Origin of the sequence: Limnothrix sp. FACHB-406, from assembly GCF_014698235.1 — a bacterium.
Taxonomy (GTDB): Bacteria; Cyanobacteriota; Cyanobacteriia; order CACIAM-69d; family CACIAM-69d; genus CACIAM-69d.
In genome coordinates this window covers 230324-273717 of record NZ_JACJSP010000005.1, presented here as the reverse complement: position 1 = coordinate 273717, position 43394 = coordinate 230324, and the positions used below count along the sequence as shown (strand labels likewise).

The window sequence follows — 43394 nt, the reverse complement described above, 5'->3', positions numbered from 1 at the left end:
CTGCCATCCGATCCATCATCAGTGACGATCATCAAGGATGCAGCCGATCGCTACTTTGCGTCGTTTGTCTGTGAAGTGGATCCGATCGCTCTGAAGGCTATTAATGATGGAGTGGGGATCGACCTGGGCTTGACCACCTTCGCCACCCTGTCCACGGGTGAAAAGGTACTAAGTCCCAAGCCGTTGGCTAAATCCCTCAAGCGATTGCGCCGTGCTCAAAAATCCCTCAGCCGCAAGGTTAAGGGCAGCAAGCGTCGATATCTAGCCCGACGCAAGGTGGCCCGGATTCACGCCCGCATCAAGGATCAACGAACTGACTTCCTGCACAAGTTATCGACCCGGATCGTTCGCGAGAACCAAGCGATCGTTCTGGAAGATTTGAATGTGTCGGGTATGGTCAAAAACCGCAAGTTGGCGCGGGCGATTTCTGATGCTGGCTGGTACAGCTTCCGACAGATGATCGAGGGCAAGTCGATCCGCTACGGGCGGGATTTCCAGGTGATCAGTCGATGGGAACCGACTAGCCAGCGTTGTTCATCTTGTGGCCAGTTGGGTGGCAAGAAAACCCTTGACGTGCGCGAGTGGGTGTGTATGCAATGCGGGGCAATTCACGATCGCGATGTGAATGCCGCCATCAATATCCAAGTCGCGGGCGGGCAGTCCGAGACTCAAAACGGACGTGGAGGCCAGCGTAAATCCAGTTCGCTGGTAGCAGCCGATGAAGCGTCAACCCGTGGTCTAGTCGAGCAACTTCAGTTGTTTGCCTAGGGCCGGAATCCCCGCTCCTTTAGGACGGGGAGGATGTCAATGATTTCTACTGCTTGTGCGCCTAAGCAAGTGCTCCTAAGCATCGGTGGGCCGATCGCCCCGGTTTCCCTGCACCCAAAGCTGCACCATCAGCGCCAACAACCCCAGGGCCACAAAGCTAAAGACAAAGGTTCCCAGGGTTCCCACCCCGACCACCAAGGTACGCACCGCACCGCCAATGCTGAGGGTGAGGCGGTTGGTGCTGGTGATCGGGTGGGCGGCAAAGGTTTGGGCAATTTTATAGGTCAGTGCGCCGGCTCCCACCGCGATCGCCGCCGAAATCCCGGAACCCCCCAGGCAATCCAGGGGTGAGGGCATTTTCTTGGCGGGAGTTTCGGGGGTGGTTTTGCTGGTTTTGGGGTTGGGTTTGGAGGTCATGGCAAGGCGGCGCTAAACGCTGACTCCCCTTAATTTACAGCCGATCGGGTCGTTCCCACCGCGCAAAGGCAGATCCCGGGGCGATCGGGGAAATTTCCCCTTCAGTCGTATCAGGGCAGAGTGAATTGGGGTGAATTCGAGACGATCGGGGGCCAGACGGCAACCCATTCTCTCCCTGATAGCTGGGTTACTTCCCCTGGCTCGTTACAAGCCAGTTGCAGAACTTCATGAAGAAACCCAGAAACTTCATCAAGTTTTCTATGGGATCAAAAAGAGGCTCCGTCTTCATTTTAAATTTTTCAAAATCAAGTTTCAGCATAATCAAACGCCTTGGGCATTTGATCCCTATTTTTACCTAGCAATTCCCTAAAGATGTTCTTAAGAATTGCTGGAATAAAGTCACCGCAAAATCCTTTCCTCTAATGAAGTGGTTTTGACGATGATTGTTTTTCTTCAAAGAAAGGGAAAAGCTTATCTCTCAAGGCGATGAGCGTTCTTGAGGAAGCCCACGAAATTACAACAAATTCCTTTAGGCAAGTTGTTATAAATGTCATCACTCGATCGCGCGATCGATAAGACAAGTTGAAAATTCCGATCGCAACCGGGGGATCGGCCTAGGATGCAAGCAGTTGCGCGGAAGCGAACGCGTATGAAAGTTGCGGTTGTGAAAGAAGTGGCGCTGGATGAACGGCGCGTGGCCCTGGTTCCCGACGTGGTAGCTCGTTGGGTCAAAAAAGGGCTAGCGATTGCCGTGGAAACCGGCGCGGGAGAACGCGCAGGATTTACGGATTCGGCCTATGAAGCGGCGGGCGCAACAGTGACGAGCGATCGCGCTCAACTGTGGCAAACGTCGGATTTAGTGACGAAGGTTTTGCCCCCCACCGATGAGGAACTGGGTTGGCTGAAATCGGGATCGATGTTGATGGGCTTTTTGGAGCCGCTCGATCGCCCTCAGTCCATCAAAACCCTGGCAGAACGGGGCATCACAGCGATTTCCCTAGAATTCGTGCCCCGCAGCACCCGTGCTCAGGTGGCGGATGCCCTTTCGTCTCAGGCCAACGCAGCCGGCTACAAGGCTGTGCTGTTGGCGGCGGCGGCCCTGCCCAAATATTTCCCCATGTTGACCACAGCGGCGGGAACCATTCCGCCGGCCAAGGTGCTGGTGTTGGGTGTGGGTGTGGCCGGGTTGCAGGCGATTGCCACCGCCCGCCGATTGGGGGCCGTGGTGGAAGCCTTTGACATCCGCCCGGAAACCCGCGACGAGGTGCAAAGCCTCGGGGCCCGGTTTGTGGAAATGATGATCGAGGAAGAAACCAGCGGGCAAAACGGTTATGCCAAAGCGGTTTCCGATAATTTGCAAGCTCGGATTCAAGCCACCGTGGCTGAACGGGCGATCGGGGCTGACGTGGTGATCACCACCGCCAAAATTCCCGGCCGCCGTGCCCCGATCATGGTCACCGCCGACACCGTGGCCCAAATGAAGCCCGGTTCCGTGATTGTGGACTTGGCCGCAGAACAGGGCGGTAACTGTGAATGCAGTCAACCGGGCCATGACCATGTGGTGAATGGGGTGCAAATTTTGGCCCCGATGCACTTGGCCAGCACGGTCACCACCCACACCAGTATGCAATACGCCAAAAACTGTTCGGCCCTGTTGGACTGGTTAATCAAAGATGGGCAACCGGTGTTCAACTTTGCCGATGACATTTTGGATGCGGTTTGCATCACCCACGGCGGTGAAATTCGCAACGATCGGGTGCGAAATTTGGTCGCCACGCTCTCAGAAACCCCTTCGGCTGAATCAATGGTGTTGGCCTCATGAGTGAAACCTTGGTAACGGGTTTGGTGGTGTTTGTTTTGGCCTCCTTTGTGGGGTTTGAAATCATCAACAAAGTGCCTCCCACGCTCCATACCCCTTTGATGTCCGGTGCGAATGCCATTTCTGGAATTGCCGTGGTGGGGGCAATTTTGGCCGGCGGCGCAGCACAACTCAGCGGCCCCACCATTCTGGGCTTGGTGGCCATTGTGCTGGCCATGGTGAATGTGGTTGGTGGCTTTTGGGTGACCGATCGAATGCTGCAAATGTTTAAGAAATAGCCTGACAGCCACTTGAAGCAGCCACTTGAAGCAGCCACTTGAAAAGGTCTGAAAAAGGCTTGAACTTGAAAAGGCCTGAAAAAGGCTTGAACTTGAAAAGGCTTGAAGACAACCTGAGAAGCAACCTCCAAATTCCCCAGTAATGACCCTTTCCTAAACCGATCGCCTGACTCGATTGTCCAACTGTTCCATCGCCCAATGGCTATTTTTCATCTTCAAAATGGGCAAGCGATCGGGAGCAAAGGCCAATCGAAGTCAGCCGATACAAATTCAGGATGTAATTGAGGGTTTGATGCAGGGGATCACCAAAGGTTGAATTCCGGGGTTCAATTCCGGATTTAAATTCCAGGGTTCAATTCAAGACTTAACTCAATGTTCGTTCAACGCTTCATTCAACGCTTGGCTCAATGAAAGGCTGGAATTTTGAAGCATCCTGAGACCAAAGGGCGAGGACATAAGGAATGATCGATGGACTTGTATCGGGTGTTTTGCCCGCTGAATGGTGGACAACGATCGCCCGGCTAAGCAACTTGGCCGCTGCGGCCCTGTTCATTGTGGGGATCAAAATGTTGGGATCGCCCGCCACCGCTCGCCGGGGCAACTGGCTGGCGGCCGTGGGCATGGCCATGGCGATCGGGGTGACCCTGCTCGATCGCTCCGCCGTGAACTACGGGGCACTCTTGGCCACCCTGGTGGCGGGATCGGTGGTTGGTCTGATTGCCGCCAAGCGCGTTGCCATGACCGACATGCCCCAGATGGTGGGCTTGTTGAACGGGTTGGGCGGCGCGGCCTCGGCCCTGGTGGCAGCGGCGGAATATTGGCGGATTGTGAACACGGGCGCACCGGTTCCCACCGACACGGCCGTGACCGTCATTGCCGGGCTGCTGATTGGGGGCGTGACCCTCACGGGCAGTTTCATGGCCTTTGCCAAGTTGCAGGGACTGGTAACCGGCGCACCCATCACTTTCCCCCTGCAACAACCGGTGAATTTCGGCTTGCTGCTGGGCTTTGTGGCCAGCGGTGCTTATTTGCTGATTCACCCGGGCGATTTGACGGTTTTGTGGCTGCTGACGGGCATTTCCCTGGTGCAGGGGGTGTTGGTGGTGTTGCCGATCGGGGGTGCTGATACGCCGGTCGTGATTTCGCTGCTGAACTCCCTGTCCGGGCTGGCGGCCAGTGCGGCGGGTTTTGTGTTGGGCAATGAAATGCTGGTAATTGCCGGGGCGCTGGTGGGCGCTTCGGGGCTGATCCTGACCCAAATCATGTGCAAGGCCATGAATCGATCGCTGACCAATGTGCTCTTTGGGGCCTTTGGCAGCGTCAGCACGGCCACGGACGACGGCGGCAGCAGCGATGCGGGTTCCCACACGGTGCGCTCGATCGACCCGGAAGAATGCGCCATGATGTTGGGCTATGCCCGATCGGTGGCGATTGTGCCCGGCTATGGCATGGCGGTGGCCCAAGCCCAGCACGCCGTGCGGGAGTTGGCCGATCAGCTCGAACGGTTGGGTGTTGATGTGCGCTATGCCATTCACCCGGTGGCAGGTCGGATGCCGGGCCACATGAACGTGTTGCTGGCGGAAGCCAACGTGCCCTATTCCCAACTGTGCGACCTGGACGACATTAACCCGGACTTTGAACGGGTGGATGTGGCGCTGGTGATTGGGGCCAATGATGTGGTGAACCCGGATGCCCGGGACAATCCCCAAAGCCCGATCTACGGAATGCCGATTCTGGAGGTCGATCGCGCCAAACACACGATCGTGATTAAACGCAGCATGAACCCCGGATTTGCCGGTTTGGATAATGCGCTCTTCTATGAAGACAAAACGATGATGCTGTTTGGCAGTGCAAAAGAAAAAGTGTCTGAGCTGGTGGCCAGCGTTAAGGAACTGAGCTAGGAATTAAACAGACCATCATCCCCGATTGGGATTGAAAAGCAGGTTCGGAGTGCGGGTTGGTTGTGCGGGCCGGTTATGCGGGTTTGTGATGTCAATTGCAACCTGCACTCCAGATGGGCCTTCGCAATCATCCAGAACTTGAATCATTCAAAGCTTGCAACCCATGGGTGCGGGGATGAGTCTTTTAATTTAATCAGTTAACTCAACCCGTGCATGGGGCAATCAACACATGGGGGCGATCGCCGCTCCCATTATGAGCCGAACTGATTTGGAGAGCTTGAGCGATCAATCACGATCCCGCAACTTTCCCGATCGTTCGGCTTGACCTATGCAAAGGTTGAAATCGACTGAGGGTAGCTTTGCTCAGGCCCGCTAGTGTGTCTTGCAAGATGGGCTGGCGGTGTGGGCTGTGGGCTGCTGATTTCAAACAACCACGACACTATGAAACGTAACTTTCCGACCCAGGCGCTGCAATCGTTGACCATCGTAGGGAGCTTTGTGGCCCTGGGCCTTGCGTCCGGTTTGAGCGCCCAAGCCGCAGAGCCGATCGAGACTGATCGCCAGTCGATCGGGAGCCTGACCCAGCGCAATGCTTACCCGCCAGAATTTTCGCGCGCCTTTTTGCAAAGCTGCACCCGATCGGCTCAACAATCGGGTCAGTTTAACCAACAGCAGGCTACGCAATATTGCCAATGCTCCTTGGCGGAATTCCAGTCGCGCTATACCTTGCAGCAAACCATGAATCTCTACCAACGGATGCAGCAATCGAACAGCAATGAGCTGCCGCCGGAAATGATGCAAATTGCGCGTACCTGTGTGCAACGGGTGTTTGGTACTCGCTAACCAGACTGAGCCAGTCAACCTGAGCTAACCGGACTGAATTAATCAGCTTGAATTAATCAGACTGAGCGAATCAAGTTGATCCCGTGAGCAGCAACTCGCTCCTCAACGGTCTCCCTCGTTAGCCGGGGCCCCAATCGTGAACCGATCGAACGGTTGAGCGGGTTGCTCCGGCTTTCTGGGGTCAAAAACATAGCTAGTGACCGTTCCGGCAGCCGTGTCCAAAATACTGAAGGCGGTGATTTCGTTGCTGGCCAAGTAGGGCTGAGGGGTTTGATCCAAGGGATCAATCAAAGGAGCGATCGAGGGCACAATTGGGGGCAATCCATTAGGATCCCCGATCGCCACATAGTCCGATCGCTCAAACCCGCTACCCTCCGGCGGAATGCCCGATCGCCCCCGATCGCCCCAGGCCGCCCCATAGCTATTGCCCACGTTCGACGTTTCCAGGTAATGGGTGCGGCCACGGCGGAACCGATTCCACAGGTGCGAGTGGCCATACAACACCAAATCCACCTCCGCCGATTCCAGCAGGGGGGACAAATATTGGGCAATCACATCTTGATCGCGCGGATAGGCATATTTCACCGCCATCACCTGGCCCAGGTCATCCCGCTCGATCGTCTGGATGGGATCCGTGAAGGGCGGCACGCTGTTATCCCCCAAGGTATGGGGCGGGTGGTGAAACATAACCACGCGATACTTGGCTTGGCGAAATGGCTCGCCGGCCAATTCCGCTTGGAGCCACTGAAATTGCGGACTCCCCGGGGCGATCGATTCAAAAATATGCTGACCCCAACCCCAATCGATCGGACTTTGGGGCTGGCCTTCGTGGAAGCGGCCGCCGAACTTCGCCGTCAAAATGGGCGATCGCCAAGCTTGGGTCACGTTCAACACCACCAACCGCAGATCCCCAAAGCTGACGGCGTAGTAATTGCCCTCGCCCCGATCGTTAGTCGGCAACGTCCAAATTTCCTCATAGGTGCGCGTGTTGAACGATTGATCCGCCAAGGCGGCCGGGCCGATTGCAGCCCCTGGTGTTTCCCCCGACGTTGCCCCTGAAACTTCGCCGGAAGCCGGACCTAAGACCCGATCGCCCGCTCCCCGTTGCGCAGCCCCCTGTTGCGCGGCCCCCTGTCGCACGACCCAGCGAGGCACGGTGTCATAAAATTCCCGGTTGAGATCTTGGGCCCGCCCCACCCGACCCATCACCTCGTGGTTGCCTAGGGCCGCGAACAGGGGAGCCTCCTGCAAAATAGCCCCGCCTTGGTAGGTGTGACCTTGGAGCGATCGATTGGCTCGTCCTTGCAAACAGGGAAAAAACGCCCCACCGCCCCCATCGTCAAACCATTCCGAAGCACGATCGGGCACATTCACCAAGTCCCCCGCAAACAACACCCCATCCACCCGGCCCACCGTGGCCACCACCTGTTGCAAGTTGGCCGCCACCATTGGCTTCAGTTGATGATCCGAAGTCAACAGCAGTTGCAGCGGTTGGCCCGGCAGCGGTTGGGGCGACAGGCGAAACACTCCGCTACTGACGGCGCGATCGCCCCCTTGACTCGTCACCCGATAGGGAACCGACTGGCCCGGCAACAGCCCCGACACGATCGCCTCATGTCGCCAAATGGGCCGCTCCCAAACCTTCACCCCCTCGGGCCGCTGGGCCGCCACCCGCTCCGGCAGTCGCGATTGGCCATCTTCACGGGTACGAGTCAAGCGGCGGGTTTGGGCCAAGGCCTGCCGATCAAGCCGATCGCCCCAATCCACCCAATGGCGATCGCCCGGCAATTCCGTGAACCAAACCACATGCACCGAGTCCGACCCCGGCAACTGCAAAAACGGATCCGTCAAAAGCTCCATAGCATCCCCCTCGGATAACTGGGCCGACCACTGGGAAAGCGGGTGCAGGGCTGCGGATCCCGAAGCGGGCGGCATTTTCAGCGCCAACATTCCCCCGATCGCCAGCAACACCAACAGCAGCCCCCAAACGCCACCGCCCCGCACCATTCTCGGGAGTTGCCGGATCCGTTGCCACCGGCCAAGCCCCCGGGCGCGATCGCTCAACCACCGTCCCCTTGGTCGCCCCATCGCCCTAGGCAAACAAATCTAAGGGTAGGTGGCCATACATCGCATTCAATTCCTCATCCACATGGGACTGACAGGACACCAAAACCCCTCGATTTTCACCCTGGTAGGGTTCCGCATAAAACAACAGAGAGTTAGTGTTGCACTTGATATAAATCGGCTGTTCCGGATTGGCCACCCCCCGCCGTTCCGGCTCCGGCGGCACTTCACGATCCAAACCAGCCCCATAGGCCCGCACAGCCGCCAACCCTTGAGCGATCGAATCCGCACAAACTCCAAAAATCACGCAGTCCGCCTCCTGAACCACCGTCCGCAGAGCCGATCGAATAATCGCCTGCTGACTCTCCGAGAGACTGGGCGCTTCTTCCAAACAGTTAAACACCGCCAAAACCTTTTGGGCTTCCAGCAACGACAGGGGAGCCGTTCCCGCCCCATTGGTTCCTAACGCATCCGATCGACGAGTTGAGTTGTCCATAGCAATCCAGAGTTTCCCTTGTCCACAAACTTCACCGCAAACTTCACCGCAAGCAATCAAGACTGCAAGCAATCCGGGATTCGATCCGCTTAAAGTTGCCCAAAAATGACCCAACCTGCAAACGAAGCCACCCGATCGCTCCCCGATGGTTGCTCCCCCCCCATCTGTCGCAATCCATTCCGGGATCCCAAATCGTAGCGTAGGGCCGGAAACCAGCTAGAGCCAATCCTGATCAAAATTCTGGCCAATTCTCATCCCCATCTCCATCTTGCCCCACCCAGCTAGCAACAACCCCATGGAGAATTGCGCTGAAACCTCCACTGAGAAATAGGGCCCTAGCGTGATTGTTCAATTCTGATTCCGGAAATGTGACGGTTAAAAATCCGGCAACAATCAATGTGTTTTGCTGGCACAAGTAACAAGAGATACATATCCCTTGAAGCAGCAAAGAATCTCTAAAATACGGAAAATTCAAGCTAAAACAACATTTTCCCGCATCAGCATTCAAAAGCGCTTGATTGCTCAATGAAGCAAATCATACCAAGCACAATCGTTCTCAGTGGCTATCAAGGGTGATGCACAGCGCGATCGGGCAGAGCAGTTCGGCAGGGCAATTCGACAGGGCAAAAAAATTTTTCAGAAAAGCTGGAACTTTTTCCCCTTTCAAGGCAACAATATAAGCAAGAGTAGTGGAGAGATGTGTCACCGCTGCGGAGACCTGGCAGATTCGTCTGTCGGATCTCTGCATTTTTTTTGGGAATTTTTTGAGCCGCCACCCGCTCCCACTGTCGTTACGAAGTGACCGCATAAGGGTTCCAGCCATGGAAAGTCGTCCGCCCCTGCCGCCGTTTACCCGCGAAACCGCGATCGCCAAGGTGCAAGCCGCCGAAGATGCTTGGAACACCCGCGACCCGGAGCGCGTATCGCTGGCTTACACGGAAGATTCGGTTTGGCGCAATCGATCGGAATTCTTTGCGGGACGGGACAAAATCCGCGAGTTCCTGACCCGCAAGTGGAATCATGAGCTGGACTATCGCCTCAAGAAGGAACTCTGGAGCTTCACCGATAACCGAATCTCCGTGAAGTTCGAGTATGAATACCACACGGACTCGGGGCAGTGGTATCGCGCCTATGGCAACGAGCAATGGGAATTTGCGCCCAACGGCTTGATGCAGCGTCGGGAAGCCAGCATTAACGATGTGCCGATCGCCGAGGCCGATCGCAAGTTCCGCTGGGAACGATCGGGCTGATGTTGCCCTGTCCAAAAATCTTGCAAAACCCACCCATCTCCCAACCTTTTGGCCTGACGGTCGATCGGCTCTAGCGTGCATCTGTTTCCTCGCAGGGCGATCGCGCATAATTGATGTAGCCAATCATCCTTTGTGAGACTCCGATGGTGGACTGGTTAGTAATCTGGGGCGTGACGCAGACGGTGGGGTTTGTCTTTGGCGCAGTGATGGAAGACCTGGCCAAGGACACGCTCAAAGATTACGTCAAGGATTTTTTTAAGGGGCGGTTGCAAGGACTAGTCGATCGCTTTGGGCCCGACTCGCTGGAAATGGCGACGGGCAAAGCGATTAAAGGCTTTTTGGAATTGATACAGCGAGAGCTTGAAGATTGCTGTGATGATGAGCTGGAGCGGGTTCAGGCTTATACCGAATCGCTGAAACGGTTGATTGCTGATCCGGCGGTGGCGGGGGCGTTGGGGAGTGCGTTCGCGGATGAGGGGCAAGTCGATCCGGTGGTTTGGGCCGATCGCTGGTTAGCCCTGAAGCTCAAGCCCTTACCCCCAGAATTTAATTGGCAAAAAATCGCCAAGCGCTATCAGAAATACACCCGCGAGTTGATTGGGGCGGATGAGAAATTGCGGGCGATCGCCCAGTTCGAGCGGGTGGCGGAAACCCGTGATTTGGTTCGCGGCTCGCTGGGGCCGATCGTGGATTTTGACCTGTTGGCCTATGCGCGATCGCTCCAAACCGACCATGAGGTTTTGCCGCTCGACCAGTTGGCCACCGATGGGGGAGCCTATTCGGTGAAGCTGTGGCAAGTGTTTTTGCCGCAACGGGCGCGGGAATGTGGGGAATATTTGCCGCAACTGGACAAAGCGCCCAAGGAATTGCTGCGGCAATATGGCTTGCTGAAGGAAGAACTCGACGAAAACCAGCAGGAGCGATTACGGGATCTCTATCGCAACCAAGCGCCGCAATCCGTGGTGGAATTGGTTAAGAGTCCGGACATGAACTTGTTCGTGATTTTGGGCGATCCGGGGTCAGGAAAATCCACGTTGCTCAAATATTTGGCGTTGGATTGGGCGACCTATGAAAATGAACTATTTAAAACTAATCACACCCAGCCATCGGATCAGTTGCTGTTGCGGCCGTTGCCCTTGTTTGTGGAGTTACGGAAATTATCGCGCCAAGCGTCCTTGGATGTTTTGGACTATTTCCATGCAGGCAATGTCTTGGATCGGTTGAATAAATCCCAGTTGCATGACTGGTTGAGCGCTGGGCGGGTGCTGCTGCTCTTTGATGGATTGGATGAGGTGTTTGAACCGGCGCGGCGAGATGAAGTGATTCGGGAAATTTGCCGATTAGCGCATGACTATCCTGCGGCCAAAATTATTGTGACATCGCGGGTTTATGGCTACCAAAACTATGCGCGATCACTCACGAATCACGGGTTTCGGCATTGGTTGCTCGAAGAATTCGATGATCAGCAAATCAAGGATTTTTGCGATCGCTGGCATCAGGAAACCTTTGGAGACGGCCAACAAGCCGATCGCGATCGCTGTCGAGATCGGATGAGCGCCGCGATCGCCCGAGGTCGAACGATTCGGGAGTTAGCGGGCAATCCGTTGATGCTGACGATGATGTGTATTTTGAATCGCAAATCGCGGCTCCCGGATGAGCGATTGGAGTTCTATCGCCAAGCCACTGATCTGTTGCTGCGGGACTGGGATGTGGAGCACAAAAAGCTGCCCGATCGCTGTCAGGACATTCAGCTCACCCTGAATCAAAAGCAAAAAATTGTGCGGCAGGTGGCGTTCTTTTTGCAGAATACCGATGGCGGCTTGAAGGGTAATTTAATTGCTCAATCGGATTTGCAAGCGATCGTGGCGGATTATTTACGCACCTTGTCGCTGCCCAATCCCGAAGGGTGGGCTGAAGCGTTGATTGATGCTTTGCGGGTGCGAAACTTCACGCTTTGTTCAGCAGGGACGGGCTATTACGCTTTTGTGCATCGCACCTTTTTGGAATATTTCTGCGCGACGGAGATTTGGGAGCGGTTTAATCAACGGGATTCAGGCAGCCAAAATGCGATTTCAACGGATAATTTGATTCACACTATCTTTGGGCAGCACTGGAATGATGATGCCTGGCGAGAAGTGTTGATTTTGTTGGCGAGTCAGTTGCCCATTGGGTTTGCGAAACAGGCGATCGCCTTGTTGGTGCAACTGGATCGTGCAACCAGTGAAAAAGCTGACTTTGCCAATCTCTTCTTGGCAGCGGATTGTTGGGCGGAGTTACCGGAGCGATCGTCAATTGCTGAGTTGGATCGGGATCTGTTGCAACGGCTGCGATCGTTGACTGCATGGGGAGCGCTTCGTGAGGTTGATTCTCAGGAAGATTGGGACTTCAATCAACGCATCAGGAAGGTGCGAGATCGAGCCTTGCGCTGTGTTGCTCAACATTGGCAAGACGACCCCGACACCTTGCCCTGGCTCAAAGACCGCGCCCGATCCGATGAGAACTGGGCTGTGCGGCAAGCAGCGGTGCAGGAGTTGGCTCGGGGCTGGAAAAACAACCCCGACACCTTGCCCTGGCTCAAAGACCGCGCGCGATCCGATCAGGACAGTGGTGTGCGGCAAGCAGCGGTGCAAGAGTTAGCCCAGGGCTGGAAAGACGACTCCGACACCTTGCTCTTGCTCAAAGACTGCGCGCGATCCGATCAGGACAAGGGTGTGCGGCAAGTAGCGGTGTATGTGTTGGCTTGGAACTGTAAGGACGACCCCGACACCTTGCCCTGGCTCAAAGACCGCGCGCGATCCGATCAGGACAGGGGTGTGCGGCAAATAGCGGTGCGGGAGTTGGCTCGGGGCTGGAAAGACGACCCTGAAACCTTGCCCTGGCTCAAAGACCGCGCCCGATCCGATGAGCATGAATTTGTGAGGCGAGCAGCGATGTGGGAGTTGGCTCGGGGCTGGAAAGATCACCCTGAAACCTTGCTTTTGCTCAAAGATCGCGCCCGATCCGATGAGCATGAAGTTGTGAGGCGAGCAGCGATGTGGGAGTTGATCAGGGATTGGAAAGATCACCCTGACACCTCGCGCTGGCTCAAAGACTGCGCAAGATCCGATGAGAACTGGCGTGTGCGTGAAGCAGCGGTGCGGGAGTTGGCTCAGGGATGGAAAGACGACCCTGAAACCTTGCTTTTGCTCAAAGACCGCGCAAGATTCGATGAGGACGAAGATGTGCGTGAAGCAGCGGTGCAGGGGTTAGCTCGGGACTGGAAAGACCACCCCGACACCTTACTTTTGCTGCAAGATCGCGCACAGTCCGATGAGCACTGGTTTACGCGGCGAGTAGTGTTGCGGGAGTTGGCTCAGGGCTGGAAAGACGACCCTGACACCTTACTCTTGCTGCAAGACCGCGCACGATCCGATGAGGATAATGATGTGCGTCAAACAGCACTTGAGGGATTGTTAGAAATTGCGCCCAAGAATCCGCAGGTGATTGATTTGTTACGCGATCGCGCTGCCAATGACCCCGACGATTTCTTACGCGAATGGGCCACTGAACAACTCGCTGAAATTAATTCTCAATCGCAAGGGGAATGATGGAAATCAATCAACAAAACTTTATTCACCCTGGCGAAGTTTTGCTAGAGGACTTTTTGCGGCCGCTGAAAATTTCCTACACCAAACTTGCTGCTGAAACTGGGATTTCGGTACGAGTTATTGGGGCGATCGCCCGTGGGAAGCGATCAATCTCGCCTGAAGTTGCCCTGCGCCTGTCCCGCTACTTTGGTCTCTCGGAACGGTTTTGGCTGAACCTACAAATTCACTACGATCTCGAAACCCTGAAACAAACCCTCCGCGATCACCTCGAAACCGAAGTCAAAATCTTCGCCCCAACTTCTGGCAACTAGCCATGTTGACAGCACCTCAATCTCTAGCAATTACAAAAGTTCGCCACTTGCAAGGCTATGAATTAGAACTGATTTTCAATAATCAAGAAACGGTACGGGTTGACCTAGAAGCTGAACTTTACGGGGGAATTTTTGAACCCCTCAAATCCCTGGCTGCTTTTCAGCAAGTGGCGATCGACCCAGAAACCCACACGATCGCCTGGCCCAATGGTGCAGATTTTGCCCCGGAATTCCTGTACCAAATCGGTCAAAAAACAAGCGCAACGTCACCAACCACCACCAAAAGCTATCGCGTTGTCTTCCAAGACAATCGCTATCAAATCTGCCCAGTTTTTGACGATGGCATGGGCAACCTTCAGATCGATACCACTGCGGTGATTCAACCCAAAGCCAATAGCCTGGATGAACTTCAAGCCTTGGCGCGATCGCTTCAAGCAGCTCTTGAACAACCCGTTCTACTACCCGACGGTTCACCGTTGCCCATCACCCCCGCCACGTCTCATGCGGCTTAATTCGTAATCCTTTGCAGGGTACGCGGGAGACCGATTTTCCCCTGCGTCCCTGACCGGTTTTAGCGATTAGGCCTTGAAGGTTTCCACGATCCGGCGTGTGGCTTCTTCCACGTTGGCCCGGCTGTTGAAGGCCGAAATGCGGAAATAGCCTTCGCCCGCCGCACCGAAGCCCGAACCCGGCGTGCCCACCACATTGCAGGTGTGCAGCAACTTATCAAAGAAATCCCAGCTCGACAGGCCGTTCGGCGTTTGCACCCACACGTAGGGCGCGTTGATGCCGCCATAGACCGCCAAACCCGCTTCGGTCAGCTTCTCGCGGATGATTTGGGCGTTTTCCAGATAGAAGCTCACCAGGGCTTTGGTTTGGGCTTGCCCCTCGGGTGAGTAGACCGCCTCGGCCCCGCGCTGGACGATGTAGGACACGCCGTTGAACTTGGTGGATTGGCGACGGTTCCACAGGCTCCACAGATCCACGCCCGTGCCGTCGGCGGTTTGGCCCTTCAGGGTTTTGGGCACAACGGTCAAGGCGCAACGGGTTCCGGTGAAGCCAGCGTTTTTGGAGAAGGAACGGAACTCGATCGCACAGTCGCGGGCCCCTTCAATCTCAAAAATCGAGTGGGGAATTGCCGGATCGGTGATGAAGGCTTCGTAGGCGGCATCGAAAAAGATGATCGAGCCGTGGCTGCGGGCGTAATCGACCCAGGCTTGCAGGTGCTCGCGGGTGGCGACGGCTCCCGTGGGGTTGTTGGGGAAGCAGAGATAGATCAGATCGACTTTTTCGCTGGGGATTTGGGCGGTGAAGTCGTTTTCGGCGGAAATTGGCAGGTAAACCAAGCCGCCGTATTCGCCCCGATCGTTCGCGTCGCCCGTGTGACCCGCCATCACGTTGGTGTCCACATAGACCGGATAGACGGGATCGGTAACGGCGATCGTGTTGTCGTGGCCGAAGATGTCCAGAATGTTGCCGCAGTCGCACTTGGAGCCGTCGGAGATGAAGATTTCCGAGGCATCAATATCGCAGCCGCGCGCTTGGAAGTCGTGCTGGGCGATCGCCTCGCGCAACCAAGCGTAGCCCTGCTCGGGGCCATAGCCCTTGAAGCTGCCCCGATCGCCCATGTCGTTCACCGCGTTGATCATGGCGGTGCGGCAGGCTTCCGGCAGCGGCTCAGTCACGTCGCCAATGCCCAAGCGGATAATCGGCGCGTCGGGATGCTCGGCGGCGAAGGCGTTCACCCGGCGGGCGATTTCGGGAAACAGATAACCGGCTTTTAGCTTCAGGTAGTTGTCGTTAATTCTGGCCATGGTTTGCCCCTGGGGGTTGCGAAAATCCCAAGAATTTTGGTGTCTAACCAGCCTACGGCCCTGGCGGGATCTTCTGGCGATCGGGGGCAGAAAATCCCGCCGAAACCCCGCTCCATAAGCAAAGCGCTACAATGCCAAGGATTTGGCAACGGGCAACAGGACGGGCGATCGATGGCGGGACAGGCAGCACAGTGGCGTGAATTAAACGGAGCTTGGGTGCTGATCCCGGCGAATCCGCTAGGGGTGATTCATTTCTTGGGCGGGGCTTTTGTGGGCGCGGCTCCCCAGTTCACCTACCGCTGGTTGCTGGAGCGGCTGGCCAATCGCGGTTACGGAACGATCGCCACGCCCTTTGTCAATTCTGGGTTTGACCATGAGGCGATCGCGGAGGATGCGCTGATTCGGTTCGATCGCGCCATCGATTGGCTTTATCGCCATGGTCAACTGCGGCGGCGATCGATCCCGGTCTATGGTCTGGGCCACAGCATGGGCTGCAAGCTGCATCTGCTCATTGGCAGCATCTTTGAGGTGGAGCGGGCCGGCAATGCGCTGATGGCCTTCAATAATTATTCGGCGCAACGGGCAATTCCCCTGTTCGATCGCTTCGGCCCCGTTCTGGAGTCGATTAACCGCGCTGTGCCTGGGGCTGTTCCGGCTGATGTGTTTGATAAGCGGCTGAATGCGGAATTCACCCCCTCGCCTACGGAAACGGAGCAATTGATCGCCGCCCAATACGGGATTCGTCGCAATTTGCTCATTCGTTTTGCCACCGATGATTTGGATCAGTCGAGCCGATTGGCTCCCATTTTGCAACGACGCTTTCCCGGTTGGTTAGCCTTGCAGGAGCTACCGGGAAATCACCTCACCCCTTTGGGCCAGGATATTCAGTGGAAAACCGGCGGCGCGTTCAGCCCCCTCGACGCGATCGGGCAATGGGCCAAGCAAGAAATTTTTTATCGCGATCTAAATCGCCTCAGCCAAGAATTGCTGCGTTGGCTGAATCCATTTGAATCGGCCTGAATCGGCCTGAGTCAGATTGAATCGGTTTAGGGGCTGTCGTCATTTCCTAGGATCAGGCGGAAACGATTGATTTTCCATATCCCAGTCGTTGTAACAAGGGGCTTAAGCCCCTTGTCTCTCACGATCTGCCAACGGCGGAATCAGGGTTTCAGGCGATTTGACAACCAGCCCTAGGATGAGCAGCCGCTTATCCCCGGTCTTGGCGTGGGGACGGGCTGAGGATGGGCAGCCAGCGATCGAGGATCTCCGGCTCAGGCCGCTAGCCGGTTGAAAGCTGAAATATTGCAAGTTGAAATATTTGAACGCTGAAATGTTGAAAGCTGCAATGTTGCAAGTTGCAATGTAAAGGATGGCGCTTTGCGTTGGGTGGTTCAGCGGCTTTCGGGGGTGCTTTCGCTCATTCTGGTAGGATATGGGTGAAATCCGCTCCTGAGCTTGCAGCTAGCCCATTGGCTAGGGCCAGCGCCAGGGAAGAGCGAAAGGGACAGGGCCCTTGTTTGGAGCAATTGGCGGCCCATCGGGGCCCAAGTAAAGGACTCAAGCAAAAGTACGAGAAGTTAATGAGCGATCGGGAGCGGTTGCTGAAACGTTGGATGGTGACGGCCAAGGTGCGCAGTTGGCGAGCCTTGGCGGATGCCGCACAGGTTTCTATGTATCAGGTGCGATTGTTGCGGCAAGGCAATTTAGATCGCTTGCGCCTCGATGCGATCGGGCGGATTGCCAAGGCCTTGAACGTCACCCCGATCGATCTGTTGGGCATGGCGAACAATGCCGACAACACCAAGCCCGCCTCCGACCAATCCCCGGCCCAGCGGTTGGCTCCTGATGTTCATGCGGCCGAGTTGGTGCAGCTTCAGCAGGAATATCACCGGCTGAAAACTCGCCTGGAAAGCGAACGAGAGCAACTGTTGGCGGAATTCCAGCGATCGAGCTTGCAAATTCTGGAACCTTGGCTGCTGAATTGGTATAAGGCCGTTGCCGCCGCCCAGCACAATCCCCACATTCCCGCCACCAATCTCTTGCCCCTGTTGCGGCCGCTGGATCAGTTGCTGGAACATTGGGCCGTTGAACAAATTGCCCCGATCGGGGAAGAAGTGGTCTATGACCCCCAATGGCATCAATTAGCCTGGGGTCATGCTCAACCGGGCGATCGCGTCAAAGTAACCATGCCCGGTTTTCGTCATCAGGGCCGTTTGCTGCATCGGGCCCAGGTCAGCATCGTGCAGTGATCCCATAGTCGATCGTGGGCTGATCACAGACCCATTACCGGCTGATCTCGGGGCTGTTTTGCCCTGAATGAGTGGGCATTTAGCAATGATCCCAGTACCATTTTTGAGTGACTTCATCGTGACCCCGTGGTGATCCAAAGCACTCCAAATCGTTGCAACTGTCCGCATTACCGACGCTCGATCGCGCTCTTGCGCCCCCCTGGTCACTTATCGGAAGCCCTCGGAGGCTGCTTCCAATCAGCGCGAATCTGCGTTAGAGTTTGACTGTCAGGGTGTCAGTCTTTTGATGTTCGTGCAATGTTTGGTATCTCAGCGGCTAGCAGGTATGCCGATTGTCATAGGCTGGCTAAGAAATGCTGATGAATAATTCACTTAGTGAGCTGGACAACCCGCATACCTGCTAGCCTGAGTTTCCAGAATCGGGTGCTGCCGTGGAGCTGTTATCACTCCCGCTCAATCAGCGTCAGTTCCATCCCTTGGCCTCCAGTTCATGGAACTCTCATTCATTCGCTGTTAACTCGCTGTTAACAATGCAGACCTTGGGCGATCGCCCCGGGAATTCTCTGTGGTGGTTTACCCGGGCCCAGGGGGCGGTTGTGGGGAAATGAGTGCAGCCGGATGGTCACGACACCAGCAACGACCGGTGCCCCATAGACGACCGGTAACCTCTAAATTATCCAGAGGACTCACTGGGTGGGTTGCGATTAATCTTTAATCCCCATCTGCTCTTGGTACAACGACTGACGTGGCAAATTCTGAGGGCGCTCTCGCGTGGCTGACTCCCTTCAACCTTCCTATGGTTCTGTGTCTCCAGGAAATAACCATCGGTTTGAGTCTTTGCTGGCCAATGCCAGTGACATCATCGTCATCCTTGATCAGCAAGGGACGTTTTGCTACGTTAGCCCTTCGGCCGAGCGGATTTTAGGATATTCCCCCCAGGAGGCAGTTAACCATCACCTCAGCACCTTCGTTCATGAGGATGATGTGCAGGTGGTGTTGCAAACCCTGTTGCGTTCCCTGGCGGAACCGGGGTTGAGTCAGCCCCCCGTTCGCTACCGTGTGCGCCACCGCAATGGGGACTGGAATTTACTGGAGGCGGTCACGACCAATTTGTTGGATGATCCGTCGGTGCGGGGAGTGGTGGTGAACTGCCACGACATCACGGCCCATGAGCAGGCGGAAAGCTGGCTGCGATATCACGCGCTCTATGACCCCTTGACGGCGCTGCCCAATCGGCGGGCCTTGGCGGAGCGGGTGCAGTCATTGCTCGATCGAGAGCAATTGGATTTTGCGCTGTTGTTGCTGGATGTGGATCGCTTCAAGCTGGTGAACAGCAGCCACGGCCACGGCACGGGTGATCGCCTGTTGCAAATGATTGCTCGGCGGCTGGTTTCGGCCTTGCCTCAGCAGGGGATGGTGGCCCGGTTGGGCGGGGATGAGTTTGTGGTGCTGGTGGAGCAGGTACGGCAGTTGGAAACAGCCGAGGCCGTGACCCAGCGGGTTCATGCGGCGCTCAGTGATCCATTCACGATCGATGAGATGGAAATCTTTGCCAGCGCCAGTGTGGGGGTGGTGTTTAGCCGCACGGGGCCGGGCAAACCGGCCTATCGCCACGCGGAGGAACTGCTGCGCGATGCGGATATTGCGATGTATCGGGCAAAGACCCTACGCCAGAGCCAATCGGTGGTGTTTGATCCCAGTATGCGCGATCGGGCGGTGGCACGCTTGCAACTGGAAAATCAACTTTGGCGGGCGATCGAGCGGGGGGAACTGGAACCCTACTATCAACCGATCATTTGCTTGGCAACCGGGGAAGTGAAGGCCTTTGAGGCGCTGATTCGGTGGCATCACCCGCAACGGGGCCTGATTTCTCCGGCGGAATTTGTACCGATCGCGGAAGAAAGCGGGGTGATCAGCCAAATTGGGGAATGGGTACTGGAAATGACCTGTCGCCACCTGCGCTACTGGAATTCGGGCTTGCGGGCCGGGCGACCGATCACCGTAGCGGTGAACCTGTCGGTGCAACAGTTGGCCCAACCCAACCTGGCTCAGCACATGCGATCGATCTGTGTTCGAGAGGAAATTGATCCCAGTTGGATTGGGTTTGAAATTACCGAAAGCATGATGCTCGATCGCGAAGATACGATCGCCGCCACCTTGGCCGAGTTTCGGGAATTGGGCTTTCGACTCAGCATTGATGACTTTGGCACGGGCTATTCGTCCCTGAGTCGTTTGCATCAACTGCCGATCGATACGCTGAAGATCGATCGGGCCTTTGTGGCCCCGATCGAGTCCGATGGGCGCAACGTGGCGATCGCCCGCACCATTTTGGCCCTGGCAGAAAGCCTGAACATGAACGTGGTGGCCGAGGGCATCGAAACTTCCGCCCAAGCCCGTGAGCTACGCACCTTGGGTTGCCAATATGGCCAAGGCTATTGGTTTTCGCCGCCGGTCAGCGGTTCCGGAGTGGCCAGCTTGCTGAATCATCGGTTCAACCTCGTTGAAGGAATCGCCGCGCCCCCCATTTCCCGCCTTGGCGCGGCCCCAGATTACCCGGACTATGGCGACTACCGGCAAGATTATTCAGAAAACTGCGAAGACTGCGAAGACTGTGAAGACTACAGAGACGATTTTGCAGAGGATTACTCGGATTATCCGGTGAACTCCCAAGCCCCCTAGGGTTACCCCTTCGGCTAAAGCTCCTAGGCCACTAGGCCACCAATCCCGGAGTTGTCGTTTCCGGCACATGGTTCACCTGGGCCCAACCGCTAAATACCAATTGTTGGCCGCGGGTTTCGATCGTGTTGATGCGCAGGGTCACCCCATCCAGATTGAAGCGATCGAGATCCACCAACTGATCCAAAACTTTGCCTAGCCGCTCACTGGCCGAGGCCGCCAGAGTAATCGCTTCTTCGCCCAGAGCCGCGCGATCGGGCAAACCATCGGGATCAAATTGGCAATTCAAAAACCGCAACCGCCGACGGCGCTCAATGCCCAAGGTCGCTTGCAGGGCGATCGGCACCGGTTGATCGGCCCCAAAACAAGCCTGGGCGCTGAGGGCAATTCGATTGCTGGCCAACAAGCGCACCTGAATCGATTGGAACGAAACGCTTTCAGCCTTGGCCAGCCCGCTCCCGGGCAAGTCCTGCCAATCCTGGAGCGGCAAATTTTCCAAATGTTGCACCACCAAGGGAGCCGTGAACGCCCGGTTGATATCCTCTTCCAGCAACACCACCTTCGCGATCGCCTGGGTGGGTTGACGCAGCAACAACCGCCCCTGCAACAGGCCCGCAAAGTCGATCGACACCGCATCGGTCTCAAATTCCATGGCCTCTGTGCGGAAGGCATGGCGAATCACCAGCCCCGAGCCAGACATCTGGAAGCGATCGACCTGGCCTTGCAGCAACTTGATCTGAGGTGTACATTCCACCCGCACCTCCACCCGATCGCTCGCGGTGAACAGGTGGCGGATGACCTGAGTAGCCACAACACTCAGCAACTGTTCGCCCCAGTCGGCACTTGGCATACTCGAAAACCTAGTTATCGATCCAAACATCATTTCAGCCAGCGATCAGTCGTTGGGATCTTGCACCGGGGGACTGGCATCAACCACGCATCACCCATGGCATTTTTCAGTTTCCTGCCCGATTCGCAGACCACTTGGGGTTGATTACTTGGATTCAGCGGTCTTTGTTAAGAATCTTTTAAAATTATTATGACAGAACGTGACGAAAAACAACACATTCCTTAAATTGCCCAATCAAAAATACTGGCGCTGACCGTTCTTACGGCTCAAAATTTTGGTCATTATTTCAATATTTGGTAGTCCAGTTAACAATTGTTTCCTGAAGTTTTGATTATCCCATTGGCCTTAAATTTGAATTTAATTTCAGAAATTTTTGGATCAGCACTCGCTTCAGGCTTGCTTCATTGCTCATTTTCCAAGAGTCAAAATCCTGAGCAAAGTCCTGAGATCCAGTTTTTTCGATTGTAATCACGGAATTTCGTATTGGATTTAATATCAGAAAAAACAATCAATGGCATCAATAAAGACAATATTATAAATTCCATGAAATTCCATAAAAGCAATTCGGATGGTTAATTTTGGCACGGTCAAGGGCGAGCCATCTCTTAATAGCCTGACCCCAGTCTTTGGGCCAATTTGCCTTTTCAACTTTCAGCTTTCAACGGGGAGCCAACGGGCCACCACAGCCTCGCTCACAACTGCTCCAAACGGGGCCATAGGATACGGCACAAATTCAGCCCCATGCAGCACAAGCTCAGCAAATTCCCAACCCGATCGCCCTTGAAGCACAGGAAATTTAGGCAGGAAGCTGCTCAAAGAAAGTGGCAATTTCTTGAAATGCCTGATCGCGATCATAGTCCAGCGTTAGGATATGGTCTGATTTTTCCAGCCAGCAGAGACGCTTGGACGAGGAACCCAGGGATTGGAACAATTGCAGCGCACCTTGAGGATTCACCACCCGATCGCGCTTCGGTTGCACAATCAGCGTCGGAACCGTAATTTCCCCTAACCGGGGCCGCACTTGTTGAATCAGCGCCAACGCACTCTGCACAGCGCCCAGATGGAAGGAGCGATAGGGCGCTACGCGATCGGCCGCCGCCCGTCCTTCCGGATCCGCAATGGCCAAGGCCGATCGGGGCACTTCCTTCAGCAGCGGATAAACCCAAGGCAACAACTGTTCCGCCGAGGGCAACCAGGCCGCAGGGCGAACAATTGCCATAAACGGACTCAGCAGCACCAACCCCCCGATCGATCGCTGGAGGGCTAGCCGCAACGCCAAGGGACAGCCCGTGGAAAATCCGACCACCACCACCTGAGCATGGGACTGAGCCAGGCGATCGAACGCCGTCTCCGCCGCCTGATACCAATCTTCCCAGCGGGAGTTGGGCATTTTTGGGCCCGGTTGGTCATGGCCCGGATAGGCGATCGCCTCCACCGTCCATCCCAAATTCAACAACAACGGTGCTAACGGTCGCATTTCATAGGGCCCACCCCCCAAGCCATGCAAACAAAGCACCGCCCGCGAGCGATCGGGTGTGGCAACCACTTGAAAGGGCTGATTATCTAACGTTGCGAACGAAAAGGGGAAACCCGACTGATTCGACATGGCTGAAGTTTAATCGTTAGCGGCAGTCTTGAACTATTATTCTCGGGGCTGATGAACTTTTGTCCCCAAATGCTTCCAACAATAGTCTGCCTCAAAATTGGGTTGCTTTTCCGCAGCGGCAACTGCCCCCCACCCAAGCCTTGTCAATCCCCAAAACCCAATCAAAGCTCAAGAAATTTCTAGATTGAGGTCATATCGGATTAAGTTTTGATCAAATATCAAATAAAGATTAAACAAATACCAAATCAAGACTTAACCAGTATTCAATTCAACCGCAATTGGATCGATTCTCAGTTAATTTGCAGTCAATTTTTGATTAATCTTGAATCAATATCTAGTCGGCTTTAAAGCAATTTAAAAGTAACTTTGAAGCAGTTGTGATTCACGAAATCTTATTGCAAAATTAATCAAATCTTGATAGAATATTGTCATAAATCCTATAAATTTCCAGTAAAGACCTAAGAAAAGCCTCATGAAAGCTCAATGAAAATTAGACAAAAACAAAAAAGTATTATAATTGCGTTAATATAAAAGATTAATCTGAGACATCAAAATCGGGTAGATCACTTCAGGATTTTTGTTGATCTCAGTGTTTTTTCCTGAAGTAGTCAAGATTTTTTGCTGATCTTACTTAAGATCCCTCTAGCCATGCGCCATCTAAAGTCATGATCCCAACCGATCGACCATGACCCTTGAATTGAAATCGTAACGCTCCGCCACAAAGAAGACAATCCTGATTGGAGACTGAATAAACAGAAGATCTATTTCAGCCTATTAACCATGATCATTAAAAGATTCACAGGGTTTTAGACTAGGCTTTGGAGGATAGGACGACACCCTAAGATACTTTCGCGTTGAAAAGTGGCTTAGGTGTGACCTGTCTGGAATGGGCTGACCCGATCAAATGATCAAATGGTCGCTTTCGGTGTGGGGGAAGCGACTTGGGATGGGCTGGAGGCGCTTGGCGGGAACATTTAGAGGAGCGTGGCGTAAATCAACGTAAATCAAGGGGTTAACGAAAGGAATGATCGCGCGGCCGCCTTTTCTTGAATTGGGTTTGTCGATTACGATCGCATCAAAATCGTTACTCTCAAACCACCATTACCCTCACCCAGCCCCAGTGCCACCCTAAGACACCGGTTTCGTTAGCCGGGCCCAAACTCTCTACCTCAACCCCGGAGAGGCGACTGGCTCCCAGCTAGCCATCACAAACCCTAGACAGCCTTTGATCCATCATTGCCATGGCTCAAAACCCATTTGCTATTCTGCGCCCGAAGGCACTGAGCTGAGGTTTCAGCAACCCCCTTTCGTTAGGATCACCATCGAATGCTCATCAAGGTTGGGCGGTGGCTGCTGTCATGATTTCGTCAGGCGATCGCCCGCTAATGCTCAAAACAGAACCAATTTGAGCAGTTTAATCAAACGTTTAACTCAATGAAGACTGGGTAGGATGTGATCGATCGAATGGAGGCGGAAGTCGAGCTACAGCGTCAATACTGGCGATCGAAACTGTTCGCAGAAATCGCCCTCAAAATTCACCAGTCATCACGGGTGGATACGATCCTGCAAACCATGGTCACGGAAGTGCAGCGGATGTTGCAGTGCGATCGGGTCTTGGTTTACCAATTCGATGCACAGCGGCAAGGCTCCTTTGTGGTGGAGGCTACCGGCAATGGCCCCTATTCCCTGTTGGGCAAAACCGTTTCCGACCCCTGCTTCACGACCCACTATCACCAGAAATATCTTGAAGGGCGCACCTCGGCCATTGACGATGTGGAAACCGCTCGGATTTCGGTTTGCCATCGCCAACTGCTGCGCCAGTTCGGTGTGCAGGCCAATTTGGTCGTACCAATTTTGCAGCCGGTGATTGAGCCAGACCGCTCTCAAAACCGATTGTGGGGACTGCTGTTGGCTCACCATTGCCAGGGGCCGCGCCAGTGGCAACCCTTCGAGCAGGACTTGTTGCAACAAATTGCGGTGCAGGCGGGGGTGGCCTTGGGACAATCCCAATTGGTGTCGGCTTTGCGGGAAAGTGAGGCGCGGTACGCGTTGGCTGTGCGGGGGGCCAATGACGGGCTGTGGGATTGGGATTTTTTGACCAATCGGGTTTATTTTTCGCCCCGATGGAAGGCGTTGTTGGGCTACCGCGATTCGGAAGTGGGTGACCAACCCCAGGAATGGCTCGATCGGGTTTATGTGGATGATCAAGCCCAATTGCGAGCGGAGCTAGATGCCCACTTGCAGGGCCGCAGTGACCACTTTGAAAGTGAGCATCGCATTCGCCATGCGGATGGTTCCGTGCGCTGGGTGCTCTGTCGGGGGTTGGCGATTCGGGATGGGCGGGGCCATGTGTTGCGGATGGCGGGATCCTTGGCGGATATCCATGAGCGCAAGTTGGTGGAGTCGCGGTTGCTGCATGACGCGCTCCATGATGCGCTGACGGGGCTGCCGAATCGGGCCCTGTTTATCGATCGGTTGGGTCAAACCATGGCGATCGCCCGTCGCCAACGCAATCACCATTTTGCGGTGCTGTTTTTAGATCTCGATCGCTTCAAGGTGGTGAACGATAGCTTGGGTCACCTCTGTGGCGATCGGCTCTTGGTGGAACTGGCGAACCGGTTGCGCACCTGCGTGCGGCCCCAGGATACGGTGGCGCGGCTGGGGGGCGATGAATTTGCCATTTTGCTGACGGATTTGGATCAGCCGGAAATTGCCACCCGCGCCGCCGAGCGGGTGCAGTTGGCCCTGAAAGCTCCCTTTGATGTGGATGGCCACGAATTCACCATCACCACCAGCATTGGCATTGCGTTCGGCACGCCGGAATATGCCCGGCCGGGGGATGTGCTGCGGGATGCAGATTTGGCCATGTATCGGGCGAAGGAGTTGGGCCGCAACTGCTACGCGGCGTTCGATCGCTCCTTCCGCGAGCGGGTGATTGCGCAACTGCACCTGGAGCGCGATTTGCGCCGGGCCATGGAGCGGCAAGAATTTTTCCTGACTTATCAACCGATCGTGGATTTGGCTACGGGCCGGGTTGCCAGCTTGGAAGCCCTAGTGCGTTGGCATCATCCCGATCGGGGGTTGGTGAGTCCGGCGGAATTTATTCCCATGGCGGAAGAAACCGGCACGATTATTCCCCTGGGCGAATGGATTTTGCGGGAAGCTTGCCAGCAAATGATGGTTTGGTTACAGGCCATTCCCAGCCTGCGATCGGCCCATGGGTGGGCCGGGCTAAGTGTGAGTGTGAACCTGTCGGCGCGGCAGTTTACCCAGCCCAACTTGGCCCAGTCCATTGAAGGAATTGTGGCGGAAACGGGACTGCCGCCGCAGCACCTGAAGTTGGAAATTACCGAAAGCGTGGTGATGGCGGATGCCAAAACGGCGGAGGCCCTGTTGCGGAAACTGCGCGATCGGGGCATTCAACTGAGCATTGATGACTTTGGCACGGGCTATTCATCCCTCAGCTATTTGCAACGCTTCCCGATCGATACCATCAAGATCGATCGCTCCTTTGTCACCCGCAGTCCAGACCAGGAAAGCAATTGGGCCATTGTCCGGGCAATTATTGCCCTGGCGGAATCCCTGGGGATGGATACGGTGGCGGAAGGGATTGAGACGATCGAGCAGTTGCGGCAGTTGCAATCGATGGACTGTTCCTATGGTCAGGGCTATTGGTTTTCCCGCCCGATCGATGGGGAAGCGACGGGGCAATTGCTGCTGAAAACCTTTGAGTTACCCCGATCGCCCTTGGCCTTGCGGGGCGACGATCGCTAGACCCCAAAACCAGACCCCAAAACTCAACCGGGCCCTGCTCCTCAATGGGGATCCAAGATGGGGATCCAGGATGGAGATCCGATTCGTTGAGCAGTGGGTTCAAGGTGTACTTTGCCCGCCCCCTTGGCCCCTTGACTGACGCGCCGGGCCAATTGCCTAGCTCAAGAGTTCCAGCGTGCCCGCCTCCCCATCCAACCGGGCCAGCGTGCCCACGGGCAAGGCCGCATTCGGGGGTTCATGGCCAAAGGGCAACCCGGAAACGATCGGCAGGCCCAAATCTCCCAGCCGATCGCGCAGCACTTCCGCCATGGAGCAACTGGGCCGGTTGGGCGGCGGATCGCAGGCGGTGAAATGGCCGATCGCAATGCCCCCAATCGCCCGCAACAGACCGCTCAAACGCCACTGGGTCAACAGCCGATCGATCCGGTAGGGATATTCCGTCACGTCCTCGATCGCCAAAATGGCCCCTTCCAAAGCGGGCTGCAAAGGCGTATTGAGCAAATTGGCAATCACCGTCAGGTTCCCCGGAAACAGGCGACCCACCACGGCCCCACCGCCCCAACCCTGACCCTGAAGCGGTTCCAGGGGCTGACCGGCCAATAGATTAAACAGGCGATCGACCGTCCAGGCCGGTTCCTGGCCCAAGGTGGTGAGCAGGGGCCCATGCACACCCGCCACCCCCTGCCGGGCCAAACTCCACAGCAGGGCCGTAATGTCTGAAAACCCAATCAACCACAGGGGCGATCGCGCTGGATCCACCATCAGCCCCGCCCCTCGACCGGCAAACAGCGGCCAATCCCAATCCTCCAGCAGTCGGGCCGAACCATAGCCCCCCCGCGCACAGACGATCGCTCGGCAACCGGGATCCGCCAAGGCCGCCGCCAGTTGCGATCGACGTTGGGCATCAGTGCCCGCCAAAAAGCCCGTTTGCGCATCCCAACCGGCCGCAAACTGCACCCGAAAGCCCCGGTCTTGCCAAATTTCCACCCCCCGGGCGATCGCCGCCGGATCCAAAACTGGCCCGCTGGGGGCAATCACCCACGCCCGATCGCCCGGCTCCAGCGGCATCGGAAATTCTGTGGCCCTCGGGCCGCCAAATGCCTGCATTTCCTTCATTTCTCCCCAAACACTTCAACCCACTGACGGCTAGACCGGCTAGACCGACTGGCGGCGACGACCGCATAACCCTTAGTCTGCGGGGCGATCGCGCTGTTACACCCACCAAGCGATTTCGTCCACACCCATCCTGAGTCGGAAATCCGCATAATCGTTAATAGCAGCCATGGCGACGGACTGGAAGCCATTGCGTTAACATTAGTTAACAACCAGTTAATTTTTGAGCTACGGCAAGTACAGCCCTGGCATAACAAACGCCCTGGCAGAACGCCTTTTAGGAGGATGCACCAGTGAATAAACGGTGGAGAAATGCCGGACTCTATGCCCTGTTGGCGATCGTAATCATCGCCCTGGGTACAGCGTTCTTCGATCGACAGCCCCAAACCCGCGAAACCTGGCGCTACAGCCAATTCGTGCAGGAAGTGCAATCTAAAAAGGTTGATCGCGTGCGGATTAGCGCCGATCGCTCCCGGGCCTTGGCCACCACCGAAGACGGCAGCACCGTGTTGGTGAACCTGCCCAACGACCCGGAAATCATCAACATTCTGACCAGCAACAACGTTGATATTTCCGTGCAACCGCCCAGCGACGAAGGCTTCTGGTTCCGGGCCCTGAGCAGCCTGTTCCTGCCGATTCTGCTGTTGGTGGGTTTGTTCTTCCTGTTGCGGCGGGCCCAAGGGGGCGCGGGCAACCCGGCCATGAACTTTGGCAAATCGCGGGCCCGGGTGCAAATGGAACCCCAAACCCAAATCACCTTCAACGACGTGGCCGGCATTGAGCAAGCCAAGTTGGAGCTGACGGAAGTGGTGGACTTCCTGAAAAATGCCGATCGCTTCACCGCCGTGGGTGCAAAGATTCCCAAGGGCGTGCTGCTGGTGGGCCCTCCGGGAACCGGTAAAACCCTGCTGGCGCGGGCTGTGGCTGGCGAAGCGGGTGTGCCCTTCTTCAGCATCTCCGGTTCGGAATTTGTGGAAATGTTCGTGGGTGTGGGTGCGTCCCGCGTGCGCGACCTGTTTGAGCAGGCCAAGCAAAACGCCCCTTGCATTGTGTTCATCGATGAAATCGACGCGGTGGGTCGTCAGCGGGGCGCAGGTCTCGGCGGCGGCAACGACGAGCGCGAACAAACCCTGAACCAATTGCTGACCGAAATGGACGGCTTTGAGGGCAACACGGGGATTATTGTGATTGCGGCCACCAACCGCCCCGACGTGTTGGATGCGGCGCTGATGCGTCCCGGCCGGTTCGATCGCCAAGTGGTGGTCGATCGCCCCGACTTCAACGGCCGCCTGGAAATTCTGGGTGTCCACGCGCGCGGCAAGTCCCTCTCGAAGGATATGGATCTGGAGCGGATTGCTCGCCGCACCCCCGGCTTTACCGGTGCGGATCTGTCAAACTTGCTGAACGAAGCGGCAATTTTGGCCGCCCGTCGCAACTTGACGGAAATTTCGATGGACGAAATCAACGACGCGATCGACCGGATTTTGGCCGGCCCCGAAAAGAAAGATCGCGTGATGAGCGAAAAGCGCAAAACCCTGGTGGCCTACCACGAAGCCGGCCACGCCCTAGTGGGTGCGCTGATGCCCGACTACGACCCCGTGCAAAAAATCAGCATCATCCCGCGCGGTCAGGCCGGCGGTTTGACCTGGTTTGCGCCTAGCGAAGATCGGATGGATTCGGGTCTCTATTCCCGTTCCTATCTGGAAAACCAAATGGCGGTGGCCCTGGGCGGTCGCCTGGCGGAAGAAATCATCTTCGGTGAAGAGGAAGTGACCACGGGCGCTTCCAACGACTTGCAGCAGGTGACCCGTGTGGCACGCCAAATGGTGACCCGCTTTGGCATGAGCGATCGCCTGGGCCCGGTGGCCCTGGGTCGCCAGCAAGGCAACATGTTCCTGGGTCGCGACATTGCCTCCGAGCGCGACTTCTCGGAAGAGACGGCCGCCGCGATCGATGAGGAAGTCCGCAACCTGGTGGATCAAGCCTACCGCCGCGCCAAGCAAGTGCTGCAAGAAAACCGCTCCGTGCTCGATCGCCTGGCTCAAATGCTGGTGGAAAAAGAGACCGTTGATGCCCAGGAATTGCAAGACCTGCTGAACGAAAGCGATGTGAAAATGGCCGCGATCGCCTAGATTGCAACCTGCCCTGAAGCGCTGCAATTCAAGGGGGGTGATCACAGGAAATTGACCTGGAAATCACCCCCAAAGTTCAGAATCAGTGTTAAACTTCATGGCCTGAATTCAGCAAAGCTTTCATCTTCAAGCAAAATCCCCCACAGTCGATCGATTGCGGGGGATTTTTTCTTAGCTCAAAATGCGATCGAGAAACAAGACCCAAAAACCCAATCAAACGGTTTGATCGAAACCTCAGCGATCACTCAACCACAACTGAGAACAACCGATCGCCATTCAAGCTCAATTTGGCCCTTAATCTGGCCCTTAATTTGGCTCAAATTTCAAGGAAGCAGAATTCATACAATAGCGCAGACCGGTGGGCGGCGGGCCATCTTCAAACACATGGCCCAAGTGGGCCCCACAGTTGGCGCAATGCACTTCGGTGCGGGTCATCCACAGGGTGCGATCGACCTGAGTTTCAATATTTTCCGGGGCGATCGGCTGCCAAAAACTGGGCCAGCCAGTTCCCGAATCATATTTGGTATCTGAAATAAAAAGGGGCGTTCCACAGCAAACGCAGTTGTAGGTTCCGGGAGCCTTGTTATCCCAATGTTCTCCCGTGAACGCGCGTTCCGTGCCATGCTTGCGCGTCACTTGAAACTGTTCCGGAGTCAGTTGCGATTGCCATTCGGCATCGGTTTTTTGAATCTTAAAAGCCATGATCAAGAACGAAATTGGGGGGTTAAAAACGGCGGCTGTTTTGCGCCAGAAATCCCTTCTATTGTGACAGATTTCTTGGGGCGAGCTGACCCGATCGAAAAAGCCCCATCCCGCGCCAGAGATTTCAGGAAAATTGGGATTTTTGACGCAGCACCTGGTGACCATTCAACTGCACCGATCGACCGCGCTGATCAATTACGCCTAGAGCGTGGGAGCACTGCGGAACATCAGCCAGGACAAAAAGAAATTGGCAATCAAAATCGCCAGCAAAGAGGTGACCACGGCGGAGGTGGTGGCTTGGCCCACGCCCTTGGCCCCGCCGCTGGTGGTGAGACCCCAACCACAGCCGATCGCGGCAATTAGCCCCCCGAAGCAAGCGCCTTTGATGGCAGCGCAAAACAGATCCCGCACTTCCAAAAAGGTTTTCACGGAGTCGAGAAACTCGTAGCGGGTGATGCCAAAGCCCAGTTCCGAAATGGTCAGTCCCGCCAGCATGGCCGCCAGCAACCCCAATTCCGTGAGCAGGGGCAGCATGGTGCAACAGGCCAAAACCCGAGGCACGACTAAATAGTCGATCGGGTCGGTGCGCAACACATAAAGCGCATCAATTTGCTCCGTCACGCGCATCGTGCCGATTTCCGCCGCAAAGGCCGACCCCACTCGCCCGGCCAAAATCACGGCGGCAAAAACCGGCGACAGTTCCCGCGCCATGGCCACTGCCATCACACCCCCGATCGCGGAGGTGGCTCCATATTTGATGAATTCGCGGGCCACCTGGATCGTAAACACCGCCCCGATCGACACGCCGGCCAGCAGCACAATGCCCAAGGAGTCGGGCCCCACCAGGTGCATTTGTTCGATCGTGTTGCGGCGGTGAATTTTGCCACGGCTGAGGTGAACCAGGGTTTGACCACCAATTAGGGCGGCCGCTTGCACGCGCTGGGCCCACCGTCCTAATCGAGAATCCGCAAGATTGGCCATGGGAACGGGCTGGAGAATGGGCGAACTCTTCCTAGTTTAGGGCGACTGTCTGGCTTGGCCATCGATCGCCCGGCCACGCTGCTCTCAGGGCGATCGGCTGAGGGCTGACTATTTAAGCACTCCATTCAAGCAGCAAATGACTTGCCAAGGCTTTCTTAGATTACTCAAAATAAAACATGCAAGATACGTGATAAAACATGCAAGATACGTGATGGAAGCCATGAGCCGATGATGGCTTCAAAAAACTCCAATCAACACTTAACTTCAAAAATAATGAGCGATGAAATTTTTAGTTTTATCCCACAGCAACTACCACAGTCGAGCGGGGTTAATATTGGCATCCTCTCGCAACTATTCAACAGTACTACCACCTCTTACAAATATCTATTCTTTTTATCGCTCCTTGATATTCTAGAGCGCCATGCATTTGAATGCCCTCTTGAGATTAACTTGAGAGAAGTGATTATTGAAATGTTAATTAGTGCTTGGTATCCTCATAGTTACTTCAAGCTCTCTTTTGGCTCCCAAGATCGAATTGCCAAGAAGCTAGATCATCTCGCTCCTGTTTTCTTGAAATCGGCTCTCAATCTTGCCAATTTCGAGAGAAACTCAATCAGAAAATCGATTCAAGCACAAAATTTAGATGACATTTCCAAAGATATTCTTCGATATGTTCCTTTTCGCCTAATTTACCCTTTCTTTCAAGAATTTTTGCGCGGAATCAAGGATACAAAAATCAACCAAGCAATTGTAGACTTGTCTAGAGAAAAATTCCAGGATATCAAGCCATTGTATTGTTTTAAATCTGATCAAGCAACATTTTGTCAGTCTATTATTCTTCATCAAGATTGGATTATTTACTTTCGGGAAAATTTCCCCATTGTTCGAGGTTGGGCAACTTGGCAATGGCTGATGTATATGCAACAGCGAAACCCATCAACGCCTAATATTGTTTCTAAAATATTTCCTCCTATTCGCAGAAGCTCCCTTGACCAGATTTCAAAGCTCTGGGAGCCAGTAATTCAATCTGAGAATTTATCCTGTATCTACTCTGGTCAGTCTCTCCAAGATACGACCTCTGCGATTGATCATTTTCTGCCATGGTCTTTTGTGGCTCATGATCTGCCATGGAATCTAATTCCTGTTGATAGTCGTGCAAATCTAATGAAGTCTAATCATTTGCCCAGTGTAAATTATCTGGATTTCTTTATCGGACTTCAACACAAATTTCTTGTTTTTCATTATCAGCATATGACATCGAGAAAATGGGATAAGCACATCAGTTCATACATCTCAGACTTGAGAATATCAGCTCCAGATCTATTGATTCTTGAGCATCTTCAAATGTCCTATCGTCGAACCCTAGAGCCATTACTATCCCTCGCTAACCAGCAAGGCTTTATTGGTGAGTGGACTTACAAACCATAAATAGTTGGCAGGCGATAACGCGAATCGCGCTGCTCAACTCCTCAGCAACGCGATCGGTCAAATTCGAGCCTTACTCTAGACTGCTCAACTCAACGACAACAGCCGCCTCAGCAAGCTCATCACCTCACCGGGATTTTGGGTCGGCTGCATCGGTGACCACTCATACAACTCCGCAAAGCCGCGCAGATACAACACCCGAATCGTGTTTTCCACCGCACGCGGCGACCCAATCACCATCACCTTCACCGTTTCGCGCCCATCCAATCGCGCGGGCAGGGAATCGAGCGCGGATTGCCCCTCAGTCAAGGATTCCGGGGCGATCGGCGTTTCCACAAAGTCAGTTACAGTCGTCATGGCCGTTCCTCCTGAAATGAATTGGCCGTCGGCACAAGCAAAGCAAGATCAATGAGGCATCAGTCTCTATCACCCGTTGAATGTGGGATGTACAACAGCTTTGTCAAATCTCACTTACTTGGACTTGTCTTAAGTTTAATAGTCCAATCTGTATACGTCAACCGATCAATTTACTAGTCCAAATGGTAGCCAATTTACGAAACCTATAGGCTTTTGAGAGGATTGAGCCTATGGGGAAAGCCGGACAAGTTTTAAAGCAAGTTTTGACCTCGCACGAGGTCAGTCAGTATGCTCTCGCTGCCAGATTGAATATCGAGCGAACCACCGTATATCGCTGGTGCAATGGCGTTCGCGACCCTAGCGGTGACACGATCGTGGCGATCGTCACAGCCTTAAAAAAGCTACATCCAGAAGCAGCGCGGGATTTCGTGCGGCTATATTTGGGCGAAATTGTGGAATAGCCGATCGCCCCACCCACTGTTCAACTCAACGACAACGGCAAGATTGGGGAATGGGGAAAGCAGGCAAAGCACTCAAGCAAGTCCTCGAGACTTACGGAATTACTCAGGGAAAGGTCTCCTCAGCCCTGGAAATTAGCACCTCGAACGTTTATCGCTGGTGCAACGAGGTGCGCGACCCAACCGCTGAACGGGTTTACGAATTGGCTCAGGCACTTCAGGAGATTGATCCAGCCGCCGCTCGGGACTTTGTGCGGTTATATTTGGGCGAATTCTTAGAGGAGCGTTAGCGATCGGGATCGCATTTACGGAAACTCCAACCTTTACGACGATCGAGGGCATGGGACGTGCCGGACAAGCACTGAGAGCAATTCTCAAAATCCACAACATCAGCCAAAATCGACTGGCTATTGAGCTGGGGTTGCGGCGATCAGTGCCCTATCGTTGGGTTCATGGGCTGAGCGATCCCACAGGCGCAACGATCGTGGCGATCGTCACAGCCTTAAAAAGGCTAAATCCAGAAGCAGCGCGGGATTTCGTGCGGCTATATTTGGGCGAAATCGTGGAATAGCCGATCGCCCATTTTTTTGAGTTTTTAGCCCCCAGCGCCTCCAATTTTGGCAAGTTGACGATCGGGCAATCTAAGAAGATCAATAGACAGTATTCAAGCTTCAAAAAAGATTTGCCCTTCAATCCACTGCTATGGAAACCAATGTTTTAGTCGTCGGAGCTGGGCCGGCAGGCGTGGCCAGCTCAATCACCCTCAGTCAGCGGGGAATTGACCATGTGCTGATCGATCGCGCCGTTTTTCCCCGCGACAAAGTGGACGGCAACGCCTTTGGCCAGGATCTGTTGGCGGCGCTCAATCGCCTCAATCGCCCTGATTTGGCAGCAGCCCTCCTCGCCAGCCCCGACCTGTTGCCCTGTCCGGCCGGCGCTTGGATTTTCAGCGATCGGGGCGATCGCTACCAACCCCCCTTGCCCCACCCGGGCGACCAAGCCCCGATTTACACCATGGATCGCCAGGCCATGGATGCCCTGCTGTTAGGGTTTGTGGATCGATCGACTGCGGATCTGCGGCTGGGCTGTGAATTGGTGACCCTAGAACCGGCGGGCGATCGGTTGGCGGCCGTGGTGAAAATCGGTGAGCAAACGGAAACCCTGCACACCAAGCTCGTCATTGGAGCCGATGGGGCCCGATCGCGCGTGGCCAGTCTGTTGCTGAACCAAACCGAAGACCCCACCGATCGGGCCCTGACACTCCACCGCTACTATCGCAACGTGGCCGGCTTCGAGCAGCCCCACATCGAAGCACACTATATTCAGCCCCTCTTGCCGGGCTTTTTGTTCATCGCTCCCTTGGCCCATGGGCGGTTCAAAGTTGGCTTGGGCACTAGGGCCGATCGAATTGGCAACGACCCTGCCCGCCTGTCCGGGTTGCTGTCGGAGGTGATTGCCGCCAAACCCTGGTTGCGGGAACGCTTGGCAACCGCAGAACCCATCAGTGAGCCGGAAACCTGGCCGATGACCTTTGGCGGCTCGGCCCAGATCCGCCGATCGGGCGATCGGGTGTTGCTGGCGGGCGACGCGGCCGGCCTGTGCAATCCGCTAACGGGGTTTGGTACGGCCAAGGCGATCGACTCGGGGCGGCTGGCGGCGGCCGTGGCCGCAACGGCCATCCGGGTTGGCCAGTTCGATCGCGCAGCCCTCTCCGCTTACGATCGCGACTTGCAACGACTGTTTGATCAGGAGTTTGTCCTGTCCCGTCGGATCAATCGCTGGAACCAGTCCCCCTGGTTGATGAACTTCCTGACCGGGCGATCGCTCCCTCGGCGCTTGCTGCAATCGGCAAAAACGCTCCGCCGTTGGGATGCCTTGGTGCAGGTCTGAGCAGAGGCGATCGGTTGCTCTGGGGTCAGTGGCCTTGAGCCGGAATGCGCAGATTAAGCAAACAGCAATCCAGTGTTAATGGTTGCTTAAGCCCAGACCGATAGAGTGGCCAAGCTCCAAGGCGCGATTCGATCACTTGGGAGCCTCTGCCCACCATTGTTTCCTGTGCTGTATGGCCACCACAATTTCAACCTTCGATTGGAATAACCGTCCGCTGTTGGGCACAACAGCCACGACCAACCCCCGCAACCCTTCCCAAACCACGCCCGGTCAACAGATTTTTCTGGGCGGGTTTTCCGGGTTAGCCTTCGAGGGAAGAGATGCCAACGGGCGGTTGCAATTCCTGACCCATACCGATCGCGGCCCCAATGGTGAACCCACCAACCTGTTGCGCGACGTGCCCGGCAACGAGCGCCCCTTTGCGCTGCCCGATTTTCAGCCGCAGTTAATTCGCTTTTCCTTGGATCCGGCCACTCGCACCTTCGCCCTCACCGAGACGATCGGGCTGAAGGCCGCCGACAATCGCCCGATCACCGGTCTGCCCAACGTGCAAGCGGCCGCCTCCGGTGCAGCCTACACGGACGAAGTGCCCGTGGACTTGTTTGGCAACCGACTCACAAACGACCCCGTAGGCATTGACTCGGAAGGAGTGGTGGTGGCCCCCGATGGGTCGTTCTGGATGGTGGATGAATATCGCCCCGCCATCTATCAGTTCGATCGCACCGGCAAACTCCTCAACCGCTTCATTCCCCAAGGAACCGCCGCCGCCGCTCAACAACCCGCCGGCACATTCGGCACGGAAATCTTACCCGCCGTCTATGGGTCGCGCCGGGCCAATCGAGGGTTTGAAGCCGTGGCGCTGGATGGCAACAAACTCTATGCCTTCATCCAAAGCGCGATCGACAATCCCGACAGCACCGCCGACACCACCTCCCGAGGATCGCGCAACCTGCGGATTGTGCAGTTGGACATCAGCACCCGCGAAGTGACCGCCGAATATCTCTACATCCTCGATGACATCACCCGCAGTGGCGATGGCCGCACCGACAAAATTGGGGATGCCGTGGCGATCGGGGGCGGTCAATTTGCCGTCATTGAACGCGACGACCTGACCGACACCAGCTCCAACAAATTGATCTATCAGATCGACCTGGCCGGCGCGACCAACATCAACTCCCCCGCCAACTTGCGTCAACTGCCCCCCGGCAAAACGATCGAGCAGCTAACCTACGCAGAACTGAAAGCGGCCGGCATTGAACCCGTTGCCAAGCGGCTGCTCGTGAACGCCGCCGAAGCGGGCTATGTGAACGTGGACAAACCCGAAGGCCTGGCGCGGGTTGATGCCAACACCCTCGCGATCGTCAACGACAACGACTTCGGCTTGGCGGCCGACACCCTGCCCGGCAACGGAACCGTGCCCTTTGAAACGGAAGTCACCCCCGTGCGATTGGGCCTGATTCGGTTTGATGAGGCCCTGCCCGTAGCGCGAGAATTTCGCGGCACCAACGCCGCCGATCGACTCGATGCACGGGGTGGCGACAACCTAGTTTTCGGCAACCAGGGCAACGACAGCCTCGCGGGCAACCAGGGCAACGACACCCTCTACGGCAACCAGGGCAACGATTTCCTGCGCGGCGGCCAAGATGTCGATGTCTTGTTTGGCGGCCAGGGCGATGACCAACTGTTTGGCGACCTGGGCAGCGACTCCCTGTCGGGCGACCAAGGCAACGACACCCTGACGGGCGCGGGCCTCGACAGTCTCCGGGGCGCTGGCGAAATCGACACCCTCGTCGGCGGAGCCGGTAGCGATTTGTTTGTGTTGGGCAACAGCAGCGGCGCGTTTTACAGCAACACCAACAACAGCAACCCCGGCTTAGGTGACTACGCCCTGATCACGGACTTCAGCCCCACGGACGATCGCCTGCAACTGGCCAGCGGAGCCACCTACGTTCTCGGTATTACCACCGTAGATGCGGCGGCCCTGGGTCTGTTCATCGACAATGACGGCACGGCGGGCCTCAGCGGCGGTGATGAACTGATTGGGGTGTTGCGCGGTCGCTCAACGGCGGAAGCCAGCGCGATCGCCAGTCGATTCCTACTGGTCTAGATCGGTTCCTCTCGTATTGCTAGTCGCCCGTAATCGACAGTTCCGCCACCCAAATTCGGGGGCAAGTGCCGCCGGGGAGCACTTCGGCTTCCGGTTCCACGCAAACGATCGACTTCAGCAGGTCGTGGATGTCGCCCGCGATCGTGGCGGACTCGATGCTGACCCGATCGCCCCGTTTCACCAGCCAGCCATCAAAGGGCAGCGAGAACGATCCCTCCAGGGCATTCACCCCCGCGTGCAGCGCGGTCACGTCGTCCACCAAGATCACCTGCTCGGCATCGGCCAAGCGCAGGTCGCCCGGTTGGTTCGAGAACACGTGCCAGTAGCCGGGGCTGACCGTCACTTTTGCGCCCATGTTGGCGTGGCCCGTGGGTTGTGCGCCCAGGCGTTTGGCGGTTCCGGCACTGTGCAGGAAGTTGGTCAGTTGCCCATCGGTGATCAGCGGGATGCGGCGGGTGGGGGTGCCTTCGCCGTCAAACCAGCTTGCGCCAATGTTGCCGGGGTGGTGTTCGTCGTCCGCCAGCGACAGGATCGACGCGGCCAGGGTTTGCCCCAGCGAATCCGGGGTCGAGAGGCTTTGCTTATCCAAAATGCTCTGGGCGTTGAACAGATTGGAAAAGGCTCCCAGCAAGCTGAGGAAGGCTTCGGGCGAAAAGACCACCGGATATTTGCCCGACTGAATTTTGTCGTAGTTCAGGTGGCTGAGGGTTTTTTCGGTGCTCTCTTGCAGGCAGCCTTCTAGGTCGAGGCGATCGAAGCTGCGGGCCATGCGGAATGCGCCGCCGCTGCGGGGTTTGCGCCCTTCCTGCTCGGTTTTGGCGTAGAGGTACATGGAGGCGATCGAGCGGGCCTCGTGCCGCAGGGCCCCTTCGCTGTTCAGATAAAACCGTTCCGTGTCGCTTTGGGAGAGGCCGTTGTAGGGCACGGAGGTGATCGCCGGGTGGGCATCCAGCAGCCGTTTTTCGGCATCGGCCAGGGCCGTGATCAGGGTGTTGATCGGGGCGGGCGGGGCCATGTCGCTGGTGTTGCCATCAATCGGCTGGGTGGCTTCGGGGCTGAAGTCCGGCACATTGTCTGTGGCTCCAAAGGCGCTGGCCTCGCTGGCGGTGCGCAGGGCCAGTGCCAGCCCGGCCCGATCGATGTCGGTGGTGGAGGTGATGCCCACGCGCCCGTCTTGGTTCCAAACCCGCACGGTCACGCCCGATCGCTGGGAGGCTTTCACCTGTTCCGGCTCGCCATCGCGCACTTTGACGCTGGTTTCATCCACTGATGATCCGTACAAATCAAATTGTTTGATGCCCAAATTGGTTGCCAAATCGCGGGCATCCGTTGCCAATTGTTCAATTGAAATTGCCACGACTTAGCGACCTCCCACGGTAATTGCATCCACTTTGATGTGGGGTTGACCCACGGTGACATAGACACTGCCACTGACCGATCCACAGAACCCCGGCGACAGGGCCAAATCATTGGAAGACATGGAAATTTTCTGCATGATTTCTACGGCTTCCCCAATCAAGGTTGCGCCCTTCAGCGGTTTGGTGAGCTGGCCATTTTCAATCAGGTAAGCTTCATCTACGCCGAAGTTAAATTGACCGGTGGGGCCGACACTGCCGCCGCCCATCCGCTTGCAATAAATGCCGCGATCGATCGAGCCAAACAACTGATCGATCGAGAATTCGCCCGGTGCAATATAGGTATTCCGCATCCGCGAGGCGGCGGCGAAGGTGTAGCCCTGACGGCGGCCGCTGCCGGTGCGGGGATGGCCGGTTTTCACAAAGCCCGCGCGATCGGAAATGAAGTTTTTCAGAATGCCGTTTTCAATCAGCAAGGTGCGCTGCACTGGCATTCCTTCATCGTCCATATCCAAGGTTCCAAAGGCGTTGTCACTCAAGCCTTCATCCCAAGCGGTCAAATTCTCATGGGCGATTTTTTCGCCTTTCTTGTCCCAAAATGGCGTGGTTTTGCGTTCCACCTGGGTGGTTTCCAGCAGGTGGCCGCAGGCTTCGTGGAAAATCACGCCGCCAAAGGCATTGGCCATGACCACGGGATAGTTACCCGACTCCACATAGTCGGCGTAGAGCATTTTGCCCGCCGATTCAGCAATGCCACTGGTGAAGGTTTCGTAGTCCCAATCTCGCAGGAATTGGGGATTGCTGGCATCGCCGGCCCGCTGACCAATGGACGATCGATTGGCCCCATCGGCACAGAGCAAGCTTGACCCCACCGATTGGGTCAGGCGAATGTCATGGGCAAACACGCCATCGCTGGCGGCCACCAACACTTCTTGCCAGTCGCGAAAATAGCTCGATCGCCGCGATTGCACATGGCTGCCTTGCTTGGCCAGCGCATCGTTGGCCGCCAACAGCACCTCGCCCATTTCCTTCATGGAGCTGCATTGGCCCAACCAAGCATCCTTGCCCTTGGTGGCCACGTAGTCCCGTAGGGGTTCCAGGTTTACTTCGGGGATGTAGGCATTGGGGCCCGGCAGGCTCAACCCCAGGATGGCCAGGGCTTTTTCCAAGGCCGATCGCAACCCGGCAAAGGTCAGATCATTGGTGCTGACGTAGCAGTCGGCATGGCCGCGAAACACGCGCACCCCCGCGCCGGTGGCCAGTCGGGGGGCAATGCTGGTGATGGCATCGTCTTCGGCCAGGCAGTTGATGTAGTTGCTGCGCTCCAGGAAAAATTCCACAAAATCGGCTCCGGCGGCGCGCCCCCAACCCAGCAAGGTCGAAAGGGGCGATCGCCAGCTTTCATCGAAGCGATCGACCGTGGGCAGGTAACGCAACTCGGGCACATCCCGAGACAGCAGCAAAGTTGGAGCCATGTAATGATTCCTCAAACGGTGCGAAGGGCAGCAAACAGAATTAGGGGGTGATCAAGGGGGGTGGCCCCAGGAAACCGATGAAAATTTTCTGCTGTGGGCTTGGGTTTTAAGAAACGTTAAGCCCCGGTTCTCAGTCTAGCAAAGCGATGTCGTAGCAGTGTTTGGGCTGGGGGTGGTTGCACTCAGGCCATTCCCAGTGACTTTCAAAGGATTCAGCGGCAAAATTCAACAAAACGATTCAACTGGGGTTTTGAGTGATGGCACATCCCGATCGAATGGTTCCCGGCCCTGGCCAAGAATCCGTGTGGGACTATCCCCGGCCGCCGCGCTTGGAAGACTCGGGTAAGCAAATTCGGGTGGAGTTCAATGGTGTGGTGATTGCCGAAACCCACCAAGCGAAACGGGTTTTGGAAACCAGCCACCCGCCGGTTTATTACATTCCCCCAGAGGATTTGCGGCAGGAATATTTTGAGCTAATTGCCCGATCGACCTTTTGCGAGTGGAAAGGGGCCGCCCGGTACTACAGCATTCAAGTGGGCGATCGCCGGGCCGAGGCCGCTGCTTGGTTCTATCCCGCGCCGACTCCCGCCTTTGCCGAGATCCAAAACTACGTGGCGATTTACCCCAGCTATGTGGATGCCTGTTATGTGGATGGCGAGCAGGTGCAGGCCCAGCCCGGTGATTTTTATGGCGGCTGGATCACCTCTGAGATTGTTGGCCCCTTCAAAGGATCGCCCGGCACTTGGGGATGGTAAGGATGCCAGGGCGGGCAGATCATCCCGCTCATCCCGTTCATGGGGTGTGAAATTTGTAACGGTTTTTGAAGTAATTTTTAATACATGCATCGTTCGCCAAGAAATGAGTGATGAATGCTGAATCGCACAGCTAAAAGCCCGAAAAGATTGACCGGTAACAATTTTTGCGCCTTAGACTGTGCGATCGCCCCCAGAATCTGTACGGAGAAAAGCAGCAGGCTTTGCCGGGGCTTCTCAAAAAAATTGAGTAATCTCCGTAAATTCTCGGAAAAAAGTTGCTATACTCAAACCCAAGGCAAAACACTAACTCAAACTTCTTGCAAATTCCTTGGGAAGTTGCTGAATGAGGGTTTAGGGTCAATTGCCTCAACGCCGTTGCCATTCCCCAAAAGGGGTGGGCGTTTTGAGTTGAAGTGTGGGGTCATCGTCAGCAACGCCCTTGCGGAATTGCGGTTTAGCCGGCCAGTTCTTGAGTTCAAAATCTTGGGTTCATAAGGTTCTGCGTCCTCAACCAGCCTCCGCAAATGAGCCGTTGAGCACGATGGTCGCCAAGGCTCTCCCACTCATCAGGTTCGCTCAGGCGACTTTTGCATCTACACAGTCTCCGCCAAAGTTCGGGTTCATTCCCTTCTTCTGCATCTGCCAAGCTGTATCTGCCTGGAGTTGGCCTGCCCGATCGAACCGTGAATGCAGGCCCGACTCCTCCATTAATTGCGATCGATCACTCAGGCGATCGCAAGCTCTGATTCTGCCTCTCAATCGGGGTGCATCGTGCATCTACCGCATCTCACTTTGTCTGCCATCTGAGGAACTGGCCCCGCGATCGACCTTGATCGACCCTCAATTGTTGACCGTCAGGGTGCATAACAGGGCGATCGGGTGCTCCATTCAAGGGGTCTCAGTTCCTACTAGATCATGGCTCAGTCAGCGTTCTGATTGCATTCAAAGCCATTAAGACCCAGAAAATCGGAGTGAAATTTTAGGCACATTCACCCGCTTTTTCGGGATCCATGGCTTGACCCAGGGAAGCAAATCGCCATCGAGTTTGACTCGGTGGCGTTTTTTTTTCGAGTTGCGATCGGTGAAGGGACAGAACTCGCGCTACAGTGACGGGAACTCACGGACTTAGGAAATGTCTAAACGGCTAATCCTAAGCCCGTAATTGCGCAAGTAACTAACTCAGACAAGGGATGTAGATCCCTGGCTTTGTTGTGCCTATGGTTCAAAAATTCATATCTGACACTGTTCAAACCTTCTCTAAAAATTAGACAACTCTGAGACTCAGTAACTCAGCTCAAGAATCAATGTTGACCACCCTAAATTCTTGGTTAATTGCTCTCAAAAAACGCCTTCAATATTTTTCGATTTTGCAAAACCGGGTCAATCAAGCCCACTTCATGGGAATTTCTTCAGCCAACCTCTTGATTTATGGAATGGCTGGTGTACCCGTTGCACTGCTGCTGCATTGGCTAGCCAAATATGTCGTTAATATTCCCTTTTTTGATGGTTGGATGATCGGAGTTTATTTTCATGCTTGGAAGCATGGGAACATAACGCTTGAAAGTTTGTTTGCTCAACACAATGAAAGTCGCAAATTTTTCCCACGCCTAATACTTGTTGGGTTAGCAGAATTAACTCACTGGAACGCTGCTTACGAAGTGGGCCTAACGATCACGCTTCTATTACTCATTCTGTTGGGTATTCATCGCCTGCTCAGATTTTCAATTCCTAACGAACCGAGTCTAGTTGCTGTTGCCGCCGCCGTAACTGCCACAATTCTTTGTAGTCCATTGCAGTATGAAAATCTGCTGTGGGGTCTGCAATACATCATGTTTGTGACACCTGCTTGCTTGGTGGGCATGTTGCTGTTGATGCGGGGAGATCAACCCCAATGGCAAATTTTCCTGACCATGGTGAGTTTGGCTTGGTTTGCCACCTTCA

36 protein-coding genes (1 of these 36 cut by a window edge) are annotated in these 43394 nt (G+C 55.4%); 22 read left to right on the top strand and 14 right to left on the bottom strand.

Annotated elements, in window-relative coordinates; translation table 11 throughout:
- The coding region (locus H6G53_RS07815) for an RNA-guided endonuclease TnpB family protein (protein WP_190531839.1) at positions 1-768 on the top strand (768 nt) is incomplete at its 5' end.
- 75 nt (positions 769-843) lie between these two features.
- Here the strand turns inward: H6G53_RS07815 and H6G53_RS07810 are convergent.
- A complete protein-coding gene (locus H6G53_RS07810; protein WP_190354865.1) occupies positions 844-1185 on the bottom strand; it encodes a DUF3082 domain-containing protein in 342 nt (113 codons plus the stop codon).
- 34 nt (positions 1186-1219) lie between these two features.
- A complete protein-coding gene (locus H6G53_RS18955; protein ID WP_255512348.1) occupies positions 1220-1348 on the bottom strand; it encodes a hypothetical protein in 129 nt (42 codons plus the stop codon).
- 486 nt (positions 1349-1834) lie between these two features.
- Here H6G53_RS18955 and H6G53_RS07805 point away from each other — a divergent pair, with 486 nt between their 5' ends.
- The 4 genes from H6G53_RS07805 (at position 1835) to H6G53_RS07790 (ending at position 6026) form a co-directional block, all read left to right on the top strand.
- The gene (locus H6G53_RS07805) at positions 1835-3007 is read left to right on the top strand and encodes a Re/Si-specific NAD(P)(+) transhydrogenase subunit alpha (protein WP_099535094.1); all 1173 of its coding nucleotides are present in this window, start codon (positions 1835-1837) and stop codon (positions 3005-3007) included.
- The gene (locus H6G53_RS07800) at positions 3004-3282 is read left to right on the top strand and encodes an NAD(P) transhydrogenase subunit alpha (RefSeq protein ID WP_099535096.1); all 279 of its coding nucleotides are present in this window, start codon (positions 3004-3006) and stop codon (positions 3280-3282) included. The genes H6G53_RS07805 and H6G53_RS07800 overlap by 4 nt, the downstream gene beginning before the upstream one ends.
- A gap of 461 nt (positions 3283-3743) precedes the next feature.
- On the top strand, positions 3744-5183 hold the full coding sequence (locus H6G53_RS07795) for an NAD(P)(+) transhydrogenase (Re/Si-specific) subunit beta (RefSeq protein WP_190531837.1): 1440 nt from the start codon (positions 3744-3746) through the stop codon (positions 5181-5183).
- A 441-nt stretch (positions 5184-5624) separates the two neighbouring features.
- The gene (locus H6G53_RS07790; RefSeq protein WP_099535100.1) at positions 5625-6026 is read left to right on the top strand and encodes a hypothetical protein; all 402 of its coding nucleotides are present in this window, start codon (positions 5625-5627) and stop codon (positions 6024-6026) included.
- Between the two features lie 102 nt (positions 6027-6128).
- Here H6G53_RS07790 and H6G53_RS07785 read toward each other — a convergent pair whose 3' ends face one another.
- The 3 genes from H6G53_RS07785 to H6G53_RS07775 form a co-directional block, all read right to left on the bottom strand.
- On the bottom strand, positions 6129-8114 hold the full coding sequence (locus H6G53_RS07785) for a metallophosphoesterase (protein ID WP_242030805.1): 1986 nt from the start codon (positions 8112-8114) through the stop codon (positions 6129-6131).
- A gap of 4 nt (positions 8115-8118) precedes the next feature.
- On the bottom strand, positions 8119-8586 hold the full coding sequence (locus H6G53_RS07780) for a DUF1824 family protein (protein ID WP_099535102.1): 468 nt from the start codon (positions 8584-8586) through the stop codon (positions 8119-8121).
- Positions 8587-9142: 556 nt separating this feature from the next.
- Positions 9143-9409, bottom strand: a complete 267-nt coding sequence (locus H6G53_RS07775; protein WP_190531835.1) for a hypothetical protein — start codon at positions 9407-9409, stop codon at positions 9143-9145.
- Here H6G53_RS07775 and H6G53_RS07770 point away from each other — a divergent pair.
- The 4 genes from H6G53_RS07770 to H6G53_RS07755 all read left to right on the top strand — a co-directional run bounded on the left by H6G53_RS07770 (position 9408) and on the right by H6G53_RS07755 (position 14246).
- Positions 9408-9836, top strand: a complete 429-nt coding sequence (locus H6G53_RS07770; protein WP_190531833.1) for a nuclear transport factor 2 family protein — start codon at positions 9408-9410, stop codon at positions 9834-9836. The two genes, H6G53_RS07775 and H6G53_RS07770, sit on opposite strands and share 2 nt — an antisense overlap.
- Before the next feature lie 143 nt (positions 9837-9979).
- Positions 9980-13423, top strand: a complete 3444-nt coding sequence (locus H6G53_RS07765) for a HEAT repeat domain-containing protein (protein ID WP_190531831.1) — start codon at positions 9980-9982, stop codon at positions 13421-13423.
- Positions 13423-13734, top strand: coding sequence for a HigA family addiction module antitoxin (locus H6G53_RS07760; RefSeq protein WP_199309161.1), 312 nt, complete (start codon positions 13423-13425; stop codon positions 13732-13734). Before H6G53_RS07765 ends, H6G53_RS07760 begins: the two co-directional genes overlap by 1 nt.
- Before the next feature lie 2 nt (positions 13735-13736).
- Complete coding sequence (locus H6G53_RS07755; RefSeq protein WP_190531828.1) at positions 13737-14246, top strand: DUF2442 domain-containing protein; 510 nt, start codon at positions 13737-13739, stop codon at positions 14244-14246.
- A 66-nt stretch (positions 14247-14312) separates the two neighbouring features.
- On the opposite strand, the gene H6G53_RS07750 is transcribed toward H6G53_RS07755, so the two are convergent.
- Entirely contained in the window at positions 14313-15548 is a 1236-nt protein-coding gene (locus tag H6G53_RS07750; protein WP_190531826.1) for an LL-diaminopimelate aminotransferase, read from the bottom strand.
- 171 nt (positions 15549-15719) lie between these two features.
- On the opposite strand from H6G53_RS07750, the gene H6G53_RS07745 reads away from it, so the two are divergent.
- The 3 genes from H6G53_RS07745 (at position 15720) to H6G53_RS19225 (ending at position 20476) form a co-directional block, all read left to right on the top strand.
- Positions 15720-16568, top strand: coding sequence for a DUF1350 family protein (locus tag H6G53_RS07745; protein ID WP_190355022.1), 849 nt, complete (start codon positions 15720-15722; stop codon positions 16566-16568).
- A 449-nt stretch (positions 16569-17017) separates the two neighbouring features.
- Entirely contained in the window at positions 17018-17797 is a 780-nt protein-coding gene (grpE, locus tag H6G53_RS07740; RefSeq protein ID WP_190405005.1) for a nucleotide exchange factor GrpE, read from the top strand.
- Between the two features lie 771 nt (positions 17798-18568).
- Positions 18569-20476: a bifunctional diguanylate cyclase/phosphodiesterase gene (locus H6G53_RS19225; RefSeq protein WP_190354858.1), complete on the top strand. Its 1908-nt coding sequence runs from the start codon at positions 18569-18571 to the stop codon at positions 20474-20476.
- Between the two features lie 31 nt (positions 20477-20507).
- Here H6G53_RS19225 and H6G53_RS07730 read toward each other — a convergent pair whose 3' ends face one another.
- Positions 20508-21323 carry a DUF2993 domain-containing protein gene (locus tag H6G53_RS07730; protein WP_242030804.1) on the bottom strand — a complete coding sequence of 272 codons (816 nt, stop codon included), beginning with the start codon at positions 21321-21323 and terminating at the stop codon, positions 20508-20510.
- A gap of 796 nt (positions 21324-22119) precedes the next feature.
- Complete coding sequence (locus H6G53_RS07725; protein WP_347343118.1) at positions 22120-22869, bottom strand: alpha/beta fold hydrolase; 750 nt, start codon at positions 22867-22869, stop codon at positions 22120-22122.
- 1524 nt (positions 22870-24393) lie between these two features.
- On the opposite strand from H6G53_RS07725, the gene H6G53_RS07720 reads away from it, so the two are divergent.
- Positions 24394-26703, top strand: coding sequence for a bifunctional diguanylate cyclase/phosphodiesterase (locus tag H6G53_RS07720; RefSeq protein ID WP_099534427.1), 2310 nt, complete (start codon positions 24394-24396; stop codon positions 26701-26703).
- 156 nt (positions 26704-26859) lie between these two features.
- Here H6G53_RS07720 and H6G53_RS07715 read toward each other — a convergent pair whose 3' ends face one another.
- Positions 26860-27819: an LD-carboxypeptidase gene (locus H6G53_RS07715; RefSeq protein WP_242030803.1), complete on the bottom strand. Its 960-nt coding sequence runs from the start codon at positions 27817-27819 to the stop codon at positions 26860-26862.
- A gap of 290 nt (positions 27820-28109) precedes the next feature.
- On the opposite strand from H6G53_RS07715, the gene ftsH3 reads away from it, so the two are divergent.
- The gene (gene ftsH3, locus H6G53_RS07710; RefSeq protein WP_099534429.1) at positions 28110-29948 is read left to right on the top strand and encodes an ATP-dependent zinc metalloprotease FtsH3; all 1839 of its coding nucleotides are present in this window, start codon (positions 28110-28112) and stop codon (positions 29946-29948) included.
- 306 nt (positions 29949-30254) lie between these two features.
- On the opposite strand, the gene msrB is transcribed toward ftsH3, so the two are convergent.
- Both msrB and H6G53_RS07700 read right to left on the bottom strand, forming a co-directional pair.
- Positions 30255-30650 carry a peptide-methionine (R)-S-oxide reductase MsrB gene (gene msrB / locus H6G53_RS07705; protein ID WP_099534448.1) on the bottom strand — a complete coding sequence of 132 codons (396 nt, stop codon included), beginning with the start codon at positions 30648-30650 and terminating at the stop codon, positions 30255-30257.
- 201 nt (positions 30651-30851) lie between these two features.
- Positions 30852-31631: an MlaE family lipid ABC transporter permease subunit gene (locus H6G53_RS07700; protein ID WP_190354853.1), complete on the bottom strand. Its 780-nt coding sequence runs from the start codon at positions 31629-31631 to the stop codon at positions 30852-30854.
- A 231-nt stretch (positions 31632-31862) separates the two neighbouring features.
- Here H6G53_RS07700 and H6G53_RS07695 point away from each other — a divergent pair, with 231 nt between their 5' ends.
- Positions 31863-33059, top strand: a complete 1197-nt coding sequence (locus tag H6G53_RS07695; protein ID WP_199309160.1) for an HNH endonuclease domain-containing protein — start codon at positions 31863-31865, stop codon at positions 33057-33059.
- Positions 33060-33143: 84 nt separating this feature from the next.
- Here the strand turns inward: H6G53_RS07695 and H6G53_RS07690 are convergent, their stop codons facing one another.
- Positions 33144-33413: a hypothetical protein gene (locus H6G53_RS07690; RefSeq protein ID WP_099534438.1), complete on the bottom strand. Its 270-nt coding sequence runs from the start codon at positions 33411-33413 to the stop codon at positions 33144-33146.
- A gap of 230 nt (positions 33414-33643) precedes the next feature.
- Here H6G53_RS07690 and H6G53_RS07685 point away from each other — a divergent pair, with 230 nt between their 5' ends.
- From H6G53_RS07685 to H6G53_RS07665, 5 genes are all read left to right on the top strand, one after another.
- Positions 33644-33874 carry a helix-turn-helix transcriptional regulator gene (locus H6G53_RS07685; protein ID WP_190531821.1) on the top strand — a complete coding sequence of 77 codons (231 nt, stop codon included), beginning with the start codon at positions 33644-33646 and terminating at the stop codon, positions 33872-33874.
- Between the two features lie 50 nt (positions 33875-33924).
- On the top strand, positions 33925-34161 hold the full coding sequence (locus H6G53_RS07680) for a helix-turn-helix transcriptional regulator (RefSeq protein WP_190353699.1): 237 nt from the start codon (positions 33925-33927) through the stop codon (positions 34159-34161).
- Positions 34162-34211: 50 nt separating this feature from the next.
- Entirely contained in the window at positions 34212-34442 is a 231-nt protein-coding gene (locus tag H6G53_RS07675) for a helix-turn-helix transcriptional regulator (protein WP_190531820.1), read from the top strand.
- 131 nt (positions 34443-34573) lie between these two features.
- A complete protein-coding gene (locus H6G53_RS07670; protein WP_190531819.1) occupies positions 34574-35761 on the top strand; it encodes an NAD(P)/FAD-dependent oxidoreductase in 1188 nt (395 codons plus the stop codon).
- 172 nt (positions 35762-35933) lie between these two features.
- A complete protein-coding gene (locus H6G53_RS07665; protein ID WP_190531818.1) occupies positions 35934-37868 on the top strand; it encodes an esterase-like activity of phytase family protein in 1935 nt (644 codons plus the stop codon).
- A 19-nt stretch (positions 37869-37887) separates the two neighbouring features.
- On the opposite strand, the gene H6G53_RS07660 is transcribed toward H6G53_RS07665, so the two are convergent.
- Both H6G53_RS07660 and H6G53_RS07655 read right to left on the bottom strand, forming a co-directional pair.
- Positions 37888-39225 carry a TldD/PmbA family protein gene (locus tag H6G53_RS07660; RefSeq protein ID WP_347343117.1) on the bottom strand — a complete coding sequence of 446 codons (1338 nt, stop codon included), beginning with the start codon at positions 39223-39225 and terminating at the stop codon, positions 37888-37890.
- 3 nt (positions 39226-39228) lie between these two features.
- A complete protein-coding gene (locus H6G53_RS07655) occupies positions 39229-40698 on the bottom strand; it encodes a TldD/PmbA family protein (protein WP_190531816.1) in 1470 nt (489 codons plus the stop codon).
- Between the two features lie 257 nt (positions 40699-40955).
- Between H6G53_RS07655 and H6G53_RS07650 the strand changes: the two genes are divergently transcribed.
- Together H6G53_RS07650 and H6G53_RS07645 are read left to right on the top strand one after the other, a co-directional pair.
- Positions 40956-41453 (top strand): DUF427 domain-containing protein, encoded by a 498-nt coding sequence (locus tag H6G53_RS07650; RefSeq protein ID WP_190531814.1) that lies wholly within the window; start codon positions 40956-40958, stop codon positions 41451-41453.
- A 1658-nt stretch (positions 41454-43111) separates the two neighbouring features.
- Positions 43112-43394, top strand: partial view of a hypothetical protein gene (locus H6G53_RS07645; RefSeq protein ID WP_190531812.1) — the 5' portion only. 1412 nt of this gene lie beyond the right edge of the window; 283 of the gene's 1695 nt are visible here — the first part of the coding sequence; the start codon lies at positions 43112-43114; its stop codon lies beyond the right edge, outside the window.

Bases quoted from the DNA above. Each gene is read 5' to 3' on its own strand.
- H6G53_RS07810 (WP_190354865.1), bottom strand. From the start codon at position 1,185: ATGACCTCCAAACCCAACCCCAAAACCAGCAAAACCACCCCCGAAACT.
- H6G53_RS07805 (WP_099535094.1), top strand. From the start codon at position 1,835: ATGAAAGTTGCGGTTGTGAAAGAAGTGGCGCTGGATGAACGGCGCGTG.
- H6G53_RS07800 (WP_099535096.1), top strand. From the start codon at position 3,004: ATGAGTGAAACCTTGGTAACGGGTTTGGTGGTGTTTGTTTTGGCCTCC.
- H6G53_RS07795 (WP_190531837.1), top strand. From the start codon at position 3,744: ATGATCGATGGACTTGTATCGGGTGTTTTGCCCGCTGAATGGTGGACA.
- H6G53_RS07790 (WP_099535100.1), top strand. From the start codon at position 5,625: ATGAAACGTAACTTTCCGACCCAGGCGCTGCAATCGTTGACCATCGTA.
- H6G53_RS07785 (WP_242030805.1), bottom strand. From the start codon at position 8,114: ATGGGGCGACCAAGGGGACGGTGGTTGAGCGATCGCGCCCGGGGGCTT.
- H6G53_RS07780 (WP_099535102.1), bottom strand. From the start codon at position 8,586: ATGGACAACTCAACTCGTCGATCGGATGCGTTAGGAACCAATGGGGCG.
- H6G53_RS07770 (WP_190531833.1), top strand. From the start codon at position 9,408: ATGGAAAGTCGTCCGCCCCTGCCGCCGTTTACCCGCGAAACCGCGATC.
- H6G53_RS07775 (WP_190531835.1), bottom strand. From the start codon at position 9,409: ATGGCTGGAACCCTTATGCGGTCACTTCGTAACGACAGTGGGAGCGGG.
- H6G53_RS07765 (WP_190531831.1), top strand. From the start codon at position 9,980: ATGGTGGACTGGTTAGTAATCTGGGGCGTGACGCAGACGGTGGGGTTT.
- H6G53_RS07760 (WP_199309161.1), top strand. From the start codon at position 13,423: ATGGAAATCAATCAACAAAACTTTATTCACCCTGGCGAAGTTTTGCTA.
- H6G53_RS07755 (WP_190531828.1), top strand. From the start codon at position 13,737: ATGTTGACAGCACCTCAATCTCTAGCAATTACAAAAGTTCGCCACTTG.
- H6G53_RS07750 (WP_190531826.1), bottom strand. From the start codon at position 15,548: ATGGCCAGAATTAACGACAACTACCTGAAGCTAAAAGCCGGTTATCTG.
- H6G53_RS07745 (WP_190355022.1), top strand. From the start codon at position 15,720: ATGGCGGGACAGGCAGCACAGTGGCGTGAATTAAACGGAGCTTGGGTG.
- H6G53_RS07730 (WP_242030804.1), bottom strand. From the start codon at position 21,323: ATGCCAAGTGCCGACTGGGGCGAACAGTTGCTGAGTGTTGTGGCTACT.
- H6G53_RS07720 (WP_099534427.1), top strand. From the start codon at position 24,394: ATGGAGGCGGAAGTCGAGCTACAGCGTCAATACTGGCGATCGAAACTG.
- H6G53_RS07715 (WP_242030803.1), bottom strand. From the start codon at position 27,819: ATGAAGGAAATGCAGGCATTTGGCGGCCCGAGGGCCACAGAATTTCCG.
- msrB (WP_099534448.1), bottom strand. From the start codon at position 30,650: ATGGCTTTTAAGATTCAAAAAACCGATGCCGAATGGCAATCGCAACTG.
- H6G53_RS07700 (WP_190354853.1), bottom strand. From the start codon at position 31,631: ATGGCCAATCTTGCGGATTCTCGATTAGGACGGTGGGCCCAGCGCGTG.
- H6G53_RS07695 (WP_199309160.1), top strand. From the start codon at position 31,863: ATGGCTTCAAAAAACTCCAATCAACACTTAACTTCAAAAATAATGAGC.
- H6G53_RS07690 (WP_099534438.1), bottom strand. From the start codon at position 33,413: ATGACGACTGTAACTGACTTTGTGGAAACGCCGATCGCCCCGGAATCC.
- H6G53_RS07685 (WP_190531821.1), top strand. From the start codon at position 33,644: ATGGGGAAAGCCGGACAAGTTTTAAAGCAAGTTTTGACCTCGCACGAG.
- H6G53_RS07680 (WP_190353699.1), top strand. From the start codon at position 33,925: ATGGGGAAAGCAGGCAAAGCACTCAAGCAAGTCCTCGAGACTTACGGA.
- H6G53_RS07675 (WP_190531820.1), top strand. From the start codon at position 34,212: ATGGGACGTGCCGGACAAGCACTGAGAGCAATTCTCAAAATCCACAAC.
- H6G53_RS07670 (WP_190531819.1), top strand. From the start codon at position 34,574: ATGGAAACCAATGTTTTAGTCGTCGGAGCTGGGCCGGCAGGCGTGGCC.
- H6G53_RS07665 (WP_190531818.1), top strand. From the start codon at position 35,934: ATGGCCACCACAATTTCAACCTTCGATTGGAATAACCGTCCGCTGTTG.
- H6G53_RS07655 (WP_190531816.1), bottom strand. From the start codon at position 40,698: ATGGCTCCAACTTTGCTGCTGTCTCGGGATGTGCCCGAGTTGCGTTAC.
- H6G53_RS07650 (WP_190531814.1), top strand. From the start codon at position 40,956: ATGGCACATCCCGATCGAATGGTTCCCGGCCCTGGCCAAGAATCCGTG.